Annotated in this window: 46 protein-coding genes and 2 pseudogenes; 25 read left to right on the forward strand and 23 right to left on the reverse strand. The window is 70.5% G+C overall.

Annotation, left to right across the window (positions count from 1 at the left end):
• Positions 1-335: 335 nt before the first annotated feature.
• Together ACJ6WD_RS37775 and ACJ6WD_RS37780 are read right to left on the reverse strand one after the other, a co-directional pair.
• Positions 336-575, reverse strand: coding sequence for a hypothetical protein (locus tag ACJ6WD_RS37775; protein ID WP_407617504.1), 240 nt, complete (start codon positions 573-575; stop codon positions 336-338).
• A gap of 108 nt (positions 576-683) precedes the next feature.
• The gene (locus ACJ6WD_RS37780) at positions 684-1,973 is read right to left on the reverse strand and encodes a hypothetical protein (protein WP_233661720.1); all 1,290 of its coding nucleotides are present in this window, start codon (positions 1,971-1,973) and stop codon (positions 684-686) included.
• Between the two features lie 346 nt (positions 1,974-2,319).
• Between ACJ6WD_RS37780 and ACJ6WD_RS37785 the strand changes: the two genes are divergently transcribed.
• Positions 2,320-2,544, forward strand: coding sequence for a hypothetical protein (locus tag ACJ6WD_RS37785; RefSeq protein WP_233661688.1), 225 nt, complete (start codon positions 2,320-2,322; stop codon positions 2,542-2,544).
• Between the two features lie 1,132 nt (positions 2,545-3,676).
• On the opposite strand, the gene ACJ6WD_RS37790 is transcribed toward ACJ6WD_RS37785, so the two are convergent.
• Positions 3,677-4,975 (reverse strand): amidohydrolase family protein, encoded by a 1,299-nt coding sequence (locus ACJ6WD_RS37790; protein WP_407617505.1) that lies wholly within the window; start codon positions 4,973-4,975, stop codon positions 3,677-3,679.
• Positions 4,976-5,210: 235 nt separating this feature from the next.
• Positions 5,211-6,395, reverse strand: coding sequence for a trans-sulfuration enzyme family protein (locus ACJ6WD_RS37795; protein ID WP_407617506.1), 1,185 nt, complete (start codon positions 6,393-6,395; stop codon positions 5,211-5,213).
• Positions 6,396-6,547: 152 nt separating this feature from the next.
• Here ACJ6WD_RS37795 and ACJ6WD_RS37800 point away from each other — a divergent pair, with 152 nt between their 5' ends.
• The gene (locus ACJ6WD_RS37800) at positions 6,548-7,012 is read left to right on the forward strand and encodes an Lrp/AsnC family transcriptional regulator (RefSeq protein ID WP_233661691.1); all 465 of its coding nucleotides are present in this window, start codon (positions 6,548-6,550) and stop codon (positions 7,010-7,012) included.
• On the opposite strand, the gene ACJ6WD_RS37805 is transcribed toward ACJ6WD_RS37800, so the two are convergent.
• The 3 genes from ACJ6WD_RS37805 to ACJ6WD_RS37815 form a co-directional block, all read right to left on the reverse strand.
• The gene (locus ACJ6WD_RS37805; protein WP_407617507.1) at positions 7,002-7,286 is read right to left on the reverse strand and encodes a PhzF family phenazine biosynthesis protein; all 285 of its coding nucleotides are present in this window, start codon (positions 7,284-7,286) and stop codon (positions 7,002-7,004) included. The two genes, ACJ6WD_RS37800 and ACJ6WD_RS37805, sit on opposite strands and share 11 nt — an antisense overlap.
• Positions 7,237-7,845, reverse strand: coding sequence for a PhzF family phenazine biosynthesis protein (locus tag ACJ6WD_RS37810; protein ID WP_407617508.1), 609 nt, complete (start codon positions 7,843-7,845; stop codon positions 7,237-7,239). The genes ACJ6WD_RS37805 and ACJ6WD_RS37810 overlap by 50 nt, the downstream gene beginning before the upstream one ends.
• 153 nt (positions 7,846-7,998) lie before the next feature.
• Positions 7,999-9,618 carry an amidohydrolase gene (locus ACJ6WD_RS37815; RefSeq protein ID WP_407617509.1) on the reverse strand — a complete coding sequence of 540 codons (1,620 nt, stop codon included), beginning with the start codon at positions 9,616-9,618 and terminating at the stop codon, positions 7,999-8,001.
• A 136-nt stretch (positions 9,619-9,754) separates the two neighbouring features.
• On the opposite strand from ACJ6WD_RS37815, the gene ACJ6WD_RS37820 reads away from it, so the two are divergent.
• From ACJ6WD_RS37820 to ACJ6WD_RS37845, 6 genes are all read left to right on the forward strand, one after another.
• A complete protein-coding gene (locus tag ACJ6WD_RS37820; RefSeq protein ID WP_407617510.1) occupies positions 9,755-10,732 on the forward strand; it encodes an Lrp/AsnC family transcriptional regulator in 978 nt (325 codons plus the stop codon).
• Positions 10,733-11,216: 484 nt separating this feature from the next.
• The gene (locus ACJ6WD_RS37825; RefSeq protein ID WP_233661694.1) at positions 11,217-11,729 is read left to right on the forward strand and encodes a methylated-DNA--[protein]-cysteine S-methyltransferase; all 513 of its coding nucleotides are present in this window, start codon (positions 11,217-11,219) and stop codon (positions 11,727-11,729) included.
• 167 nt (positions 11,730-11,896) lie between these two features.
• The gene (locus ACJ6WD_RS37830) at positions 11,897-12,061 is read left to right on the forward strand and encodes a hypothetical protein (protein ID WP_376436585.1); all 165 of its coding nucleotides are present in this window, start codon (positions 11,897-11,899) and stop codon (positions 12,059-12,061) included.
• Between the two features lie 9 nt (positions 12,062-12,070).
• Positions 12,071-12,394, forward strand: coding sequence for a DNA-3-methyladenine glycosylase I (locus ACJ6WD_RS37835; protein ID WP_374206907.1), 324 nt, complete (start codon positions 12,071-12,073; stop codon positions 12,392-12,394).
• Positions 12,395-12,434: 40 nt separating this feature from the next.
• A complete protein-coding gene (locus tag ACJ6WD_RS37840; RefSeq protein ID WP_407617511.1) occupies positions 12,435-13,505 on the forward strand; it encodes a terpene synthase family protein in 1,071 nt (356 codons plus the stop codon).
• Between the two features lie 116 nt (positions 13,506-13,621).
• Positions 13,622-13,933 carry a hypothetical protein gene (locus tag ACJ6WD_RS37845; protein ID WP_407617512.1) on the forward strand — a complete coding sequence of 104 codons (312 nt, stop codon included), beginning with the start codon at positions 13,622-13,624 and terminating at the stop codon, positions 13,931-13,933.
• Between the two features lie 722 nt (positions 13,934-14,655).
• Here ACJ6WD_RS37845 and ACJ6WD_RS37850 read toward each other — a convergent pair.
• Positions 14,656-15,369: a TetR-like C-terminal domain-containing protein gene (locus ACJ6WD_RS37850; protein WP_407617513.1), complete on the reverse strand. Its 714-nt coding sequence runs from the start codon at positions 15,367-15,369 to the stop codon at positions 14,656-14,658.
• A gap of 157 nt (positions 15,370-15,526) precedes the next feature.
• Entirely contained in the window at positions 15,527-16,528 is a 1,002-nt protein-coding gene (locus ACJ6WD_RS37855) for a LacI family DNA-binding transcriptional regulator (RefSeq protein WP_233661698.1), read from the reverse strand.
• A gap of 152 nt (positions 16,529-16,680) precedes the next feature.
• Between ACJ6WD_RS37855 and ACJ6WD_RS37860 the strand changes: the two genes are divergently transcribed.
• Positions 16,681-18,417: an amidase gene (locus ACJ6WD_RS37860; protein ID WP_407617514.1), complete on the forward strand. Its 1,737-nt coding sequence runs from the start codon at positions 16,681-16,683 to the stop codon at positions 18,415-18,417.
• A 518-nt stretch (positions 18,418-18,935) separates the two neighbouring features.
• On the opposite strand, the gene ACJ6WD_RS37865 is transcribed toward ACJ6WD_RS37860, so the two are convergent.
• From ACJ6WD_RS37865 to ACJ6WD_RS37880, 4 genes are all read right to left on the reverse strand, one after another.
• Complete coding sequence (locus tag ACJ6WD_RS37865; protein ID WP_407617515.1) at positions 18,936-19,478, reverse strand: GNAT family N-acetyltransferase; 543 nt, start codon at positions 19,476-19,478, stop codon at positions 18,936-18,938.
• A gap of 397 nt (positions 19,479-19,875) precedes the next feature.
• A complete protein-coding gene (locus tag ACJ6WD_RS37870; RefSeq protein WP_407617516.1) occupies positions 19,876-21,147 on the reverse strand; it encodes an acyltransferase family protein in 1,272 nt (423 codons plus the stop codon).
• Between the two features lie 132 nt (positions 21,148-21,279).
• Positions 21,280-22,113 (reverse strand): SGNH/GDSL hydrolase family protein, encoded by an 834-nt coding sequence (locus tag ACJ6WD_RS37875; RefSeq protein ID WP_407617517.1) that lies wholly within the window; start codon positions 22,111-22,113, stop codon positions 21,280-21,282.
• A 96-nt stretch (positions 22,114-22,209) separates the two neighbouring features.
• A complete protein-coding gene (locus ACJ6WD_RS37880; protein WP_407617518.1) occupies positions 22,210-23,040 on the reverse strand; it encodes a polysaccharide deacetylase family protein in 831 nt (276 codons plus the stop codon).
• A gap of 146 nt (positions 23,041-23,186) precedes the next feature.
• On the opposite strand from ACJ6WD_RS37880, the gene ACJ6WD_RS37885 reads away from it, so the two are divergent.
• Genes ACJ6WD_RS37885 through ACJ6WD_RS37895 form a run of 3 tightly spaced genes read left to right on the forward strand, consistent with a single transcriptional unit; the run spans position 23,187 to position 25,947 of the window.
• On the forward strand, positions 23,187-23,888 hold the full coding sequence (locus tag ACJ6WD_RS37885) for a response regulator (RefSeq protein WP_376436564.1): 702 nt from the start codon (positions 23,187-23,189) through the stop codon (positions 23,886-23,888).
• Complete coding sequence (locus ACJ6WD_RS37890) at positions 23,885-25,360, forward strand: sensor histidine kinase (RefSeq protein WP_407617519.1); 1,476 nt, start codon at positions 23,885-23,887, stop codon at positions 25,358-25,360. The genes ACJ6WD_RS37885 and ACJ6WD_RS37890 overlap by 4 nt, the downstream gene beginning before the upstream one ends.
• Positions 25,357-25,947 (forward strand): hypothetical protein, encoded by a 591-nt coding sequence (locus tag ACJ6WD_RS37895; RefSeq protein WP_407617520.1) that lies wholly within the window; start codon positions 25,357-25,359, stop codon positions 25,945-25,947. The genes ACJ6WD_RS37890 and ACJ6WD_RS37895 overlap by 4 nt, the downstream gene beginning before the upstream one ends.
• A gap of 1,091 nt (positions 25,948-27,038) precedes the next feature.
• On the opposite strand, the gene ACJ6WD_RS37900 is transcribed toward ACJ6WD_RS37895, so the two are convergent.
• Both ACJ6WD_RS37900 and ACJ6WD_RS37905 read right to left on the reverse strand, forming a co-directional pair.
• Entirely contained in the window at positions 27,039-27,431 is a 393-nt protein-coding gene (locus ACJ6WD_RS37900; protein ID WP_376443725.1) for a VOC family protein, read from the reverse strand.
• A 220-nt stretch (positions 27,432-27,651) separates the two neighbouring features.
• Complete coding sequence (locus tag ACJ6WD_RS37905) at positions 27,652-28,032, reverse strand: DUF4232 domain-containing protein (RefSeq protein ID WP_233661724.1); 381 nt, start codon at positions 28,030-28,032, stop codon at positions 27,652-27,654.
• Between ACJ6WD_RS37905 and ACJ6WD_RS37910 the strand changes: the two genes are divergently transcribed.
• Positions 27,980-28,213 (forward strand): hypothetical protein, encoded by a 234-nt coding sequence (locus tag ACJ6WD_RS37910; protein WP_376580834.1) that lies wholly within the window; start codon positions 27,980-27,982, stop codon positions 28,211-28,213. The genes ACJ6WD_RS37905 and ACJ6WD_RS37910 overlap by 53 nt on opposite strands.
• A gap of 622 nt (positions 28,214-28,835) precedes the next feature.
• Here ACJ6WD_RS37910 and ACJ6WD_RS37915 read toward each other — a convergent pair.
• Both ACJ6WD_RS37915 and ACJ6WD_RS37920 read right to left on the reverse strand, forming a co-directional pair.
• Positions 28,836-29,081, reverse strand: coding sequence for a hypothetical protein (locus ACJ6WD_RS37915; RefSeq protein WP_376436555.1), 246 nt, complete (start codon positions 29,079-29,081; stop codon positions 28,836-28,838).
• A 50-nt stretch (positions 29,082-29,131) separates the two neighbouring features.
• A complete protein-coding gene (locus ACJ6WD_RS37920) occupies positions 29,132-30,025 on the reverse strand; it encodes a LysR family transcriptional regulator (protein WP_407617521.1) in 894 nt (297 codons plus the stop codon).
• A gap of 101 nt (positions 30,026-30,126) precedes the next feature.
• On the opposite strand from ACJ6WD_RS37920, the gene ACJ6WD_RS37925 reads away from it, so the two are divergent.
• Complete coding sequence (locus tag ACJ6WD_RS37925) at positions 30,127-31,215, forward strand: alcohol dehydrogenase catalytic domain-containing protein (protein WP_407617522.1); 1,089 nt, start codon at positions 30,127-30,129, stop codon at positions 31,213-31,215.
• Between the two features lie 494 nt (positions 31,216-31,709).
• Here the strand turns inward: ACJ6WD_RS37925 and ACJ6WD_RS37930 are convergent, their stop codons facing one another.
• Both ACJ6WD_RS37930 and ACJ6WD_RS37935 read right to left on the reverse strand, forming a co-directional pair.
• Entirely contained in the window at positions 31,710-33,191 is a 1,482-nt protein-coding gene (locus tag ACJ6WD_RS37930) for an NADH-ubiquinone oxidoreductase-F iron-sulfur binding region domain-containing protein (protein ID WP_407617523.1), read from the reverse strand.
• Positions 33,188-34,069, reverse strand: a complete 882-nt coding sequence (locus ACJ6WD_RS37935; RefSeq protein WP_407617524.1) for a hypothetical protein — start codon at positions 34,067-34,069, stop codon at positions 33,188-33,190. Before ACJ6WD_RS37935 ends, ACJ6WD_RS37930 begins: the two co-directional genes overlap by 4 nt.
• Before the next feature lie 314 nt (positions 34,070-34,383).
• Here ACJ6WD_RS37935 and ACJ6WD_RS37940 point away from each other — a divergent pair.
• From ACJ6WD_RS37940 to ACJ6WD_RS37960, 5 genes and pseudogenes are all read left to right on the forward strand, one after another.
• Positions 34,384-35,097: pseudogene (locus ACJ6WD_RS37940) on the forward strand (phage/plasmid primase, P4 family); the annotation flags it as partial.
• A pseudogene (locus ACJ6WD_RS37945) lies at positions 35,094-35,401 on the forward strand (DUF6009 family protein); the annotation flags it as partial. The pseudogenes ACJ6WD_RS37940 and ACJ6WD_RS37945, both read left to right, overlap by 4 nt.
• Positions 35,402-35,510: 109 nt before the next feature.
• Positions 35,511-35,834 carry a Scr1 family TA system antitoxin-like transcriptional regulator gene (locus tag ACJ6WD_RS37950; protein ID WP_308401821.1) on the forward strand — a complete coding sequence of 108 codons (324 nt, stop codon included), beginning with the start codon at positions 35,511-35,513 and terminating at the stop codon, positions 35,832-35,834.
• A gap of 1,338 nt (positions 35,835-37,172) precedes the next feature.
• Positions 37,173-37,484 carry a hypothetical protein gene (locus tag ACJ6WD_RS37955; protein WP_407617525.1) on the forward strand — a complete coding sequence of 104 codons (312 nt, stop codon included), beginning with the start codon at positions 37,173-37,175 and terminating at the stop codon, positions 37,482-37,484.
• A gap of 140 nt (positions 37,485-37,624) precedes the next feature.
• On the forward strand, positions 37,625-39,007 hold the full coding sequence (locus tag ACJ6WD_RS37960; protein ID WP_407617526.1) for a hypothetical protein: 1,383 nt from the start codon (positions 37,625-37,627) through the stop codon (positions 39,005-39,007).
• 39 nt (positions 39,008-39,046) lie between these two features.
• Here the strand turns inward: ACJ6WD_RS37960 and ACJ6WD_RS37965 are convergent, their stop codons facing one another.
• Entirely contained in the window at positions 39,047-39,325 is a 279-nt protein-coding gene (locus tag ACJ6WD_RS37965) for a hypothetical protein (protein ID WP_407617527.1), read from the reverse strand.
• 54 nt (positions 39,326-39,379) lie between these two features.
• On the opposite strand from ACJ6WD_RS37965, the gene ACJ6WD_RS37970 reads away from it, so the two are divergent.
• The 5 genes from ACJ6WD_RS37970 (at position 39,380) to ACJ6WD_RS37990 (ending at position 43,065) form a co-directional block, all read left to right on the forward strand.
• Positions 39,380-40,858, forward strand: coding sequence for a PrsW family intramembrane metalloprotease (locus ACJ6WD_RS37970; protein ID WP_407617528.1), 1,479 nt, complete (start codon positions 39,380-39,382; stop codon positions 40,856-40,858).
• Positions 40,855-41,553, forward strand: a complete 699-nt coding sequence (locus ACJ6WD_RS37975) for a DNA/RNA non-specific endonuclease (RefSeq protein WP_233661714.1) — start codon at positions 40,855-40,857, stop codon at positions 41,551-41,553. The genes ACJ6WD_RS37970 and ACJ6WD_RS37975 overlap by 4 nt, the downstream gene beginning before the upstream one ends.
• A 6-nt stretch (positions 41,554-41,559) precedes the next feature.
• Positions 41,560-42,090, forward strand: a complete 531-nt coding sequence (locus ACJ6WD_RS37980; protein WP_407617529.1) for a hypothetical protein — start codon at positions 41,560-41,562, stop codon at positions 42,088-42,090.
• Between the two features lie 202 nt (positions 42,091-42,292).
• Entirely contained in the window at positions 42,293-42,853 is a 561-nt protein-coding gene (locus ACJ6WD_RS37985) for a hypothetical protein (protein WP_407617530.1), read from the forward strand.
• 74 nt (positions 42,854-42,927) lie between these two features.
• The gene (locus ACJ6WD_RS37990) at positions 42,928-43,065 is read left to right on the forward strand and encodes a hypothetical protein (RefSeq protein WP_407617531.1); all 138 of its coding nucleotides are present in this window, start codon (positions 42,928-42,930) and stop codon (positions 43,063-43,065) included.
• Here the strand turns inward: ACJ6WD_RS37990 and ACJ6WD_RS37995 are convergent.
• From ACJ6WD_RS37995 to ACJ6WD_RS38005, 3 genes are all read right to left on the reverse strand, one after another.
• Complete coding sequence (locus ACJ6WD_RS37995; protein WP_331247360.1) at positions 43,062-44,000, reverse strand: bacteriocin fulvocin C-related protein; 939 nt, start codon at positions 43,998-44,000, stop codon at positions 43,062-43,064. The genes ACJ6WD_RS37990 and ACJ6WD_RS37995 overlap by 4 nt on opposite strands.
• Positions 44,001-44,275: 275 nt before the next feature.
• Entirely contained in the window at positions 44,276-44,851 is a 576-nt protein-coding gene (locus tag ACJ6WD_RS38000; protein ID WP_407617533.1) for a transposase, read from the reverse strand.
• A gap of 442 nt (positions 44,852-45,293) precedes the next feature.
• Positions 45,294-45,491: a hypothetical protein gene (locus tag ACJ6WD_RS38005; protein WP_376436521.1), complete on the reverse strand. Its 198-nt coding sequence runs from the start codon at positions 45,489-45,491 to the stop codon at positions 45,294-45,296.
• Between the two features lie 695 nt (positions 45,492-46,186).
• Between ACJ6WD_RS38005 and ACJ6WD_RS38010 the strand changes: the two genes are divergently transcribed.
• On the forward strand, positions 46,187-46,723 hold the full coding sequence (locus ACJ6WD_RS38010) for a hypothetical protein (RefSeq protein WP_407617532.1): 537 nt from the start codon (positions 46,187-46,189) through the stop codon (positions 46,721-46,723).
• The last annotated feature ends 313 nt before the right edge of the window (positions 46,724-47,036 follow it).

Here is a 47,036-nt window from a genome sequence, read left to right on the forward strand (position 1 = left end):
CGTCAGCCCCATCTCCTCCATATCCGTGGGATAGCACCACCAGACGGGCCGTCAACCCCAATATCAAGCCTCAGTAGAACTCCTAACAGAATGGGCTTGATGGCCTCGGGATGTGTTGGCACGTCAGGTAGTTGGTTGATGCCTGGGAGGGAGCGCCTATCCGGCCGCCGGCCGTGCTGATGCTGCGTGATGACCACGGCTTCGGGCTCGGGCTGTTGCCGCCGCCTGCGGTGGGCGTCGTGGACGTCGGCGGTGGGACGGAGCTGGACTGCATTGGCGCGCAGGCGTGTGCCGAGCGGGCCGGGCGCCGAAGCGCGGAGTGGTCGTGGCGGCGGTCAGGGTCCGGCGGGCGGCCGGTCCGATCCGATGGCCAGGACCGGGTGCATGCCGTCGCGGCTGCAGGAGTCGTAGCCGGTGGAGGTGCGGGCGTCCAGGGCGGTGCGCATGTGGCCGTACTGGATGGCGAGCGCGATCAGCCCTTCCGGGCACCGAGCGATATCCCGGGCCAGGGTGCGCCGGAAGCGGCCTGGGGCGATCGTGCCCTGCGGGGCGTCGGGGATGTTCTGGTCGGTCATGTCCCGGGTTGCGGCCTCACGGTATTCCGGCCTTGGGACGCGGAGGTCCCCGCACGAAACCGGGAGGTTGGGGGTTCGCGTGCGGGGCCGCTCACGAGGTGTGGGGCGTCAGACTCCGATCAGGGTGTACGTACCCGTACCGTCCTGCCTGCCGCTGGAGTACTGGCGGATGAACTCCCCGTCCGCGTACCGGTCGTGGCCCATCATGGAGCCGGTGTACTTGTTCTGCACACCGATCTTCGAGCTGCCGGGTACGTCACGGTAGATGTAGAACCGCTGGAGGTCATCCTCCGTGCAGGGGGCCGTCTGCAGGACCGCCCGTTCGGTGGCCGCGTTCTGCGCGGCGATGGTCGCGCACCCGCCGTTGCCCCAGTTCCACAGGGACGCCTCAAGGACCCCGTTGTTCTCCGTCACGTTGCACAGGCGCCAGTTGTCCAGGTGGGCGCTGAAGATCGTTGAGGGCCGCAGGCGGACGCCGTCGTCCGCCAGGAGCGGGGCGCCCCAGGACAGGGGCTTGCCGGGTACGGCGATCTTGTAGGCGCCGGCCTGGCAGTCGAGAGCGGCCCGCGTGCTGTGCCCGGCGGCCTTGGGCAGTTGGGCGGACATGCCGCTGGTGAGAGCCGGGCGCTGCGCGAGGCTGTCCCGCTTCTGCTTCGCCGTCGGCGCCACTGCACCCGCAGCGTGCTCGGCCTTCGCGGCGGCCGAGCCGCAGTCGAGGAGGTCCTGTGCCTTGGCCATGATGCTGCCTGCCGGGACCTTGTCCTGGCAGCGCACCGCGCCTTCCTCAAGGGTGGTGTAGGTGGTGAAGCTGCCGTTGCCGGACCCATCGACCCACTTCAACGCCCAACTGCCGTCGCCCTGTTGGACACGGTTGCAGTTGAGGCTTCCGTACGTACCGGTGACCTTCTTGGTGCCCTTGTAGGCGCCGTAGTAGCCGGGCTGGTTGAAGTTCCAGGTGACCGCATTCGACTCGGTGCTGGTGGAGGAGTAGTCGACCTTGACGTTCAGCCCCAGGCTCGCGCCGACCTTGCCGAGGGTCTCGACGGCGAAACCGCCCTCGAGATTGCCGTTGAGGCCGACGGAGACCGAGATGGTCGTCTGGGTGGTGGTGGTGACGGTCTGGTTGCCGGTTGTGCCCTCGGTGACGTACCAGCCCTTGAAGTGGGTGATCGTCGGGACCACTTCGGTGGACTTGATGTAGGGGTGGCGCGCGCCGAGGTCGGCGGAGGTGCAGGCGTCGCCGAGCTTCGGCTGGTCCGCGGTTGTCACGGGTTTCGGAAGCCCTGTCGCAGCGGCGGGTCCGGCCACGGCAGTTACGGCGGCGAGTGTGGATGCAGCGGTCACGGTGAGGGTGACCAGCCCTGTGGCCCAGCGGCCGGAAGGTCTTAAGCGGCTCATCATGCCCTTTCCCTGGCCGAGCGCCATTTCGGCCTAGGCCGGAACCCTGCCAGTTATGTAGTGGGGAGCGGTGGTCGATCAAGGCGAATTTAGCGTCGGCAGTGACGCAGTGACGATGACGGAATCAGCCGGTCCGAGGCGAAACCCGTGACCCCTCATGGGCCGTTAAGCAGCCTTGACCTGCCCGGGGCTCATCAGAATTTCATCTGCGGAGCTACGATCCGCCACCACCGCCGCACGGATGGCCTGTCTCAGTCGTGATTCCACTGCCGACACCTCGACGGCCAGCTACTGCCAGACCGGCCTCTCATCATCCGCCGGCGCGGCCCACCGCCACCAAATCATCATGAAATTCAGCCAACTTGAACGTTCTGAAACCGAGGACCATCGGCGGCCATGGCGCCTTGAAGGTTTGCGCGCCAGCCTGAACGGCCCTATGAACGATCGGGGGCAGACAATCGTCGGCACGACAGAAAGGAAGAAATCCAGCGAATCGCGCCAGATGGTGTCTGGCGGCGAGCCGGAAGCAGGAACGTCGATCCCGACGGCCGACCCGAACGCGTCCGCATGAGCCCCGAACTCATCCAGTGCGGGCACAGAACTCGACCAATCAGAAAGCCAGGGAGAAAAACATTCCCTTACCAGGTGTACATCGCCACCGAGGAGGACGGAGCCGAAGCCTGAACAGGCGGCGCCGTGCCCTGCCAGGGGCGACGGTGGCCGCGCCCGCGCATCTTGCCGTCCGCGGGGGAGTGGCGGGACCGGGCGATCGCCGCCTGGCCGCCCTGGTGTGGGGCTGAGAGTCCGGGACGCGGCGCGCCGTGCGCCGTCCGGCGGGCTGGGTGCGGGGCAAGGCTCGCTGGCTCGTGGGCCGCCGTTGTGGCGAGGTGTCGGCTTCGTCCTGGCGGACGACGGCTGTGCCCGGGCGTCGTCGGTACCGACCTGTTCACACCGGCCGGTCATAACGGGGGCGGTGCACTGTCCTCCGCGCCCCCGCTGCTGCCTTGACTGGTGGGCGGGTTCTGGTGTCTGGCTGTGGGAGGAGCAGTTGACGATGACGCCGCTGCCGCCGAAGGCCCCCACGGTGCGGTCGACGGCGGCGGCGACCTGGGCTTCGTCACCGCAGCGAGTGCCACGGCCGCTACGCCGAGGCCGCGGCAGCATGCGTCCGCTGCACCGGCGGAGCCCTCGCCACCACCACTCTGGTGGACCACCAAGTCGCCCTTGTCCCAACGCAGCAGCTGGCCCGCGCCGTCGCGGCACTCCTCGGATTCGCCGTCGAAGCGGCCCCCGCCCAGCCACGGCGCCAAGGCATGGCCCGCACGTCACCCTGACAGCAGACCACCCGATCCTGCACCGGCGCTGCTCGGGCCCGTCGCCTCGCGGCATGCCGTGCAACGTCCTACCGTCAATCTCAAGCCCGGCCTGGACTGGACGGACGGGAACAGGCTGCGGCGCACTGCCCTCGCACGTCGGTGCGCCCCAGCCAACCGTCATCAACTACCCGCCCGTCCGGCTTCTGGCAGCGGACTGCATGGGAACGGGCCGCATCAGCGGGTGCTTGCGGCGAAGAGCGTCGGATCGTCGCCTACGCGGCCGAACGCCACCCGGCCCGCGTCGGTGAACGTCACGAGTTTCATCAGCCGGTTTCCCTTTATGTACACGGGTGGGCGGGGCGGGCCAGCAGGGTTTGCTCGGTGCGGCTACTTCGCGGCGGGCTGGGGGCGCCAGCTGCGGTCGAGTCGGACGCCGGAGGCGGCTGCGACCCGGTCACGGGAGGCGGTCAAGCGGGTCTTCAGCGCGGTCAGGTCTACGCCGACCAGGGCTCCATCGCGTTTGACGACGCGGCCCGCGACCAGGACGGTGTCGACGAGACCGGGGTGGCCGTGGCTGACGATGCTGGCGGCTGGGTCGGTGACGGGGAAGACGGTGATGTCGTCGGCGCGCAGGAGGATGATGTCGGCGTCCTTGCCGGGTGTGATGCTGCCGGTCCGGGTGTCGAGTCCGCAGGAGGCGGCGGCGTCGATGGTGGTGAAGGCCAGCAGGTCACGGGAGTTGAGGCCGCCGTCCAGGCCGCGCTGGACGGCGAAGGCGGTACGCAGGGTGGAGAACATGTCGCCGCCGACCGACGGGACGTCGTCGACGGACAGCGTCGGACGCAGACCGGCGGCCAGCGCCCGGCCGGTCATCGGCCAGCCGAAGCCCATTTTCAGCTCGACGTCGGGGCTGATCGAGATCGAGCTGCCCGCATCGGCGAGCATCCGCAGCTCTTCGTCGCTGATGCCGTTGGCGTGCACGTACGTGGTGGTGTCCCGCAGCAGTCCGTGCTCGTTCAGGTCGGCGACGGGGCGCTGCGTGCCGTCGGAGCCGGTGTGCAGGCTGGTGCGCAGCCCGAGCTCGGCGGCCAGCTTCAGCTCCCGGGCAACGGTGGCGATACTCGTGTCTTCGGGACCGCGCAGCCCCCAGGCCATGGTGACCAGGCCACCGTCGGTGAGTTCGGAGCGGACGCGGCGGATGGCGGTGTCGACGGAGTCGGGGGTGGCCCATCCGGCGCCGAGGCAGAAGACGGACCGCCCCGGCACGTCGCGCAGCGCCGCGACGGCGGCGTCCTCGTGCTCGGGGGTCTGCGCCACGTGGTACCAGTCCAACATCGTGGTCACGCCGGAGTGCAGGGCCTCCAGGCGGCCGAGGAGGGTGCCCACGTAGACGTCTTCGGGCTGGTAGTGGGGCTTGACGGTGCCGTGCATGGCCAGTGTCCACTCGGGGAACGTCCAGTCCGCGCCGACGCCTCGGAACGCGGTCTGCCAGCTGTGGCGGTGGTTGTCGACGAAGCCAGGCATGACGATCCGGTCGGCGGCGTCGATGACCTCGGCGTCCGACGCGTCGATGCGTTCGGCCACGGCGACGATCACGCCGTCTTCGATGAGCACGTCGCCGCGGTCGAGATCGCCGACCGTCGGGTCCATGCTGACCACGGTGCCGCCAGTGAGCAGGGCTTTCATCGGTTGCACTCCTTCACAGGTGTTTTCGGGCGGGTTGACGATCGTGTTGTGCGGTTGCCGCGGCTCCACTCGCGGCCGCGTCGATCAGTCGCGGGTGCTCAGGTCTTCTGCCGCAGGTGGTCGACGGGGGAGAGGGCCGGTGCCAGGCCGCCGGTGAAGTACGGCTGCACGCGGGTGGCGCCCTGGCTCGCCATGAGGGCCAGGATCGCCAGCACACCAGGGCCGGTTCGGTGGTTCAGGCGCTCGCCGCCGCGGTGTGTACGGCGTGCGCGGCGGCGAGGGCGTCGGCGACCAGGTCGGCGGTGTCCTCCGTGCCCGCGGCCAGCCGGACCAGGCCCAGCGGCACCGACTCGGCTATCTGGTCCTCGCTGAGCATCCCGCGCCACATGGACGCCGGGTGCACGGCAAGGGACTCGATGCCGCCGAGGCTGGCCGACCGCAGGGAGTAGCGCAGTTTGCCGAGGAAGGCGTCGGCCATCTCGAAGCCGCCGGTGAACTCGATGCCGAGCACGCCGCCGAAGCCGCTCATCTGACGGGCCGCCAGCTTGTGCTGCGGGTGGGAGGCGAGGCCCGGATAGTGCACCTTCGCCACGGCCGGGTGCTCTCCGAGGGCCTCCGCGAGCGCCTGGCCGTTGGCGTTGTGCCGGGGCACCCGCAGGGGCAGGGTGCGCATGCCGCGCAGCAGCAGCCAGGCGTCGATGGGACCGAGGGTGGCGCCGGTGAGCAGTCCGACGTCCCAGATCCGGTTCAGCAACTCGGCCGGCCCGGCGATCACGCCGGCGGAGACGTCGGAGTGGCCGTTGAGGTACTTGGTCGCGCTGTGCCAGACCAGGTCGATGCCGAAGTCCGCCGGACGCGAGTTCAGCGGGGTGGCGAAGGTGTTGTCCGCCAGGGTGAGCACGCCGTGGGCGCGAGCCAGCTCCGCGACGGCGCGCAGGTCGGTGATCTGCAGCAGCGGATTGCTCGGGGATTCCACCAGAATCAGCCGGGTCTGCGGAGTGAGCGCCTTCGCGAACGCCTCCGGATCGGTCTGGTCCACCACGGTGGTCGACACTCCCAGGCGCGGCAGCAGGTTCAGCAGCACCGAACCGGTGCCGCCGTAGGTGGACTTCTGCCCGATGACGTGGTCACCGGCGGACACCAGCGCCAGCACGGCGGTGGTGAGGGCGGCCATCCCGGACGCGGTGACGAGCGCGGCCTCGGTGCCCTCCAACTGGGCTACGACGGCGGCCACTTGGGCGTGGTTCGGGTTGCCGAAGCGGGTGTAGAAGTCCTTGCCCCGCGGTTCGACGGCGCCCCGCGCGAACGTCTCGCCGTCCTCGGCCGAGAACGTCGCGGTCTGGTAGATGGGCGGTGCCACGGCGCGGCTGGGGTGGATCTCGCGGTCGGCGTGGACGGTGATGGTGCTGTTGCCCGGCATGGCTGGCCTTCCGTGGACATCGGTACGACGTCATGAAGCCTGGCCGACCGAAGTTCGGAGCGGAGCGGATCGAAGCAATTTTGGCAGCAAATTGCGCCAATGAAGGGTGCACGATTGTGGTAGTCAACGCTGGCACGCAATATCCTGCCACCATGGACGAAGTGGACCGGTCGATCCTGGCCGAGCTCGAAAAGAACGGCCGCATCAGCAACAACGAGCTCGCCGCACGGGTCGGGCTGTCACCGTCACCGTGTCTGCGGCGCGTACGCCAGCTGGAGGAAGCCGGAGTCATCCGCGGCTACCGGGCCCTGATCGACCCCGCCGCGGTCGGCCGCAGTCTGCGGGTGTTCGCCGGCGTCAGACTGGTGCGGCACACCCGCGCGGACGTGACCGCGTTCGAGCGCGGGATCACCCAGTTGCCCGAGGTGGTCGCCTGCCACCACATCACCGGCAACTTCGACTACCTGCTCCAGGTCGAGGTGGCCGACCTGCCGGCCTACGAGGACTTCCACGCCAACCAGCTGGCCGCCCTGCCCGGCGTGGCCACGGTGACCAGCTACGTCAGCATGAAGACGCTCTCCCCGACCCCACATGGCAGGAGGGAGGTCAAAGAGTGATGGTGCCCCGGATGCAGATGACGGCGGCGCCGCTGACCCAGACAGCGCCGTCCGGATCGGCGGTGACCTCGATGCTCGCGGCCCGTCCCAGCCTCGTGCCCTGGGAGACCCGGTAGCTGGAGGGCGCGGCGCCGGTGGACGTGAGCCACTGGCCGACGGCGGCGTTCATGCTGCCGCACGCGGGATCCTCGGGCACACCTGCGCCCGGGGCGAAAGTGCGCAGCTCAAAGGCGTACTCGGATCCCTCGGGATGGGCGCCGATCGCGCCGACCATCGCGTCCGGGATGAGGGTCAGGTCGGGGTCGAGGGCGAGGACCTCCCCAAGCGGTGGGCAGTTGGAGCACGGCCCAGCCGGGACCGTTGTCGACCCACTGATGAGCCACGACCCGCTCCCGCGTGATGCCGAACGCGGCCACGATCCGCTTCAGATAGCCGTCGTCCAGCGCGCCGCACCGCACCCGAGGCGGGGCGGCGAAGGACAGCACACCCTCGCCGCGGCGCACGGTGACCAGGCCCGCAGCGCACTCCTGCACAAGGTGCTCGGCGTGCTGCGGCGTGCCGCCGCCGTCCAGCCAGGCCCGTGCGGAGCCGAGGGTGGGGTGCCCGGCGAACGGCAGCTCGCCCCCCGGGGTGAAGATCCGCAGCCGGTAGTCCGCCTCCGGGTTGGTGGGCGGCAGGACGAACGTGGTCTCGGACAGATTCGTCCAACGCGCCAGCCGCTGCATCTCCTCCCCGCTCAGGTCCGTCCCGTCCAGAACGACCGCGACCGGATTGCCGGAGCAGAGGCTCGTGGAAAACACATCGACCTGCACGAACGAACGGGTACGCGGCATGGTCATCGACACCTTTCGGTAGCGGCTACGGCGGGCTCCGCACCTTCCACCCGTCGGCGGAAGCAGGACCATCCCAACGGGCGCCCGCACGACCACGACAGGGCCAGTCGTCACCAAGTGGATTGACTGCCCTGCCGTGAGGAGGCGGCGTGTTCACCGCGTGCCGGTGGCGGCGACCAGGAGGCCGCCGACGAAGGTGTGCGTGGGCTTCAGGTCGCGCAGGGTGTCACCCGGGCAGTGGGCGGGGTCCTGGTCCCAGATGGTGAGGTCGGCGAGGCGGCCGGGGGTGAGGGTGCCGCGCAGGTGTTCCTCGCCGGTGAGGCGGGCGGCGCCCGTGGTGTGCAGGGTGAGGGCTTCGTCGTACGTGATGGCGTGTTCGGGGCCCTTGACGCCGATGACGGTCTGCCGGGTGGTCATGCCCCAGATGGATCGCATGGCGCCGAACTGGCCGACGGGGAAGTCTGATCCGGCGCTGACCTGGGCTCCCAGGTCGATCCAGCCCCGGGCGGGGAAGAGGCGGGCGACGCGTTCGGGGCCCCAGAAGCCCTCCTCCACCTCGGCGGTGTCGTGCAGCAGTGGCTGCTGGATGGTGACGGGGATGCCCAACTCGACGGCGCGGGCCTGCTGTTCGGGCCCGGCAAGGCCGCCGTGTTCCATCACCAGCATGCCGGCGGGCAGGCCGGGGTTGCGCTGAAGGACACGCTCGTAGACGTCCAGGAGGGTGCGGACCGCGCGGTCGCCGTAGGCGTGGGTACCGACCCGCCAGCCGCGCCGCACCACGGCCTCGACCGCCTCGGTCAGCGCGTCCGGCTCCCAGATCAGCATCCCGGAGAAGGCGTGGTCGCAGGCGTACGGCTCCTCGGTGGCCCCGGCCTCCAGGCCGCCGTCGAGACCGAACTTCACGCCCCACACCGACAGCCACGGGTCGGAGTTGTCACGCCACTCCTCCATGACGTCGAGCAGGTCTTCCACCTGTGCTGCGCTGGTCAGTCCGAGCGCCGAGATCAGCGCGCGCACCCGGGTGCCGAGCGCCCCCGCCTCGCGGGCGGCCAGGAGCGCTGCGTAGTCCTCGGGGGTCACCGCGCAGTCGCGCACGGTCCCGATGCCCGTGGCGGCGTAGTCGCGGCTGGCCAGGCGCAGTCCGTCGATGCGCTCGGCCCGGTCCGGGGCCGGGACCAGATGCTCCACCAGGTGCAGGGCGTTGTCGATCAGCCGGCCGTTCAGTACGCCGTCGCTGCCGCGGCCGATGGTGCCACCCGGTGGTACGGGGGTGTCCTCGGTGATGCCCGCCAGACGGAGCGCGTGGGTGTTGACGACGTCGTTGTGGCCGCCGCGCTTGACGAGGACCGGGTGCCGGTCGGTGGCCGTGTCGAGTTCGGCCGCGGTGGGCATGCGGCGCTCGGTCAGGTTGAGTTCCTGCCAGTTGGTGGTGGTGCGGATCCACTCGCCCTCGGGGGTGACGGCGGCCCGCTGCCGGATCAGGTCGAGGAGCTCGGGGATGTTCCGGGCCTGATGGACGGGGACGTCGTGGGCGCCGAGCGCGGCGAAGACCAGATGGGTGTGGGTGTCGTCGAAGGCGGGCAGCACGGTGGCATCCGGCAGTTCGTGCACCTCCGTTCCCCCGCTCACCAGGTGGTCGAGGCCGTGGGGGTCGGCGGACACGGCGGCGATGCGGTCGCCGCGTACGGCCAGTGCCCGCTGCGGGGCCCGTCCGGGCACCAGGGTGTGCACCGCGCCCGCGCGGATCAGCAGGTCGGCTCCGTGATCAGTCATCGTCTTCTCCCTCATCCTTCCGGGTGCCGGATCCGAACGGCTCGTTCGGTGACGAGACCGTTGTAGGAGGGCATCGGAGATTTACCGCCAAGCTGAAGGCCCATCCGCAGAAAGCGCGCCAGTGCCTCGGCCTATCATGCGGATCATGCGACAGGTGCTCGATGAAACGGATCGGCGGATCGCGGCCACGCTGGTCGCCTCGCCGCGCGCTTCATGGCGCGAGGTGGCTCGCTGCCTGGGGCTGTCCGAGCGCACCGTGGTACGCCGTGTCGCGCTGCTCTACGCCGACGGCACCCTGCGCGCCACCGCCGTACGCAACCCGGCGCGCTTCCCGCACCTCATCCCCGTCGCCCTGCGCATCCGCTGCCGCCCCAACAAGATCCGCCAGGTCGCCCAGGCACTGGCCCGCCGCACCGACACCGTCTGGGTCGACATCCTCGGCGGCGGCGACGAGATCTCCACGATCTTCTTCCTGGAAGGACCGGAGGCCCGCAACAACCTGCTGCTGCGCGACCTGCCAGCCACCGACGCCGTCGGCTCCTGGACCGCCCACACCCTGCTGCGCGTCTTCCCCACGGCGTTCCGCTGGACCGCCGGTCTCCTCTCCCCAACCGAACTGGCCGAACTCGCCCCCGACCCCACGCCGACGACGACGCCGGCACCGTCGTACACGCCAGCCGACGTCGACACCGCGCTGATCGCCGCCCTGACCGAGGACGGCCGGGCCACCTACACGGACCTGGCCCGCCGCGCCGGCACCACGGCGCTGACCGCCCGACGACGACTGGAGGCCCTGGTGGACGGCCAGGTGCTGCGCCTGGCCACCGAGCTCGATCTCGCGCTGCTCGGCGCACAGACCGAGGCGTTGCTGTGGATCGCCGTACGGCCAGGCGCACTGCAGGAAACGGCGCGGACCTTGAGCGCCCACCCGCACGTCCGCTTCTGCGCCGCCACCACCGGTCCCGCCAACCTGGTCGTCGCCGTCGCCGCCGCGAACCTCGACGCGCTGTACACCTTCCTCACCGACACCGTCGGCCCGCTGTCCGCGGTCACCGCCATCGACACCACCCCGCTGCTGGCAACCGTCAAACGCACGGGCCTGATCCGCCACTGACGAAGGCAACGCCACCGCGACCGTCTATCGCCAGCTCGGCCGCATAACGCCACGGCCAGCCGCGCCGTCGCCCCGTGCGACCACCCGCACCTTCACCCGGCACCGTGGCAACAGCCCGCACCACGACGGCCAGGGCGAAGGGCGGTGGAGGCGGTCCGCCACATGGTCCTGACCTTCCCCAGGGTGGGCCGGGTGGCGTCCGGTGGTGTCCGCGGCTCACCCCGGCTCAGCAGACGTGGCTCGTCGTCCAGTTCCGCCTCTGGGCCGTAGGCCCGGTCCCGATCCGCGCCGTCAGCGCGCACGGTCACCGGATGAGCGTGCAGGGCGTCCACCCAGACACCGCCCCGGCCGGCTGGGGCCTGGCCGCAGCCTTCGGCGGCCTCGCCGTCCTGTCCGGCCGGTCTAGGCCAGAATGCGTCTCACGTTTCAGGGCGCCCGCTCGTCTTCACCACGGGCAGACGGCAGTTGCAGACAGGAGATCGGAATGGACGTCCGACACGCCTATGTGGACAGTCCGGTGGGGCGGCTTCTGGTCGTCGCCGGCGACGACGCGCTGGTGGGGCTGTACTTTCCGGGCTACCGATACACGCCCCCGCCCGCGGCGTGGGGCCGCCGTGCCGACACCTCGACCGATCCGGTCCTGGCACAGGCGCACAGCGAACTCGGCGATTACTTCGCCGGGCAGCGGCAGGTGTTCGACGTTCCGGCGGTCACGAACGGCGACGAGTTCCAGGAGCAGGTCTGGGCACAGCTGCGGGACATCCCGTACGGCGAGCGGATCACCTACGGCGACATCGCGGTCGAGCTGGGGAGCAAGGGGTTCGCACAGTCCGTGGGCCAGGCCGTGGGGCGCAACCCGGTGAGCATCGTCATCCCCTGCCACCGAGTGGTGGGCGCCGGCGGCAAACTCACCGGATTCGGCGGCGGGCTCGAACGCAAGCAGATCCTGCTGGACCTGGAGGAGCCGGCCGAGGCACGGGCCGGACGGTTGTTCTAGCCGCGACCTCGCGCTGCGGCCGGATGGCACGCTCATCAGGCCGTGAATACCCGGACCCCCTTGTGCGCGGCCCGCGCCGAGGCCCGGCACCGGCGCCACGGGATCCGCCTTGAGCCCAGGCGGTTGAGAACTACCCGTCCCCTGAAGAACAGTGAGGAACATCCCCGATGGCCAGCGATACCGCCCCTGCCCTGGAACATCCCGTCGACCCCGGGGTGGTGGTCGGGGACGACGGGCTCGCCCGACCCGCGTGGGCCAGCACCGATCCGATGCTTCGCCAGTACTACGACACAGAATGGGGCGTGCCCGTCCGCGACGAACGCGGCAGGTAGGAACGCGGCATGTACGAACGCATCAGCCTGGAAGCCTTCCAAGCGGGACTGCCGTGGGCGACGATCCTGCGCAAGCGGCCCGCGTTCCGTACCGCGTTCGAGGACTTCGACCCCGACCGAGTCGCCCGCTACGGCGACGCCGACGTCGAACGGCTCATCGCCGACGCCGGGATCGTCCGCAACCGCGCGAAGATCCGCGTCCCGGCTGTGGGCCGCAGCGCGACCTGGTCGCGATGGAGGACGTCGTGCACGTCGAGGAGGTGCCCGGTGCCGCGCACGAGGCGGAACATCTCGGCCTTGCGGCGCGGTACGCAATTCAACACCTGCGAGTGAACTTTGGCATCGTGTGGGCATGCGCGGGTGCGGGAGCAGGATGCTGTTGATCATGGGATTTCCTCCGCAGCCGCAGTTCCACATGCCGTTCCGCTCTCGTCTCAACCCGCATGTCGATCAGGCCCGCTTGCACGCCGAGGAGTGGGCAGGGCGGATGGGCATGTTCGACGAGGAGTACCTGGCGTGGCCAGAGCGGTGGAGTGAGAAAACCTTCACCCGGGCCGACTTCCCGCTGTTCGTCGCCTTGACCCATCCTGACGCCGATGCCGACGAACTGGACCTGGTGACTTCCTGGCATGTCGCCCTGTGGTTCGTCGATGATCTGTTTCTGCCGCTGTTCCGGCGTGACCACGACCAGGCATCGGCCGAGGCCCAGGTGGAGCGGCTGATGCTGTTCCTGCCGCTGGACGCACTGCCCCGGCCGCTGAGCCCGGACAACCCCGTGGAGCGGGCCTTCGCGGGTCTGTGGACCCGTACGGCCGCCACCATGAGTCCGCTGTGGCGGGACCGGTTCGTCAGCAGCGTGCGGCGCTTCCTGGAGGGTGTGCTGTGGGAACTTGAGCACGTCGACGGTGCGGTGAGCGACCTGATCGAGTATCTCGGGGCCCGCCGCGACTTCGGCGGTCTGCAGTTCACAGCCGTGCTGATGGAACACGGGCTGGGTGAACTCCCCCCGAACGTGCACGGCCGCCGGGAGTTCCGCACCGCCCTGGACGCGTTCGTGGACGGCGTCAGCCTGCACAACGACATCGTGTCCTACGACCGGGAGGTCGAGGAGGGCACAGTCGGCAACAACGGCGTGGAGGTGACGCACAACGCCCTCGGGGTGGACCGGCGTGGCGCCGGGGAGGTCGTCAACGCTCTGCTGACCGCGAGGGTGAACACGCTGGCCGACGCCCCAGCGCACGTCCCGCCCGAAGCAGCGGCGTTCATCGAGGCCCTGCAGGAGGCGCTGGCGGGCTCGTACCGGTGGCACGAGCTGACCGGCCGCTTCGGCCAGGCGACGGCCGGATCCCTTGGGATGCCCCGCGGGATGGGCACGTCGGCGGTATACGCCTTCCGCAGGCACACCAGCGCATCCTCGCGCACTGTCGGGTTGACTGGGCCGTAGGTCAAGAGGTCACGCCGCCCAGCGCCCTGGTGTGAGCCGGGGGGGAACTCGGCCGCGTGCTGCCTGGCCGAGGTGGAGCAGGTCTCCCGGCCGGCGTCGGCCGGGAGGACGGCGTCGTGGAGTCGCGCGTGCCCTGGCTGTGGGTGGGGGACTGGTCCCCGGTGCTGCCCGCCGCGGTGCTGTTCAGATGGGAGCAGGCACTCGCCGCGGTGCGTCCCCTGCGGCCGGACGGGCAGCCGAACCCCTGGTACTGCTCCCGCACACCGCCGCGCCCGGCGAGGAGAACCGCCCTGATGGTGTCCTGGCTGCTGTACGCACTTATCGAACGTGCCTGTTTCCAGCGCCTCACCACCGCACATCACCGACCCGGCAGCCAACCCACAAAGATCACGCAGCTCCCCGCCACCGAACCCTCTTCACAGGGCTGATCGAGGCGACGGCGCCCACCACGCCTTCTGGCGGAACTCCCAGAAGGCTGGGAGCCGCATCGAACCAGGCGATCCCAGCCGGCACCGACTGCGCCAACGCCACGCCATCCCGCGACGCCAGATGGGCACTCGCGAGCGCCAGCTGTCCGACCGCCCATCAGCGGGGCGGGCCGGCCGGTGCCGGCGGGTGCGCCGTGGCGCTGGTCGTTTTGGGGCTGGAGGAGACGATTGCGCGGGAGGGGGACGCTCGCCTGTCCGGCCGCGAGATCGCGGGCCTGTTGCGGGAGTTGGTGCGCGCACCGTCCACGCCGCCGCCGACTGCCCGTTGCGCTGGGCCCACGCTCCAGGACTGTCCGGCGGGCCAGGAGCAGAGTCGGAGCCGAAGGGTTCGGCGGTGACGGTGCTGTGGAAGATGCGCGCCTGCCTCGTCGAACCCGCTGCGACGGACGCCCCGACTAACCTCCCATGCGGTCTGCGGCTTGTTGGCGGCGATCGCTGCCCGCAACGCGGCACCGACGGCCCGCGCCCTTGACGGCGGCCAGCGCGAATTCCCCACGTACGGTCAGTTGGCGCTTCACTCTGCTTGGCAGGAGAGCGGCGCCGTTCCTCTTGTCTTCAACGAGTGTGTGGACAGACGGTCTTGTCTCCGCGTGGAGTGCGGGGCTCATCTGGTGGGTGTGGGCACCGGCGAGGGGCCGGTGGGGTTCGGAGAACCGGCCTTGTCAGTGCGGCTCGGCGGCTCCGCCGGGGGCGCTGTGGTGCCGGTCGGCCAGGGCGGTGATTCCCGCTGTGGCCGCGGTGGCGAGGTCGGTGATCATGGCGTCGTCGACGAGCAGGTTGATGATGTACAGGGCGGACGCCAGGCTGCCGAGCAGCAGCAGGTGGGCCATCGCGGGGTCGACGGTCCCGGTCAGCTCTCCACGGGCCACGGCCCGTTCGATGATTTCGGCGAAAATGGCCTGTTCGGCGGCCAGGAAGGTGTCCTGGAACCGCGCTTCCAGTCCGGGATTGACGGCGATCTCGCTGATCAGGGCCGGTGTGAGCTGTCGGGCCGCCGGGGTGGCCCTGCGGGCGTGGAACGCGCGGACGAGCGCGAGCAGGTCCCCGTGCAACGAGCCGGTGCCGGCCAGCGTCGGCAACTGCTGCTCGAACATGGTGGCAGCGAACGCCATCTCGGCCTTGGACGCGTAGCGGCGGTAGATCGCCGCCTTGCCCACGCCGGGACGCGGTTCAGCGACGGACTGTGGAGCGAGGACCTTGCCGCCATGAGCACGGCGGGCAGCGCGTAATGGCTGAGCCTGGAAAGCTTCGGCCCACTGCTCATCCTGGTCGGCCTGACCGTGCTGTGGCTGGACCGCCGCGACCACCCCGCCGGCGTTCGTCGCCTGGGCGTTGGGGGCCTGGACCGTCGTCGACGCCGTAGTCCTCCCGCTCACGCCCTGGCCGCTCATCGCGCTTGCGTGTGCCCTGCTGCTGATCGGAGCCCGCCGCGCCCGCCGCGACAACCCCGTACCCCACGCCGCCACCCGGGACGCGGGCCTGAACGGTTCGTAGCTGGTCAAGACGCCTCGCGGCGGGCCTGCCGTGCTGGGTTCAGGAGCGACCGGCGGTCGAGTCCCGGACGTTCAGCGTCCAGTCGTGGCGACGTACGACGCCGGGCTCGGCCGTCCCGGCCAGCAGTTCGCTCAACAGGGCCGCGCAGGCACGCCCGTACTCAGCAGGTCGCAGGTCGACCGCCGTCACCTGCGGGCTCGAACCGCGCGCCGTGGCGCCGTCCACACACGCGGCCACCAGCAGACCGGTCCCCGTCCGCAGGCCCGCATGCACCGCAGCCGCGAGAACCCCGGGCACCGCGCCGTCAGGGGCGCACACCACCGCGTCCAGTTTCGGGATCCCGGCGATCAGGTCTGCGGTGGCGGCCTCGGCCTCGGCCGGTGTGGCCGCGAACGGGACCGTCCGCACGACCGTCTCGATGCCCTCGCGCCGGCCCCAGGCGTCCGCGGCGGCGCGCAGTGCGGCAGCCCAGTCGGAGCCCGGGTCGGGAACGAGCAGGGCGGGGCGTCGGGCGCCGCGCTCGGCGAGGTGGTCCAGCAGTGCGGCCAGCGAAGCTGCGTTGTCGCACACCACGGAACCGCTGGGCGCGACGCCCCCGCCGAGATAGCGCTCGCCGGTGACCACCGGCACGCCCGCGCCCAGCAGGTCCGGGACGGACGGGTCGTCGACCTCGGGGTCGATCACCAGCACGCCGTCCACCCGGGAGGCGAGCCCCCCGCCGGACGCCGTGCCGGGGGCGAGCAGGACCAGGTCCAACCCGTCCTCCCGGGCACGCTCCACCGCACCGAACGCCAGGTTCATGTAGTAGTCCAGGCGGGTCCCCGTGCGCGGCAGGTACAGGCCGATCGCTCCGGTGCTGGACCGGCGCAGGCTGCGCGCCGCGGTGTTCGGCCGGTATCCGAGTTCCCGGGCCACGTCCTGGATGCGCCCGCGCGTGGCCTCGGACACCCGGCCGGAACCGCCGAGCGCGTTCGAGGCCGTGCTCTTGGACACGCCGGCCGCCCGGGCCACGTCGATCAGGGTTACGGAGCGGCTGGTCACAGCCCGGAGTCTAGACGCAGCCCCGCACCGACCTTCCACTCCCGTACGCCGCTCCTTGCTGGAACGTTCCAGCAAGCTTAGAGTGGACCTGCTGGAACGTTCCAGCATCAGCTGCGCCGCCCTATCCGACCCACCCCTCAGGAGGCACCCGCATGACGTGCGGATTCGACGTTGTGGAGACCGGCATCGCCGACCTGCGCGCGGCGCTGGAGAAGGGCGAGAGCACCGCGGTCGACCTGCTCGACGCCTACCTCGCGCGGATCGACGCCTACGACCGGCCCGGGACCGCCACCGCGCTCAACGCGATGGTCGTGATGAACCCGCACGCCCGCGCCGAGGCCGAGGCCTCCGACGCGCGCCGCGCGCGCGGCGAGACCCTCGGCCCGCTGGACGGCATCCCGTACACCGCGAAGGACAGCTACCTCGCCAAGGGACTGACGGCGGCGGCCGGTTCACCGGCCTTCGAGCGGCTCATCGCCCAACGCGACGCCTTCGCCATCGAGCGGCTGCGCGCCGGCGGGGCCGTCCTCATCGGGCTGACCAACATGCCGCCGATGGCGAACGGAGGCATGCAGCGCGGCGTGTACGGCCGCGCGGAGAGCCCGTACAGCGCCGACTGGCTGACCAGCGCCTACGGCTCCGGCTCCTCGAACGGCTCGGGCACCGCGACGGCGGCCTCCTTCGGCGCCTTCGGACTCGGTGAGGAGACCTGGTCCTCGGGCCGGGCACCCGCCTCGAACAACGCGCTGTGCGCCTACACGCCGAGCCGCGGCGTGATCTCGGTCCGCGGCAACTGGCCGCTGGTGCCGACCATGGACGTCGTCGTCCCGCACACCCGCACCATGGCCGACCTGCTCGAACTGCTCGACGTCGTCGTCGCTGACGACCCGCAGACCCGGGGCGACCTCTGGCGCGCCCAACCGTGGGTGGCGCTGCCGGCGGCCTCGCAGGTGCGCCCGACCTCGTACCCGGCGCTCGCGCCCACCGACGCCACGGCGGCGCGCGCCGCGCTGGCCGGCAAGCGGGTCGGCATCCCGAAGATGTACATCAACGCCGACCCCGAGGCCGGAACGAACCCCGACGGCGGCATCGGCGGCCAGACCGGTCAGCGGATCGACACCCGCCCCTCGGTGATCGCCCTGTGGGAGGCCGCCCGCCGTGACCTGGAGGCGGCCGGCGCCGAGGTGGTCGAGGTCGACTTCCCCGTCGTCACGAACTACGAGTCCGACCGCCCCGGCGCGCCTTCGCTGCTCACCCGCGGCCTGGTCAGCCGTGACTTCCTCAAGGTCGAGATCGAGGACCTGTCCGCCTGGGCATGGGACGACTTCCTGCGCGCCAACGGTGACCCGGAGCTCAGCACCCTGGCCGAGGTCGACGGCGACCGCATCTGGCCCCAGTACCCGGGCGAACTCCCGGACCGGTACGACGGTTTCGACGACACCATCCCCGACTACCCGCGCTTCGTGCGCGAGCGGCCGTACGCCTCCTTCACCGACATGCCGCACCTCGAAGAGGGACTGCGCGGACTGGAGGAGACCCGCCGGGTCGACCTGGAGCTGTGGCTGGACGGGCTGTGCCTGGACGCGGTGGTGTTCCCCACCGTCGCCGACGTGGGACCCGCGGACATGGACGTCTCCGAGGCGTCCGCCGACCTGGGCTGGCGCAACGGTGTCTGGGTCGCCAACGGCAACCTCGTCCCCCGCCACCTGGGCATCCCCACGGTGACCGTGCCCATGGGCACCATGACGGACACCGGCATGCCCGTCGGCCTGACCTTCGCCGGCCGCGCCTACGACGACAACGCCCTGCTCACCCTCGCGGCGGCCTTCGAGGCGACCGGCACCCGCCGGACGGAGCCGTCGCGCACGCCCCGGCTCGCGGCCGAGTGACCTGACAGCATCGCGCCGGGCGTAGGACAGCCGCCGGTTGGGCGGACTCCGGCCCGGCGCCATACTGATCGTTCCGGCCTGTCCAGGTTGGTGTTGAAGGCGGTCGCCCCCGGCAGCAGAGGTTCCTGGACGCCGGCGCTCGATGAGCACTTCGGCCACGAGGAGCACGGGGCGCTGCACACCGCCGGGCCACCAGGACCGGCCCAGTGGCAGGACCCCCAGCTTGCCCGGGACTTCGAACACATCGGACGCTGGCAGCGGGGCGATCCCCGGCAGCGGATCCTCACCGAACTGCAGGCCCGGGCCGACGCCAGGCAGCTCATCACCTGGGACCTCAACATCGACTCCGACTCGACCGTGTGCCGGGCCCACCAGCACGGCGCCGGGGTGCGGAAAAGGGGGACGTGCAGAAGGAGCCGCCCGGTGGCCGGCGTTACCGCCGAGCCGGACGACCAAGGCGTACACGTTCCGGGGGAACCGCGCCTACCTACGTCGTCGCGGGATCTTCCTTACCGCCATCAACGAGTGGTTGTGACGTACTGGTCCGACGACAACTCGAACACCCGGACTCGCCGCCCGCCGACGGGATTGACGGTCTCACGGACCGGACGCATCCCCAGTTTGGTCATGATTCGTTCGGAGGCTTCGTTGCCCACTTGGGCGATGCTGACGATCCGCTCCAGCCCCCGCTCTTCGAACCCGAACCGTACAGCGGCCGCAGCGGCCTCGGTGGCCAGGCCCTGCCCCCAGTGGGAACGTCCCAGCCGCCAGCCGACCTCGACCGCCGGCAGCACCTCCGGCAAGAAGTCGGGCACCGAGAGGCCGGTGAACCCGGCCAGTTCGCCAGTGGACCGGATCTCCACGGCGAACAGGCCGAAGCCCTGCGACTCCCACTCGCTCTCCCATGCCTGGATCCCGCCGCGAGTCTGCTGTTCGTCACGGACGCTGCCGTCACGGATCCATCGCATGACCTCGGGGTCAGCATTGATGGCAGCCATGGGCGCAACGTCTTCCTCGCGCCAGCGACGCAGGACCAAACGGGGAGTCTCAAGTGTGACCATCCAGTCATTCTGAATCACAGAACGGGCTCTCCGCCATACTCACCAGCCTTTGCGATACACGCCTTGGCGCACAGGCCGTTGCCCGACGCAGCGCGGCCCACACCTCTCCCAGACCGGCACCGCCGACGTCGCCGAACGCGCCGTCTGGCCACCTGTGTTGACGGACTCCGAGTCGGTCTGCGCGACAGTCACGCAGACCTCGGCCGACGGGATGTGGGGGAGGGGTCGGGCCGGGGCCCAGCGGCAACTGGGCCGAGGGCCGGCAGCCGACCGGCCTTCCACGGCGGATGCGACCTTCGGCGGCCCGGACGCCCAAGGTCGGCGTGGAGCCGGGCTGCGGGGAGGCATACGGCTTCGCTGGGGAAGACGTGACGCTACGGGCTGGCAAGTGGCCTGCTCATGGCCCCGATGTGGGTACGGCGCTGGTCGAGACGAGCCGGGTGACGTCGACGGTACCGGCCCCGGCCTGCGGCTCGGGAATGAGGGCCCACAACGTCGCGAGGGCGGCGAAGGCGGCCAGCAGGGCGGCGGCTCCCGTGCGGCCCTTCGCCCAGCGGGCCCGGAACCGGATCGGGTCCTCCACCAGGGCCTTGGAGAGCCAGGCGGCAACGAGGGACACCGCGAGGATGACGACCGTACGGCTCCAGCCCGTCAGGCCGAGGCGTTCTTCGCTCAGGAGCAGGTAGATGGGCCAGTGCCACAGGTAGAGGCTGTAGGAGACCAGGCCGCACCAGCGCAGCGGAGGTGCGGCGAGGACGCGACCGGCGAGGGTACGGGGTGCGTGGGCGAGGCAGGCGATGAGCAGGGCTGCGGCCAGCGCGTGGAGGAAGAGTCCGCCGTGGAAGAGGGAGAGGTCCTTCTGCCCGTCGGCCAGTGCCCAGTACGCCCCGATCCCGCATGCCAGGGCCAGACTTCCCCAGGCTGCGGTCCGTTCGCCGGCGCGTGCCAGGAGACGGGTCGCCGGTGGCGTGGCCATGAGGGAACCGAGGAGGAGCGAGAAGGCGCGGGTGTCGGTGCCCTCGTAGACGCGCGTGGTGTCGACGGGATTGGTGAACACCACCATGAGGACCAGGGAGACGACGGCTCCGGCCGCGGCTGCGAGGGCGACGCGTCGGCCGCCGTTGCGGCCGCGGGCCAGCAGGCCGATGGCCAGGGGCCAGACCAGGTAGAACTGCTCCTCGACCGCGATGCTCCACAGGTGGCCGAAGACCCGGGTGTCGGCCGCGTTCCAGTATCCGACCTGGTCGGCGATGAAGTGCCAGTTGGCGAGGTTGGCCGCCACCCAGGGCGCGTCGTCGAGGGCGTAGCGGAGCAGGGACGGTGGGCCGAATGCCCAGACCAGGAGCAGGGTGCCCGCGATCGTCACGGCGAGTGCGGGCAGTAGGCGGCGTGCGCGCCGCCCCCAGAAGGCCAGGAGGTCGACGCGGCCGCCCCGCACCTGCGCCTCCGTCAGGAGAAGGCCGGTGATCAGGAAGCCGGACAGGACGAAGAACAGGTCGACTCCGAGGAAGCCGCCGCTGAAGTGGCCCGCGTGGAAGAGCAGCACGCCCAGGACCGCCACTCCGCGCAGGCCATCCAAAGGCGGGATGTGACGGTTGCCGGACGGTACGGGGACGATCACCGCGCGAGGGCGACGGTGGGTGCGCACGGATGTGGTTGAGGGGGACATGGGTCTCCAACGAGATGAGCGAGCCGGCTCGGTTTCGGGCTCAGCCCGAAGCGGGCCGAGGCGGGCCGGCCACCGAGCCCAGCCGCCTTGCGGCTGGGCTGACCGGCAGGGCGGTGGCCGGCCCGAGGCGGACTACTTGCAGCCGAACGGGGCGTAGACCTTGTCGCCGGTCCACGACCCCGCGGCCCACTCGTCCACGGCGGCCGGGGTGAAGCCGTACTGCTTGTGCAACTGCTCGCCGAACCATGCGGCGAACGCGGCCGAGCCCTGCTGGCAGGAGTGGATGCCGTCCTTGCCGCGCTGTGCCTTGGCTGCCGTGCTGTCGGTGCCCCACAGGGCGGAGGCGTCGAGGAAGCGGACCGTGTGGGGATGCCTGTCCGCGACTGCCTTGGCGGACTTCGGTGCGGTCTTGATCGCGGCCTCGTGTGACTTGTAGAAGTCATCCACCTTGAAGGGGGGCGCGGACACGATGAGAAGTTCGGCGCCGGCGTCGTTCACCGTCTTGGCCAGGCGTTCGTAGGCGGCGCGTTGTTCGTCCGGGGTCCCCCAGTCGTAGGTGGTGATCTGGTAGGCGACGACGTCCGGCTTGAAGGACTTCAGCTCCTTCGGGAGCTGTTCCCAGGTGGGCTGCGCGATCTCCCCGACGACACCGCCGCCTCCCGCGGCGGCGATCGACTTGAACGCCACGTGGCCGGCCGTCATCGCCGCACCGAGGGGCGGTGCCTGAACCTCGCCGATGGAGTCGCCCATCCACAACATCCGGTGCGGCTTCGCGGTGTTCTGCTGGCCGTCGGGCGTCTGCTGGTCGGCAGACGAGGCGGTTGTGCGGTCGGTGGTGGGGGAGGAGCGGTCGCCGGATGCCTGGCAGGCGGTGAGCGCGAGCGCGGCCGTCGTGGCGGCGAGTACGAGGCCCGCGGTACGGCGCGTGGGTCGCGGAAGGGCGGAGGGCGTGTTCTTGCTGTTCATGTCTCCAGCACAATCCGCGAGGAGGCTGTTCGGGCGGGTCGTCATCGTTCGCTCACGTACCGGAAGAAGTTCGGCCATGGAGGGCGGGCATCACCGTCATCCGGCCTTCGGGAAGCTGAAGGCGTAGCCCTGGTCGGCGAGCCAGGGAAGAAGTCGTTGCAGCGCCTCCACCGTCTGGGCGCGGTTTCCGCCGCCGTCGTGGAGGAGGACCGTCGGCCCAGTGGAGAGCTGCTCCTGCACCGTGCGGACGATCGTGTCCGCGCCGGGCTGCCGGAAGTCGCCGGGGTCGACGTTCCAACCGAGGTTGCGCATCCCGCAGGCTGCCGCGATCTGGCGGCTCTGCGCTGTGAAGGCGCCGCCCGGGGCCCGGTAGTACCAGATCCGTTCGCCACCGGACGCCTCGTCGATCATGCGCTTGGCGTCCAGGATCTCCTTCTCCTGGTAGGACACCGGCTTCTTGTCCATGGCGACGTCGTGACGGACCGAGTGATCGCACAGCCGGTGGCCCTCGGCGACGATCCGCCTGACAAGGTCGGGATGGGCGACGGCATTGGGGCCGGTCAGACAGAAGACGGCCTTGGCTTTGTACCGCTTCAGCAGCTCCAGGACCTTCGGAGTCCAGCGCGGGTCCGGACCGTCGTCGAGGGTGAGGTTCACCGCCTTCCCGTCGTCCTCCGACTCCCGGACGATGGCCATGTCCACGGTCGGCGCGGGTAGTGCGGAATCGATCGTCGTGCTCGCCCCAGCTGTCGTGCCGCCGACTGCCCCAGCGCTCTGACCAGCACTCTCGTCCACCAGAACGGCGAAGGCGACCGTTGCGCTCAGCGCCAGAGCGGCAGCGACGACCACCATCCGCCGCACGGTGCCGACGCGCCTGGCATCAAGGTCCCCGGAGCTGTGCGTGTCGTTGTTCGCGTCGTTGTTCATGCGGCCGACGGAACCTGCCGCCGTACCGCGAACGGCTGGCCGTCATCGTTTCGTCAAGGAATGCGGAACCGGGCGTCATACGCTTCCAGCACCCTGGTCAGAGAACACCGCCCCCACGCCGCCCAGCCCGAGAAGAGCGCAACCCGATGGCACGAGTCCTGCTCATCGAAGACGACCCCGCCGTACAAAAGGGCGTCACCCTCGCGCTGAAGCGCCGTGGCCATGAAGTGGAGGTCGCGGCGAGCGGCGAGACGGGACTCCTCACCCTGGAACGCCACCGGCCCGACCTGGTGCTGCTCGACCTGATGCTGCCGGGGATGAGCGGTTTGGAGGTGTGCCGCCGGATCCGGGAGAGCAAACAGATCCCGATCATCATCCTCTCCGCACGCGGCGACGAGATCGACATGGTCGTCGGCCTGGAAGCCGGCGCCGACGACTACATCATCAAACCCGCCAGCGGGGAGATCATCGAGGCCCGCATGAAAGCCGTCCTGCGCCGGGTCGCCCCCGCCCAGGACAGCCCCGCGGCCACGCCCACGACAACGGGGGCGGAACACCACGGCGACCTGGCCGTGGACCGCGCCAGCCTGGTCGTGTCCAAGCACGGCGCCGAGTTGGTACTGGCTCCCTCCGAGCTCAAGCTGCTGCTGTTCCTCACCGCCACGCCCGGCCAGGTCTACTCCCGCCACCAGCTCCTGGAACAGGTCTGGGAGCACTCCTTCTACGGCGACGTCCGGCTCGTCGACGCCTGCGTGATGCGGCTGCGCGCCAAGATCGAGGACGATCCGCGCAAGCCGGTGTACGTGCAGACGGTGCGCGGCTTCGGCTACCGCTTCGGCCCGCTGTGAAGAACCTCAGGCTCCGCTTCCCCAGGGGGCTGCGGGCACGCCTCGTGGTCGCCGTGCTGCTGGCCGTCGCCTTCGGCGCACTGCTCACCGCGGGCCTCACCTTCCGCCAGGCCCGCGCCTCCGTCCTCGAACGCACCCAGCACACCGTCGTCGCCGACCTGCGCATCCAACTCGACTCCCTCGCGCCCGGCTTGACCTTCCCACCCCGCACGGAGGACCTGCGGAGCCTGTCCCTCCAACTCGACCGGGCCGGAGGCTCCCGCGCCTGGCGTTCCACGGCCTCGTACCGAGGCGGCACACCGGTCTCGGCCTCCCACGACGCTCCGCCCGTGCCCGAAGAGCTCCGCGAAGCCGTCCAGACAAGCGGCCAGGCGACCTACCAGCGCATCGAACGCGACGGCCGCCCCTGGCTGGCCGTCGGCATGCCCGTCGCCTACGCCGCGGACCCCGCGAAGTCCGCGAGCGCGGGCCAGCCCTCCGGGCTGACCGTCTACGTCACCTCCCCCCTCGACGACGACCAGGCCGACATCGCCGCCCTGGTCTCCGCGGCCCAGGCCGGAGCCATCCCCGCCCTCGCCCTCGCCCTCGTCCCCGCCCTTCTCGCCGCCCGCAGCGTCCTACGCCCCGTACGACGCCTGCGCAACGGCGCCGAACGCATCACCGCCGGCGAACTCGGCACCCGCCTCGACACCGAGGGCCACGACGAACTGACCGATCTGACCCGCTCCTTCAACACCATGGCCGCAACCCTGCAGAAGGACGACGCCGAGCTGCGGCGCATGGAGGCAGGAGCACGCCGTTTCGCCGCCGACGTCGCCCATGAACTGCGCACCCCCCTCGCCGCCATGACCGCCGTCACCGAGGTCCTCGACGAGGACGCCACCTCCGGCGTCCTGCCCCCCGACACCGCCGACGCCGTCCAACTCATCTGCCAGGAGACCCGCACCCTCGCCCGCATGGTCGAGGACCTGATGGAGGTCTCCCGCTTCGACGCCAAAGCCGCCCCGCTACACGCCGAGGAAACGGACCTGCGCACCATCGTGACCAAAACCCTCCAACTGCGCGGTTGGACCGACGACGCACGCGTCACCGCCGACATCCCCACCCCAGTACCGGTACGCGCCGACCCCCGCCGCATCGACGTCATCCTCGCCAACCTCATCGGCAACGCGCTGCGCCACGGCCTCCCACCAGTCACCATCTCCGCCCGCGCCGAGCACGACCACGCGGTCGTCACCGTCACCGACCACGGACCCGGCATCCCCGACGACGTACTCCCGCACGTCTTCGAACGCTTCTACAAAGCCGACACGGCACGCGTCCGCTCCCCAGGCAGCGGCCTCGGCCTGGCCATCGCCTACGAAAACGCCCACCTGCACGGCGGAACCCTCACCGCGGCCAACACCCCCGACGGCGGCGGCGCCTTCACCCTCACCCTGCCCCTCACCGCCACCCCGCAGGACCGACCATGACCCGCCCCCCGTCCCGGTCCCGCCCCGGACGTGCCCTCCGTACCGCGGCAGTCGCCCTCGGGACCCTGCCCCTGTCCACCCTGCTCATCGCCACCACCGCCGGCTGTGCGATCGGCCCCACCCACCCCGTGCCCGCCGGCTCCCCGGCCTCCGGCATCCAGCAACCCGGAACCCAAGCCCGCTTCGCACGCCTCTACTTCGCCGGTCCCACGGGCCTGCGCGCCGTCTCACGCCCCACGGACCGACCACTCAGCCCCCAGCAAGCCCTCGACCTCCTCCTGGAAGGCCCCACCCCGGCCGAACGCCAACGCGGCCTGATCAGCCAAGTACCACCGATGGCGGGCCAGCTCACCGCCACCGCGACCGACGGGGCCGTCGACGTCTTCGTCCCCCAGAAAGTCAGCACCGGCGACCTCGATGTCACGGCCGTCAGCCAGATCGCCTGCACCGCCGCCCATGCCAACGTCCCCGGCAACAAACCCCCCACACAGATCGACATCCGCATCCACGAGAACAACATCCGTTCCCAGACTCCCTGGACCGTCCACTGCGGCCCCAACGGCAACGTGACACCGGTAACCGACTGACACACCACACGGAAATCGCCACCGCCCACAGCCCCTTGAGCGCCTGGCGCGCCCACACAGGCCCGAGGACCGCACCCCCGGAGCCACGTTCCCCGACGCCTGCAGCACGGTCGACGGCGACCGGGTGGCCGACGGCCAATGCCCTCGCCCTGGCTCACGATATCGGCGGGCTCGGGCGGCAATGCACGGCCAGCCGCCGGGTGGCGCCGGACGAGGTGGAAGGCGCGCTGCCACATCAGGGACGACTCTGGCGTGGCCGAGGCATTACTGAAGGGCACGGGGACGTCGAGCGCCGCGGTGGTCGCCGACCAGGAACTGGAGGAGACGACCAGGCACGAGGCCGCGCGCCTGCCCACTCGCGAGGTCGCAGCCCAGCTACGGGAGTTGGTGCGCACCTTTCACGGCGCTGCCGTCGACGGTCCGTTCCACGGGGCCCGCGCGGTTAGGGGTGCGCGTGGGGGCCTGCTCTGCCGCGACATCGAGGCGACCGCGCCCGCCGTGCGGCATCTGCTCTTCGACGTCGACCCGCGGACGGGGTCCGCCTCCGCGACCCGGCCGCCTTCCTGGGCCGCTGCCGGCGCGCGCAGGCTTCGGCCTCGCTGCGGCGGACGCCGAGGCGAGCCTCCTGCTGGCCGAGCGGCTGGGGCGTCGCCGGCGGGTCGCTGCTGCGGAGGTGCATCTGCATGCCCAGCCGGTCGCCTGGCACGTGGTCGCGTGTCCGCCCGGCGCCGGCGCCGCGGGCACGGAGGCCGCAGCCAACGGCGGCGCCGCATGAGCGCCGGCGTACTGGCCACTTTCGCGCTGTGCCGCGCCCTGTCGCCCCCGCGGCCGGCCAACCGCCCTGCGCCGCTGTCCTGTTTGCCGACCAGGCGCTGTTCGATCTGCTGACCTGGTGTGGCGCACTGGCGCCGATCTCACCGGCGACCTGCGGGCAGTCCTGGACCACCTGCGCGACCTCGTCCCTTGGCCGTGGTCGTGTTCGCCGACTGGCTCGGGCGTTTCGTTCGGGTCAACGGGCAGAATCGAGTCGGCCGGAGCGTGGAGGTGCTCTGATCGCCGGCCTACGCGATCCGTGCCGGGCCCGCGCCCGTCTACCGCGGCTGTGTGGCGATCTGGATCAGATTGCCGCAGGTGTCGTCGAAGACGGCGGTGGTGAAGGGGCCCATCTCCAGTGGGTCTTGAGTGAAGCGGACGCCGAGGCCGTGCAGGCGCTCGTACTCGGCGTGCACGTCGTCGACGGCGAACTGGGCGAGCGGGATGCCGTCCGAGACGAGCGCGTCGCGGTACGTTCCGGCGGCCGGGTGGCCCACGGGCTCCAGGAGGAGTTCGGTACCGTCGGGCGCTTCGGGGGAGACGACGGTCAGCCACCGGTCCGTCTCGCCGACCGGGACGTCGTGCTTCTTCACGAAGCCGAGGATCTCGGTGTAGAAGTGCAGGGCCTTGGCCTGGTCGTCGACGAAGACTTGCGTCAGATGGATCTTCATGGGGTGCTCTCCGGTCGGGGTGAGTCGGGCAGGGGCCATCGCTCGGCGATCTGCCGTAGCGGAGCCGTCAGTGCTTCCTCGCCCACCCCTACGAACGCACACCCGGGCACTTCCTCGTCTTCGTTGGCATGGCCGCCCCCTGGCCAGCCAGCCGGTCCCCGACGCTACTGAGGCTGGCCCGTCCCCGGCAGGGGCGCTGCGGGGATCTTGCTGCGGGCTGTCAGCGCTCTTGGAAGACCGGGGTGACTTCCAGTTTCCCCTCGTCCGTGTTGCTCACGGGCAGGTTGACCGCGACGGGGACGGTGACGTGGTGCGTCTCGTTCGGAGGGGTCACCACGAGGGCGGTGCCGCGGACGCCTGAGCCGCCGGTGTTGTTGATCGGATAGGCGATGTTGGCGGTGGCCCTCTTTCCCGCCTTGAGGGTGAACGGGATCCCCACTTCCTGCTTGTTGCGGTCCACCGACTGTGTGCCGTAGTTGGTCTTCAGGTCGACGCCCGGGAACCCCTCCATCCGGCAGTTGCCGCCGGTGTTCGTGAACGTGATGAGGATGTCGCCCAGACCTTGGCGGGCCTCGCCTTGGTTCTTCGCCGTGATCCGCAGATTCGAGGTGCGGCACGTCGGCGCCTTCGAGGTCGTCGAGGAGGCGTGCGAGCCGTTCCCGGACGACGGCTTGGACCCGCTGGAGGAGTTGGCCGACGACCCGCTCGGCGAATCCGAGGACGGCGCCGCGGTCGAGGAGGAGCCGCCCTTGCCGCTGGCGTCCGTGGAGTCGCTCGCCTGACATGCTGTGAGCGCGACGGTGGCGGTCAGTCCGACGGCGGTGGCGGTAACGGCCCTACGGACGGATGTGCGGTGCATGGTGTCCTCCTCGGTAGCTGCGGACGTGTCGCCCGGCGCGGTTCGGTGTCCGGCGCCGATCTTCTCACCGCGGACGACAACCAATGTTCCAGCCCTGCGCTGTCGTCCGGCTAACGTCTGGGTAACTCCTGGCCCGGGGTGGCCCGCGCCGCGCCGGCGAGCGCCCCATCGGAGTGCTGGTTCGTGGCGGGGCCGCCACGACCGGCTGACGCCGCCAGGCGACGGTCGCCCATCTGCTCCGCACCCGCTGTTGGTTGCCGGGCCCTGGGAGCACCTTCGTCCCGTCAGCCGCCGTTCCGGCCGGGCCCGTCCCGGCTCCGCCGGCGCCCTGGTCGCATTCGGTCCTGGCTTCGTCGCCCCGCCGGTCGGCCGTCTCGCGTGTGGAATGCCCGTTCGGGGCCCGTCGCCGTCCGCTCGCCGCGCCGCTGCCTGTTGACGTCCGAAGCGGTTGCCGTGGCGGCGGTCAGGCGGGCGAAGGCGAGGCCTTAGGTGGTGACGATGCTCGCGCCGAGGCGCGGGCCTTGTCGGTGATCGCGGACACGTCGTCAGTCAGGAACGGGGGCGTGGGGTAGTCCGTCGCGTCCTGGATCGCGACCAGTTGGCACAGGCCCGACCAGCACCGGCGAGCGCGCCGCGGTGCTCGCCGCTCTGAAACTGGAGGAGACGATCAAGCTGTCGTCGGTCGATGGGGCGTGGTCGCGGGGCGGGAGGAGTTCGTGCAGGGCCGTGACGGCGGTGAGGTCGATCGCCAGTATCGCGAAGAGCAGGCCGACGGTGTCCGCGATGCCCACGCGTGAGCAGGAGGGGGGTACATGCGATCGCGCGCAGCCTTGTTTGCGGTTCAGGTCGTCGAGGTGATCGCTCGGGTGACGGCTGCGATCGGCGGGGTGGGGTGGCTGGGGAGGCGTGCCACGAGTACGCGGCGGATCTCGGGGGGCGCGCCGTCGACGCGCAGCAGGCTCACCCCGGGCGGCAGCACCGGTGAGAGCCGGGACGGCACCGTCGTCACGCCGAAGCCGCCGGCGACCAGTTGGAGCTTCGTCAGCCAGTCGCGCGCGGAGTGGATGACGCGAGGCCGTCCGGGCAGGCCGGGCCAGACGCCGAGCAGCGACTCGGAATTCGAGGACGGGCTGGCGATCCAGGCGGCGTCGACCAGCTCGTCGACGTGCACGGTGGTGCGCCCGGCGAACTCTCCGGGCGAGGGAGCCGCCACGACCAGTTCGGTGTCCGCGACGGTCTCGACGTGCAGGCGCGGGGAGTCGCCGTCGAAGGGCCGGTGGGGTGGGCGGGAGGTCAGCACGGCGAGGTCGAGCGAGCCGGCGCGCAGTGCCCGGATCAGGGTGGGTGTGGTGCCCTCGCGGGTGGTGACCGTGACCTGAGGGTCGGCTGCCGCGAGGTGTGCGAGTGCGGCGGGCAGGATCGCCGCGCCGGCGATCGGGACCGCCCCAAGCCGCACCAGTTCGGTCCGCGGGACGGTGCCGGTGAGTTCGCGCTCGGCCGCTGCGAGCGAGGCCAGGACGGTGTGGGCGTGCCGCAGCAGCGTCAAGCCGGACGGAGTGAGTCGCACCCCGTCCGGGCGACGTTCGAACAGGGTGGTGCCGGTGGCGCGTTCGAGGGCGACGGCCTGGCGGGAGACGGCCGACTGCGTGTAGCCGAGTCGGGCGGCTGCCGCGGTGAAGCTGCCGGACTCGGCGATCTGCCGCAGGACCCGAAGGCCCGCACTGGAGATGTCCATGCGGCACACGCATACCACAGATGCCAGATCATCGCTTCCCGCATGCCCACCCAACTCCTAGTGTCGATCCCACAAGCACGGACGAACACGGAGGTCATCACGTGCGAGCAGCAGTTCTGACGCAGTTCGGCGCCCCGCTCACGGTGCGGGAGGTGTCCGACCCCGAGGCCGGGGGAGGTGAGGTGGTGGTCGAGGTCCTCGCCGCCAGCGTGGCGCCCTACGCGGCCGAAGTCTTCAGCGGCCAGCGGAACTACCCCCTGGTCCCTCCTGTCGTGCCGGGCGTCGGCGGCGTGGGGCGGATCGTCCGCGTCGGCCCGGACGCCACCCGGCTGCGCGTCGGCGACCTGGTGTGGTGTGACTCGACGGTGCGCTCGCGGGACGACGCCCTGACCCCCGACATCACGCTTCAGGGCTGGAGCTCGCGCGGCGAGGGCGGCGCGCGGCTCGCCCGCCACCTGCACGACGGTTCGTTCGCCGAACTCATGCGGGTCCCGACGGAGAACGTCTTCCCGCTGCCCACCGCGGCAGGGGACGACCCGGCCCGCTGGGCCGCACTCACCGTGCACGCCATCTCCTACGGCGGGCTGCTGGCAGGCGGTCTCGCCGCCGGCGAGACGCTGCTCGTCAGCGGGTCCACCGGCAACCTCGGCAGCAGCGCGGTCGCGGTCGCGTTCGCGATGGGAGCGGGCCGCGTGGTCGCCCCGGGCCGCAACCAGGCCGCGCTCGACCTCCTCGCCGACCGGTTCGGTCCGCGGCTGCGCCCGGTCCCGCTGACCGGGGACGAGGCCACCGACCGCGCGGCGATGTCCGCGGCGGCCGACGGGCCGATCGACATGGTGATCGACCTGCTTCCGCCGAGCGCACCCAGCTCGGTTGCGCGCGCGGCGGCCATGACCGTGCGCGAGTACGGCCGCGTCGTCCTCATGGGCGGCGTCGGCATGCTCGGTGGCGACGACCTCGCACTCCCGTACCCATGGATCATGCGCAACTCGATCACCGTGCGTGGACAGTGGATGTACCCGCGCACGGCCAACGTCGGCATCATCCGGCTCCTCGCCTCAGGCACGCTGGACCTCGCCCCCGAACGAGTCCGGACGTTCGGCCTCGATGCCGTCAACGACGCCCTCGCGTACGCCGCCGCGCACGGCGGCCCGTTCGACCGCACCAGCCTCACCCCGTCGGCCGGCTGACCAGGCCCACTGACCCCACCACCCGCACGACCACCATTCCTACCTACGAGCGCAGGCGGCCATACGGCTGCTGTTTGACGTGCACGAAACGCATCGGGGCTCGGCCAGGTAGTGCTTCCTGGCGAAGCTGCCCGTGTCCACTCGGTGCGGATGCCGAGTTTGACCAGGCGTCCGTTTCGCGTGTAAGGGGGCCGAGGGCACGGCAAGACGGTCGCGGTGCATCAAGCTCTGCACCTGCTGTCGCGCCGCACGCCGGTGCATCGTGCACCGGTGGCGGTGAAACCGGCGTTGCCGCGGCTGCGGGCCGCGCTGCTCACTGCGTTCGGCCTGCCCGCCACGGCGTTGACGAACCGCACGGACGCCGCCGACCGCGCCCTGCTTCAGGCAATCCGAGCCCCCGGTGCGCTGGTCATCGACGACGTGCAACGCATCGCCGCGCTCCGCCCTCGGACCGTGTCTGCTGCGGCCCAGAACTGCCTGCCCTCAAGAGGGAGTCACCCGCGATGCTGGAGACGCACCGCCAGCGCCGGGCACTGGTTGACGGCGCGGCGGGCGCCGTGCTCCTGCCAGGGGGCGACGGGGATGGTGGCGGACGTGGGATAGCCGTGCGGGCCGAGGCGAATGAGGTCGGGGGCCAGCACGGCGCACAGGCCGTGGCCGGTGCAGCGGGACCAGTCCACCTCCAGCCGGGCGCCCTTCGCACGGGGGAGGGGCAGCACTCCGCGTACGCGGCGGCCGCAGCCGGGACCGGACAAGTGGGCGTCGACGTCCTCGGAGAAGACGTCCAGCGCGGAGAGCAGGAAGCGGGCCGTGCCGTTCGGGTGCGAGCAGGCGCCGCCGGCCTGGGCCACGCTGAGCGCGCCCCGGGCGTCCTCCAGTACCGCGGGCCCGGCAGCGCCGGTGGCCAGCATGGCCAGGGCCTCGGCGGCTTCGGGCAGGCCGCGTTTGCACGGTCCGCACTGACCGGTGGACTCGGTCGCCAGCCAGGCCGCGACCTGGGCCGTCTCGCCGACCGGGCAGGTGTCGTCGGGGAGCGTGACGATCGCGCCCGCGCCGAGGGTGCCACCGAGGGCGACGAGCCCGGTGCGGGAGAGCGGCGCGTCGACTGCGTCCCACGGCCGCAGCCAGGCACCGTGATAGCCGCCCACCAGCACGCCGGCGCCCGGCTGTAGCCCACAGGCGTCCAGTACCGGGCCCAGCCGGGTCCCGGTCGGTGCTTCGACCACCAGCGCATCCGTGCCTGGCCGGTTGACGGTGAGCAAGATCGTGCCGGGTTCGGCGGCGGTGCCGACCGAGGCGTAGGCGTCGGGGCCGAGTCGGGCCGCCAGGGCGAGCTGGGCCCAGGTCTCGGCGTTGGAGAGCAGCGTCGGACGGCGACGGACCCCGCCCGCTGCGCCTTTGGCCGCACGGGCCTTCAGCGGCGCCGGTGCCACCGGCAGACCGTTGACGCCGCGGATCAGAGCGCCGGATTCGCCGGCGACGAAGCGCTCGGGCAGACATACGGTCCGGGCCGGGCAGGGAAGTTCGCGTTCGGCGAGGGCGGCCGGCACCGAGATCTCTCCGGGGCTGTCCGCGCCGACGCCGACCACGATCTCCTCGGCGCCGAACGCGTCCGCCGCCAGGCAAGCGCCGTCCAGGACCAGGTGTGGCACGCGGGCCAACAGCATCTTGTCCTTGGCGCTGGCCGGTTCGCCCTCCGCGCCGTTCACCACGATGACCGGCGCCGTACCGGTGCGGTCAGCGGTGGCGAGCGTGGCCCGGGCCTTGCGCGCGAACGGGAAGCCGGCGCCGCCGCGGCCGGACAGGGCGAGCGCTTCGGCCAGCGCGAGCAGTTCGTCCCGATCCGATGGCGGGAGGGGTGGGTGAGTGCGGGTGTGGGCGGCGAGGTCCAGGCGCTGGCGGTGGTCCAGGCCGGCGGTCAGCCGGGCGGTCCCCAGCCAGCGAACCTCGGGCAGTTCGAGCGGGACGTTCTTCATTGGCCGCTCCTGGGCCGGGCCAGGCGGAGCGGCCGGGGCCCTTGTCTCATGGCGTGTTTGGGTTGCCGGGGCGCGCCGGCGCCCGGCTCGGGCTGCCGGGCCGGCATCGTCGGCCCGGCGGACCCGGCGGACCCGGCGGACCCGGCGGACCCGGCGGACCCGGCGGACCCGGCGGACCCGGCGATCCGGTGGGCGCCGGTGGTGGGCCGAGCGGAGTGCGCTGACAGGGCAGCCAAGGCATCCGGGCGGACGGCAGCAGGCCGATATGCCTTGGCGCTGCGCCGGCTCCGGGGCCGGTGGCGGCCCAGGTGAGAAAGGCTGCGGACCAGCAGGGCGAGCGCCACCAGCGCCGCGCACAGGCCGTAGCCCCAGAAGACCCACGCGTGTGCCTTGCGTCCCGCCGCCAGTCCGTGCGCCAGGGAGACCGGCCAGCAGACGTATGCCATCGAGTGCAGCACCCGCCACAACCAGGGGCGGTGGCCGGCGAACCGGCCGCGGAGCACGCCGGTGGCCGTGATCAGGACGAACAGGTCGGCGGCGATCGTACCCAGGCTCACCGTGAGGGCGGTACTGCCGGCAAAGGGGACCACCGCGGTCTGTGGAGCGGCGTGCTCTTCGACGACCTTGACCGCGATGTGGGTGGCCAGGAATCCGAGTGCCGCGACGGCGCTCGCCCGGTGCACGGACTGCACGGCCACCCGAAGTCTGGGAGTCAGCACCAGTCGGTCGGTGGCGGCGAGCCCGCATACCACCACGGCGGTCAGCGAGAGCAGGGTGAAGACGCCGGCGAAGTGGTCCAGGAAGGCCATCACCCGGCCGAGCGGTGCGACCGGTGCCGCGCCGGATCCAGGCCGGGCGAGCGGGGCGAAGCTAGACATAGGACACCTTCTTCGTGCGCTCGGGTCGCGCAGCCGGGCGTGGCCGAACCGGATCGGGGATCTGCATGCCCACGTCGGGGAGGGCACCGCTGGGGGAGTGGTACCGGCGGCACTGCACGGCAGGGCACATCGTTAGCTCGAACCCGGCTCAGCGCCAACCACTACTGGTACGGCCCACGACCGTAGTGATCCCCGGCAACGACGCCGCTTCCTCGGGGACACGGCTGCTGTGGGCTACGCCCGTGCCTAGTAGATGTCGATCGCGCCGTGACCAAGCTCACCCGTGCAGCCATGGGCAGGGCCAAGGTCCTTGGCTGAGCGATTACTCACCCGGCTTCCCCATGACCAAGCGGCCTGACGCCAACTTCATCGACCTCGCCGAACTCCACAGCCGCCGCGTCATCGTCTGCTCCGAACTCAAAGCCGGCGACCGCTTCGACGAATCCCGCGTCAAACTCCTCACCGGCAGCGACATCATCAAAGCCCGCCGGATGCGACAGGACCTCTTCTCCTTCGTCCCCACCCACAAGCTCTTCCGCCTGGGCAACCACCGCCCCGAAGTCGGCACCGGCGGCTTCGCCTTCTGGCGCCGTATCCGCCTGGTCCCCTTCGAACGCGTCGTCCCCGACGCCCGCAAGGTCGACAACCTCGCCGACATCCTCGTCACCGAAGAAGGCCCCGGCATCCTGACCTGGCTCATCAACGGCGCCGCTCGCTACCTCGCCGGCGAGAAGGATCTGATCGGCCCCGAACGGGTACGCCTGGCCACAACGGCCTACGCGGAGACGGAGGACCACATGGGACGCTTCCTTGCCGAGACTTGCAAGATCGACACCGGACTCCGTGCCGAGCAAAAGCACCTCTATCTCGCCTACACCCGCTGGTGCGAAGGCGAAGGAGCCACCCCCGTCTCCTCCCGCGCCTTCGCCGGCCGCGTCCGCGAGACCCTGGGCATGAGCTACTCCAACTCCAAGAAGTACTGCCCAGGCATCGGCCTCATCGCCGACATCACCGAGGAGAACGCGTGAGCGCCCTGATCGACCCCAAGGACTCACGCACGAAACCGACATCGTGTGGCTCGAGGACATCACCCACCTCGACTACGTCCGCCAAAGCCTCCACCGCGTCTCCAGCCGTCGCCAACCCCCCTACCACCGCGACGGCCGCCTCGTCGGCTACGCCACCCTCGGCACCACCGCCAAGGCATCCCGCGCCTCCGGCACCTTCCTGCGCCGCGTCTTCTGGCTCGCCCCCCGCGACCACGACCAACAACCCAACGGCCTCTACGCCACCGCCGCACCCTCCGAAGCCGTCGACCCCCGCACCCTCCACCTGGCGCCGGCAGCTGGCCAACGGACACCGCTCCCGCCAGGAACTGGCCGTCGCCGAAAGGGCGCGCACCCGTGCCATCCGCGGTGTCGAAGTCCCGCGGTTCCCGGGGCTGTTCCAGACCGCCGGCTACGCCCGGCACCTGTTCACCGCCAACGCCGCCTTCCGCAACACCCCGCGCGACACTGAGCCCGCCGTCCGGGCCCGCATGCAGCCCCAAGAGGCCCTGTATGAGGCGGGCAGGTCCTTCCGCTTCGTCGTGTGGGAGGCCGCCCCGTACGCGCAGGTCTGCCCGCCGGAGGTGATGGCCGCGCAACTGGACCGGCTGTGCGGCCTGATCGGCATGGACACCGTCGAACTCGGCATCGTCCCCTTCGCCGCTCCACTGCGGCGCCCCCCGCACACGGGTTCTGGATCTACGACGAGCGGCTCGTGACGGTCGAGACGATCAACGCCGACAGCATCAGCCTCTACACCCGCGCCTGGACTTGGCTGCACGACTCCGCCGTCCACGGACACCCGACACAACCTCATCGCCCGAGCACGCGCCCACCTCAGCCTCACCCGAGCAATTGCCCACAACACCCCAACTGCCGCAGCAATCCGACGCAATCACCCCGCTGACCAGCGCACACGTCCCCTACCGTCAGCGCATGACCGCCTCGGAGACAACAGCGGATCTCCAGGCGGTGCCCGGCAACGCATGGCTGCTCTCGCACAGCCCGGACCCGGCCGAAGCCCGCCGGCTGTGGCGCCACAACCGCTTCGCCCCCGTGTCCGCGACCGCTTGGCGTGTCGCCCAAGGCCGGTGCCTGCGCTCCCTGGAGGCCATTCGCCCCTCCAGCGTGCTGGACTGCTGGGCCCCGTCCTGGTGGACCCCGCCGCCGACGCGGCTCGCCGACGGCGCGCCAGACCACCTCGTCGACATACCGATCCTGACCCTCCGTCCCCCGGCTGGACCCTGGACTGCCCGCCCGTGGACCGGCACTTCGGCGGCTGGTACTGGCTGGAAAGACCCGACAGCTCCAACCGCCTCACCGGCCCCCTCGCGCTGGGCACCCTCTTCAGCCCCGCCGGACGACCTCCTCGCTGCCACGGAGCACCATGACGAAGCCGCCCCCTAGACACTGCCACCATCGACAGCGCAGCGCTCCAGGCGGAACCCGGTCGGCCCACACCCCGCTCGTTCCGCCAGTCCGCGACCGCGCGACCGGCCCGGGACCTCGAAGCCCATGTACGGCGGCTGCTCGCCGAAATCTCCGACCTCGCTCTCGCCATTTCCCGCCACACCACCCACCGGCATGGGGCCGGGCCGCATCAGCGGGAGCCGGCGGCCGAGAGCGTCGCAGTCGGCTTCAGCCAAGGTCGGTGCGAAGGCGCCGCACTCGGGCGTCGGTGGCGTGTCGTGCGGCCGGACCTCGTCGGTTGGCTGCCGGTTTCCGTCGGTGGCCAGGCTGCCCCGCCGAGGCGCTCTACAACTTGCCGCTTCCACGGGGGAAGCCGGCGCCGGCGTTGAGCCCGGCGTAGCACACGGTGCAGTCATGCCCCGAGCCGGCGGCCTCGCCGGGAAGGGGCGTGGAGCAGGGGCGGCCGGCGTTGTCGAAACAGCACGGGGAGGTGGCCCGGCAGTGGGTGGAAGAGCTGCGGGCCGAGCTGAGCGTGCTCACCGTTTCACGGCGGTTTCATCGGCCGCTCTTAACGTCTAGCCCGACGTGTTGGCCACCGCGCGGGCCCTTGCCTGCCACGTGCGGCGAACGGAGGAGCGGAGTCTTCGGTGGACGAATTGCCGCACAAGCTGGTCTCTGGGGCCTTCATGGACGGGCTGATCGCACCCGTGGGGTGGTTGCCCGTGCAGTGCCGCGAGAAGAAGGGGGCGGAGGCGGTCGCGCCGGCTCCGGTCGAGGGCCCCGCGCAGGCGTTGCTGCGCCACCCCCGGCAGGCGGACCGGCCGCTGGCCGTCGAACCGCTCGCCGCTGGCCCGGCACTCCTCGTCCGCACCTTCCTCCGCGCCATGCCGGACGGCTGGACGCTGCGCGCCGACACCGTGCCGGATCCCGCCGCCCGGACCGAGGCGGCGCTGCCGTGACGTCATACCGCCACCGCCCGCAGGGGCAGCCGCCCCCGCCGCCGCTTCCTCCTGCCCCACCCCCGCCTCCCCTTCCGCCCCTGCCGCCTCCTGCCCCGACTTCCCCCAGCCGCACACGTGGGGCACAGGGGCCGGCGGCGGTGCTCGCGGGGGTGGTCACCGCGATCCTCGCTCTCGCCCTTGCCCTCACGTACTGGGGCCCCGGCTCCCCGCCGACCGTCACCGCCTCCCCTTCGGCCAAGCCAGGCCAAGCCCCCCACGGGAACTTCGCCTGGTCGTTGAGCAACGCGGAGACCAGCACCTTCGTGGGCTTGTGGAGCACGTCGTCGTCCGTCGTGCTGGGCAGCAAGTCCGGGCTGACCGCGTACGACGCCGCCACCGGCGACCGGATCTGGTCCTGGCAGCCGCCGGGGGGCGGGCTGTTGTGCAACATGAGCCACAGCACGTCGCGCGGACTCGGGGCGTTCACCTACGGCATGTGGGCCGATACCCCGGGCAGCGAGAGGTGCGATCACCTCCAGACCGTCTCGGCGGCCACCGGCACCCTCGGTTGGACGCGGGCGGTCAGTCTGGTCGCGGACGGCTCCACTGGCTTTCCCGACCGGCTCGGTGGCACCTCACTGTCCATCAGCGGCGACGTGGTGACAGCCCCCTTCGCAGGCTCCCGTACCCATGGCCAGCACGCCACGGATTTGCTCAGCGCCGACGTGCGCACCGGTCGGGTGAAGTGGACGACCGACTTCGGTCCGGGCCCCCTGCAAAGCGGATGCCGCCTCACCGGACAGGCCCAGGCACTGGTAGCCACGGTCTACGCCCTGGCCGAGTGCGGCGACCAGGCCAGGCTGCTGTCCTTTGGTGACGGTTCGCCGACCCGACCGGTCGGGATGCTTGCCTTACCCGGGTGCACCAGCGTCAGGCCCTATACGACAGTGCGTCGAAAGCTCTCGGGCTTCATGACCGTTCGCGGCTCCCGCCTGCTGGTCGGCTGCTACCTGTCGGATCAAGGCGGCGGCCTGCTCTACCTGCTGTCCGCGGGCACGGACCGGCCGGTCCCGCTGGACACGACCGGGGCCGCCACCACCGCCGTGGCCTTCGGCTCCGGGGTCACGTACGAGCCGGCCGACCTCGTGCTGAGCGCGGACACCCTGTACCTGGCCAAGGCCAACGGCCGCTACACCGGCCGCACCGACGGCGTCATAGCGGTCGACCTCGCCACAGGACGCCAGCGCTGGAGCACCACGCTGCCAAGCTCCTCCTCGGTGACCCTGGCGGCACCCACCGACTCCGGTGTGCAGGTGCTGGCCGGTGCGCGAAGCCCCACTTCGCTCTCGCTCCACACCGTGACCGGTGCCCATCAGGTGACCCCTCCGTCGTGGAAGGCCACGTCCTTCGGTGTGGACCCCGACCTCAACCCTCCGCGGGCCGTGCGGGCGGGAGACCACCTCGCCATCGCCTTCCCCGGCTCGTACCGGCCCGGCCAAACAACCCTCGGCGTACTGCCCTTGGAGGCGAGCCATGGCTGACCCGACGTCACAACGGCCCGGCTATCAACGGGCCCCGCACTACCCGCTCCTCCTGGGCTGCGGGGCGACAGCGGCGGTGCTTGCGGTGATCGGCGCAGTGGTGAACTTCGGGGTCAGACCGGAGGCGAAGGTGCCTGTGCCGCCCGGGATGAGTGCGCGTCCGTCCGGTCTGCCGACGAACCACCCCACCAGCCTGCCCACGAACTTCCCCACGAGGCTGCCGACGAACTTCCCGACGAGCCTGCCCACCGGCTTCCCCACCAGCTTTCCGACCGGTCCCCCCAGCCACATCCCGACGAGTCTGCCGAGCTTCCCCACCCAACTCCCTACGGACGTGCCGACCGGTGTTCCGGGCGCCCCCGGGAGGACGTCGTGAGCCAGGCATTTCCTCCAGCCCCGACGGCCGCCGACAGTCGGGACACCCGGATGCGTGCGGTACTGCTCGTCGCCGTGACGCTGTCGGCCGTCTACACCGTCCACGTCATCATCGACATCCTGCGTCCCCACCTCGGATACGAGGAGGGCCATGCGCTGGTCGGCTGGCTGAACCCACCCCTCAAAGGGCAACCCTCCCCGCCGTTCGGCTGGTACAGGGTCTCCTTCTGGTGCTACGTGCTGAGCCTGCCCGCCGCCTCGGCCTTCTGGCTGCTCAGCCGGCGCACCGGGCATCAGCGAACCCACTGGCAGGCAGCGGCAGCCGTGGTCCTACTGCTGCCCTACCCGGTGTGGATGCTGGACACCCTCACCCGGAACATCACCTACCTGCTGCTCTGCCTGCCCAGCACCGCTTACGCCCTCTGGCTGGTCCACCGCATGCAGCGCTTCTCCCGACTCCCCGTGCCGGCCCTGCTGGCCACAGCAGGGTGGGGTGCGGTCGTCGGTGCAGGGTTCGGCGGCTCGATGAACCAGTGGTGGACCGACTACGCCTACAACTACCTCTCACCCGACAATGGCGCCTTGACGCTCGTGGACTTGGCAAGAACCAAGCTCCAGGTGATGTCCGGCAGCGTGGTCTCCGCAGGCGTCTTCGAGGAGCTGGGCAAGGGAGCCGGAGTCGCCATCGCCTTCCTGCTGCTGCGCCGGCACGTCGACAACGTAGTCTCGGGCATCGTCCTGGGGGCGGCCACCGGCGTGGGCTTCAACCTCGTCGAAAGCGCCCAGTACATGGCCTTGCACGACGGCGCGAGCGCCTCCACGCAGTACTTCCTACGCCAGTCACTGGGCCTGATGGCCGCCCACATGGCGTTCACCGCGGCAATAGGCGCGAGCTTCGGCATCGCACGGCAGCTGCGGGACAAGCGGACCCGCCGGATCGCCATCAGCTGCGGCTTCGGCATCGCCATCGCCGCCCACTTCGCCAACGACGTCTTCATCAGCGCCTACAGCCGGGGCAAACAAGAATGGTTCGACCCGAGCCCCACCGTCGACCTCCTGGTCCTCACCCCCCTCGCGTTCTTGGTGCTGCAAGGCCCGTTGGTCCTGCTCTACCTGCTGCTGCTCCGACGGGGTACACGCGACCAAGCCGCCGCCCTCGCCGTCGAACTCGCCGCCGAGGCAGCCACCGGATACGGAGCGGTGACCCAAGACGACGTCCCGGTGCTGCTCCACCCGGCACGCCGCTTCTACCTCCGGCTGAAGGCGCTGCGCCACGGCGGCATCACCGCCTACCAGCACCTCGGCCGGCTCCACCAAGCCCAACTCCGCCTCGGCATGGCCCGCTGGCACCGCAGCCGAGCCGAATACGACCCCACCACACCCGACGAACACACACTCCGCCAGCACGTCATCAGCGTCCAACACCAACCCTGCCCGTCCACGACCTCCCCGCGCCGACCCCAGGCGGTGACATGACCACACGCACGCTCTTGAGGTGCGTCACAGCGTTGTCCGGCGTCCTGTTCGCGTTCCTCTTCTTGCTGCCAGTGCCCGCCTCCGCCGCCTGCGCCGACGTCAGCTACGACAACGATGGCGGAAACGCGAAACAACTGCCCACACCCAAACCGCCCGCGGGTGATCCGTGCGGCAAACAAGCCAAGACCGGTGCGGGCACGGTCGCCGCCGGAGCGGCCGCTGTCACTGCGGCTGCTGCCGCGGCCAGTGCTGTCCGTGGGCGGACGGCAGGCCCAGTAGCCCAGCCGACCCCGTCGTATGCCAAGCCGCTGGACACCCTGGGACGGGCCACGGGGGTCGAGACAACGGTCAGCCGCGGAATGCTGGACGCTGGAACCAAGGCATCACGGCGCATCAAACCACCAGGATGGCAGGGGGAAGCAGCTGGGCACACTCGAGGTCATCTCCTTGCCAGAAGTCTGGGAGGAGACGGCCGCTCGCCCGCCAACATCGTGATCATGTATGACACGGCCAACAACGAAGTCATGGAGAAGCTGGAAGAACGTATCTACGAAACCGTCAGAGATCACGGCAGTGTCGAGTACTCCGCGACCCCGGTATACCGCCAGCCGAACGACCAGGTGCCCGCGGGGGTCCATATAAAGGCCACCGGCCCCGGCTTGGACATAGACCAGACCATCATCAACAAGAGGTAGTCAAACGTGACCGATCTCGACCTTCTGGCCTCCCTGCCTTACACAGGTGACAACGAGCCTGTGCTCAACGACTGGGCACGCGCGGAGAAGAGCCTTCACACAACCTTTCCACCGCCCTTCAAGAAGTTCCTCAATACCTTCGGCGGCGCGAAGTTCGACGACTTTCTGCGTGTCTACCGCGCCGGGGCCGACAACGAAAACGCCGACCTGATCGCTCGAACCCTGGCCGCCCGGCACACCCTGACAGAGACCCGCCCTCACCTCCACCGTCTCCTCGAAGACCGAGGGACCAGCACCGCCGAGGTGATCCGGTGGGGCGGTACCGACAATGCCGACATGCTTCTGCTCATCCCCCACCCCGACCCCGATCGGTGGGCGGTCCTCACCGTGATCGGGCGAGGCCCCGAATACGATCTGTACGAGGGCCCCCCCGAGAGCTACTTGCTGGGCGTCCTGCGCGGCAGGCTGATGAGCCAGGTGTTCCCCGACGACTTCCCTGACGAAGAACCCACCGTCCAATACAGTCCCTGGATTTGAGCCAGATTCCTGAGCTTCGAGTGCAGTGAGCCGCATCGGCCGGCGAGCGCGGGCTGCGGGCGATCCCGGCCTGTTCGCCGCGCCTGCGCGGTCTTGGGAGGCGAGGTCTTGGGCTCGGGTCTACCCCCAGTGGAGGCGATGCCTGATGCCGAGGATCTTGAGGGTTTCTCTGGCCGGAGCAGCAACGGCCCGTGCTGCGGGAGTGGTTGAAGCGCAGGCCCTTGCCTCGATCGAGCGGCCACGGCTGGACACGATCTATCCCATGACGGCAACGCTCCGACCCGTCAACATCCACCGACCAATGCATAACCCACCCGGCCTGCCGCGAAGTCGCCCATGCAAGCTTCATCGCCGCGGCCACGCTCCGATCACCTTGTGGTGTGCCGCACGCGACGTTGCGGCCTTCACGGCCGCACGCCATCCGACAGGAGGAACAGTGCCGAAAGCCTTGAAAGTCACTCTGCGGGTTCTCGCCGCAGTTGGCCTGGTCGCCGCCACATTCGGTGGTTTGGTGATACTGCATAACCCGGATGCCGTACCCATGTGCGACGGCAGGGAGATGCATCCCGGCCAGACTTGCGTCACCGTCAGGCCCGGACAGATATCGGCGACCAGCGACGACCGCTGGAGCTATGAACGAAGCAAGCAGAGCATGGAGACCTCGCTGACCATCGACAAATTCCTGGTGGGCATCGGCGGCGTCGTGTTCCTCGGAGCCGTCATCACGCTCCGTGTCAAGGCATCAGAGAGGAGCCGGGAGTAGGTGGGGATGACCCCTGCCGAAGCTCTTGAAGGGCTCTCTGTCGCAAAACTCAGCCGCGACAATCCAATAGCCCCGTGGACGCGCCGCGGACGGTCAGCACGTTCAGCGGCGGCGGGGACTGGGTGTGCGCCGCGGTGGTCGACGGGGCCGGCCATCACGAGGCGGTCGTCGCCTGCGCCGCCATCGTGATGATCGCCCACACCGACACCTAGGGGACGCAGAACCCGCTGCACGGTCCCAGCCACAGCGGACCGCAACCGCGGTCGGTCCAGTTGCAGTAATACGGTGAGGCGTAACACGTCGTATCGCAGCTTCCCGTCCCTGCGCACTGGGAATTGCAGTCGAGTACCTGAATGCTCTGGTCGCTCCGAGGCGCCACGCTCTGCGTATCTGCAGGGCCCAACGTCATGAGAACCGCCTGCGCCCCGCTCTCGCCGAACGCCGCCACAGCCGCCGTCTCCAGCCCTTGTAGGGCTGTTCCCTGCCGGCGCCCCGCGATGATCTGAGGTGCCAGCCGCGTCGCGTCGTCCAGGACGGCGGACTGCTCGGCCGACAGACCGGGGTGTGTCTTGCGGTAGTTCGCGAAGTGCGCCACCCACAGATCACTCTGAGCCGAAGCGGACAGCGCGCCGTAAATTGCGCGCCGATAGTCCGCGGGGTAGGAGGCGAACTCGGAATAGCCGGAGGGAAGTCGGTCGTGGTTGGCCTTCACCCATCGTGATGCCTTACTGCCCTTGGCGCGGGACACAGCCTGCGCGGGTGAGACTGCCAGGCCGCCGGTGACCAGGAACGTTCCCAAGGCCAGCCCCGGGACGGCCCGGAGGACTCCTCGGCGGCTCGGGGAACGCAGCACATCGAGGTCGCGGAGGGCGCGCACCACCCGCAGTGAGTGCGACGGCCCCAGCAGCCGCGCCAGGCGCAAGGACAGTGCGGTCCCAGTCCAGGCCCGCACCTGGTCGCCGTCGACTGCCAACAGGGTCGGGGCCCACTCGGCCCCTTCCCCCAGGGCACGCGCGCGCAGGCCGCGAATACGGGGTTCCGTGAGCCCTGCGGTGGTCAACGTTTCATCGACGGACCCACGAACCCGCTCTACCACTTCTTTACAGAACCGGCAGTCGGTGTCGAATGCCAATACCCACTCGGTCACGATCCTCACCCCATGTTTGTGTGGCAACCCGCCCCATGGTGCCCGTCCGGTGTGGGTTTTCACGCCGAGCCGTAGCACGCTGTTCTGAACTCTTGTGCGCTTTGGGCCTGTCCGAGGGGAGATTATTTACCGAGGCGTCTGGAAGCGTCAATCATTTCGACGAGAATCGAGACGTTGCGCAATCACAGGACACGCTTACGCCAGGAGCACCTCCGTAGCCAATGCGCATGGACAAACTCGGTTTACGCATGAGTGATGACCGCGTTTCGTTTGGATCACCGAGCGGACCAGAGGTAGATGCCTGCGATGTGGAGTCCGGCCAGGTAGATGGATGGGGTCTTCTCGTAGCGGGTAGCGATGCCTTGCCACTGCTTCAGGCGGTTGATGCACCGCTCGACGGTGTTGCGCTGCGTGTAGATCCTGCGGTTCAAGGCCGGTGGCCTGCCGCCCCGGCTGCCCGGACGCAGCCGGTGGCCCCGCTGGTCAGCGGGGACGGCGATCACGGCCCAGATGCCGCGCTCGCGCAAATGCTCACGGACCGTGCGGGAGGAGTATGCCTCGTCGGCCAGTGCCACTTCGGGCCTGGTGCGGGGCCGGCCACGGTGTCGTGGAACGCGCAGTCGGGCGAGTGGCTGTGAGTGTGGCCGGCGGGTCGGTGCTGCGGATGCGCGGCTGCACGCCCGGCTGGTTGTCCTGGTGTCTGCCGCCTGCCCGCCGGAGCGGGCCGCCAGTCGTCTCAGCAGTGGGCAGGGGCGGTGCTTGGCCCCGCGCCGTTGCCAGCAGGGGGAGCAGGTCCTGCCCCCGGCGCCGGCCGGCTCGACGGCATGGTGGAGCCGCTCGCGTTCTGGCAGCGGGTAACGGACCGGCTCCCGGTGCTGTGACTGAGACGCTGCTGGTCGGCCCGGGCGGCCGACGCCTCGTCATGCCCTGCTGGCGGCCACGGCCGGATCGGCGACCTGGCCGACCCCCGGACGGAGCTGGCCGCCGGCCCCGGCAGTGGGGCGGCCGCCTCCCGCAGTCGGGTTCGCCGTCACCCGCCGGCTGTGACCGCGTCACCACCGGTGCGGACGCCCGGACAGATCCATGCCGCGAATGCCCGGGTCCAGCCACCGCTTGTAACCGCGGGCGTCGAGCCACTTGAGGTCCTCGCTGCGGATCGCCCGCGGGGCATCGAAGTCGTCGAAGGGGGTGGTGACGCTCTAGGATCCCAGGCACCTGTTCGCGGAAGGTGTGGCGGCAGCCGTGAGTGGGGCACACCAGACGCCGCACCCGCGCAGGACCGCTACCCGTCGTTCATCGACCGGCACGTCGACCACTGTCCGTCAGCGATAGCCGTGCACGCGTTCCGACGAAGCCCACCACCGGACAGACCGAGAAGCCCTGCGGAGTTCGCGCCCTCACCACGATCCGCTCACACTCGCCGACCACGCCCCCGATGACCAGCGGAGACAGACCAGAAAACTCCGTCTGCACAAGCTCGTTGACATCCATCACACCGATGTTAAGGTCCCTCACGACTCTCCGTCACCACTGAAAGGGAGACAGGACCGTTCTACTTACAGTCCCTTCCTGGGGTCCTCGTTGGTTCTCGCGGTGGCACCCAGGTTTTCAAGGTGCTGCCTTGACCGTTCAGATGCAAGGAAGGTGTGCCGGTGGCCGAGGCGAGACTGCGGCTCATCGCGGGTGGGGCTGTCCTGCAAGAACCCTGTCGACGTACCCGGGGCAGTTCCAGGCCGCGTGCGTCGACGCGTTCGTCGCCTCGTGGCGGGCCCGCGGGTTCAGCCCGGTGACCATCGACAACGACATCGGGCTGCTGGAGCGGGCCCTGGCCGTGTTGAGACGGCCCGGACGTAGCTGGTGCGGGTGCCGGCTGTGATGCGGCCGTTGGCTTCCAGGAACGTCATCCGGTTGAGGTAGTTCTCGATGTCCGCCCGCCCCAGGGCCGCTGTGTCCGTGCCGTGGTCCTGGCGGCGTCGAGACTGCGCGACAGGAAGGCCAGGGACGTCAGGTGCTGGCGGGCATGGGAGGACGTGCTGCGGGAGCGTACCCGGGCCAGGGTGTCGCGGGACCAGCGTTCGCGGTCTCCTTCAGCCAGGGCCGGCGGACGGCGGTGAAGTCCACCGAGCCGCGGTGCCCGACGGCCACGTCTGCCGCACCTGCCACGACAAGGCCCTCCGAGTGTGTGGATGCTGCCCCGGCTGCGGCATCGACCGCACACTTCCCGGCCTGCGGCCCGGCGACCGATCTGCCCGGCCTGCGCAGGCTTCACCACCTCCCACCAGTGCTCCCGATGCGGCTTCGAGGGCAAACTGCACGGCCAACGGTGGTGCACGCGATGCACCTTCGCCGACCGGCTTGCCGAGCTCCTGGACGACGGCACCGGCCGCATTCGCCCCGAGCTCATCCCATTGGCCGACTCGCTCCTCACCATGGACAACCCGCTGTCCGGCTTGACCTGGCTCTACACGCGCAAGGGACGCACCGGATCCGCAGGCGACTTGCTGCGTCGGCTCGGCCGCGGAGACAGCGAGCTCACCCACGAGGCATTCCATACCCTCCAGCCCTGGCGAGCCGCCTCCCACCTGCGCGAGCTCCTCATGAACTGCGGCATCCTGCCTGTTGTCGACAAGCAGATCTGCTTGTTCGAACGATGGCTCGTCGACCACCTCGCCGACATCACCGATCCCGAGAGCGGCCTGCCGGACGCCACGGCTGCGACATGAGACGGCACCGGGGGTATGGCGGCCAGGCCCGCGTACGATCCAGCCCCTTTCGGGGGCGCCGCGTCGCGGATGACACGAACACCGGAGAAAAAGAGGAGGAGTAGGGGAGCCATGGGGGAGAGCGCGCCGGTGGATGAGGACATTCAGGATGCGCTGGACTGGGCACGGCAGCGCCTTGAGGAGATGGGTGTCTTCACGACGCAGGACGGACTGCGGTGGGCGGCGGCTCACGAGCCACTACTGAGGCTTGATATTGGGGTTGACGGCCCGTCTGGTGGTGCTATCCCACGGATATGGAGGAGATGGGGCTGAC

This window comes from Streptomyces sp. VTCC 41912, assembly GCF_045799175.1.
Taxonomy (GTDB): Bacteria; Actinomycetota; Actinomycetes; order Streptomycetales; family Streptomycetaceae; genus Streptomyces; species Streptomyces albulus_C.

Excerpts from the sequence above, each read along its gene's own strand:
- ACJ6WD_RS37885 (WP_376436564.1), top strand. The coding sequence starts at position 23,187 with ATGGCACGAGTCCTGCTCATCGAAGACGACCCCGCCGTACAAAAGGGC.
- ACJ6WD_RS37800 (WP_233661691.1), top strand. The coding sequence starts at position 6,548 with ATGGACGAAGTGGACCGGTCGATCCTGGCCGAGCTCGAAAAGAACGGC.
- ACJ6WD_RS37825 (WP_233661694.1), top strand. The coding sequence starts at position 11,217 with ATGGACGTCCGACACGCCTATGTGGACAGTCCGGTGGGGCGGCTTCTG.
- ACJ6WD_RS37840 (WP_407617511.1), top strand. The coding sequence starts at position 12,435 with ATGCTGTTGATCATGGGATTTCCTCCGCAGCCGCAGTTCCACATGCCG.
- ACJ6WD_RS37920 (WP_407617521.1), bottom strand. The coding sequence starts at position 30,025 with ATGGACATCTCCAGTGCGGGCCTTCGGGTCCTGCGGCAGATCGCCGAG.
- ACJ6WD_RS37865 (WP_407617515.1), bottom strand. The coding sequence starts at position 19,478 with ATGGTCACACTTGAGACTCCCCGTTTGGTCCTGCGTCGCTGGCGCGAG.
- ACJ6WD_RS37775 (WP_407617504.1), bottom strand. The coding sequence starts at position 575 with ATGACCGACCAGAACATCCCCGACGCCCCGCAGGGCACGATCGCCCCA.
- ACJ6WD_RS38005 (WP_376436521.1), bottom strand. The coding sequence starts at position 45,491 with ATGGATGTCAACGAGCTTGTGCAGACGGAGTTTTCTGGTCTGTCTCCG.
- ACJ6WD_RS37895 (WP_407617520.1), top strand. The coding sequence starts at position 25,357 with ATGACCCGCCCCCCGTCCCGGTCCCGCCCCGGACGTGCCCTCCGTACC.
- ACJ6WD_RS37810 (WP_407617508.1), bottom strand. The coding sequence starts at position 7,845 with ATGCCGCGTACCCGTTCGTTCGTGCAGGTCGATGTGTTTTCCACGAGC.
- ACJ6WD_RS37900 (WP_376443725.1), bottom strand. The coding sequence starts at position 27,431 with ATGAAGATCCATCTGACGCAAGTCTTCGTCGACGACCAGGCCAAGGCC.
- ACJ6WD_RS38010 (WP_407617532.1), top strand. The coding sequence starts at position 46,187 with ATGCTGCCCCGGCTGCGGCATCGACCGCACACTTCCCGGCCTGCGGCC.
- ACJ6WD_RS37910 (WP_376580834.1), top strand. The coding sequence starts at position 27,980 with ATGTCGCCCAGACCTTGGCGGGCCTCGCCTTGGTTCTTCGCCGTGATC.
- ACJ6WD_RS37805 (WP_407617507.1), bottom strand. The coding sequence starts at position 7,286 with ATGGTCGGCGCGATCGGCGCCCATCCCGAGGGATCCGAGTACGCCTTT.
- ACJ6WD_RS37870 (WP_407617516.1), bottom strand. The coding sequence starts at position 21,147 with ATGTCCCCCTCAACCACATCCGTGCGCACCCACCGTCGCCCTCGCGCG.
- ACJ6WD_RS37930 (WP_407617523.1), bottom strand. The coding sequence starts at position 33,191 with ATGAAGAACGTCCCGCTCGAACTGCCCGAGGTTCGCTGGCTGGGGACC.
- ACJ6WD_RS37875 (WP_407617517.1), bottom strand. The coding sequence starts at position 22,113 with ATGAACAGCAAGAACACGCCCTCCGCCCTTCCGCGACCCACGCGCCGT.
- ACJ6WD_RS37935 (WP_407617524.1), bottom strand. The coding sequence starts at position 34,069 with ATGTCTAGCTTCGCCCCGCTCGCCCGGCCTGGATCCGGCGCGGCACCG.
- ACJ6WD_RS37860 (WP_407617514.1), top strand. The coding sequence starts at position 16,681 with ATGACGTGCGGATTCGACGTTGTGGAGACCGGCATCGCCGACCTGCGC.
- ACJ6WD_RS37975 (WP_233661714.1), top strand. The coding sequence starts at position 40,855 with ATGACCACACGCACGCTCTTGAGGTGCGTCACAGCGTTGTCCGGCGTC.
- ACJ6WD_RS37795 (WP_407617506.1), bottom strand. The coding sequence starts at position 6,395 with ATGCCGGGCAACAGCACCATCACCGTCCACGCCGACCGCGAGATCCAC.
- ACJ6WD_RS37880 (WP_407617518.1), bottom strand. The coding sequence starts at position 23,040 with ATGAACAACGACGCGAACAACGACACGCACAGCTCCGGGGACCTTGAT.
- ACJ6WD_RS37815 (WP_407617509.1), bottom strand. The coding sequence starts at position 9,618 with ATGACTGATCACGGAGCCGACCTGCTGATCCGCGCGGGCGCGGTGCAC.
- ACJ6WD_RS37835 (WP_374206907.1), top strand. The coding sequence starts at position 12,071 with ATGTACGAACGCATCAGCCTGGAAGCCTTCCAAGCGGGACTGCCGTGG.
- ACJ6WD_RS37785 (WP_233661688.1), top strand. The coding sequence starts at position 2,320 with ATGAAATTCAGCCAACTTGAACGTTCTGAAACCGAGGACCATCGGCGG.
- ACJ6WD_RS37820 (WP_407617510.1), top strand. The coding sequence starts at position 9,755 with ATGCGGATCATGCGACAGGTGCTCGATGAAACGGATCGGCGGATCGCG.
- ACJ6WD_RS37780 (WP_233661720.1), bottom strand. The coding sequence starts at position 1,973 with ATGAGCCGCTTAAGACCTTCCGGCCGCTGGGCCACAGGGCTGGTCACC.
- ACJ6WD_RS37830 (WP_376436585.1), top strand. The coding sequence starts at position 11,897 with ATGGCCAGCGATACCGCCCCTGCCCTGGAACATCCCGTCGACCCCGGG.
- ACJ6WD_RS37790 (WP_407617505.1), bottom strand. The coding sequence starts at position 4,975 with ATGAAAGCCCTGCTCACTGGCGGCACCGTGGTCAGCATGGACCCGACG.